The organism is Amycolatopsis sp. NPDC031561 (assembly GCF_055580625.1).
In genome coordinates, this window is the sequence record NZ_JBVILA010000027.1 from 1 (window position 1) to 57,671 (window position 57,671).

A 57,671-nucleotide genomic window follows, 5' to 3' on the forward strand; every position below is an offset into this window, starting at 1 on the left:
GCCCGGTCCCATTCCGAACCCGGAAGCTAAGCCTGACAGCGCCGATGGTACTGCAACCGAAGGGTTGTGGGAGAGTAGGACACCGCCGGACTAACTTCAGGACAGGGTCCTGACCAGGGTCGAGAACCTCTGACAGGTTCTCCCCGGTCAGGGCCCTGTCTCTTTTCATGTCCAGGGACGGACTACAGTGGTCCGTTGGCGCGCCCCGAGGGTGTCGCCGGTATCGAAAACTTTTTCAATAGTGGCAGGAGGCCAGGTGTCCGAGTTCGGTCGACGTGACTCAGATGATGGCGCGTCCGGCCGGTCGGGCCGCCGGGACGAGAGTCCCCGCGGAGGCCGGTCTGACGCGCAGCGAGGTGACCGGCGTGGTTCCGCCGGCGGTAGGCAGGACCGGGGCGGCCGCGACGGCGGCTACCAGGGCCGCCCGCGCCGTGACGACCGCGGTGCCCGCGGTACGAGCAGCTACTCCGGCAAGCCCGCGCGCAGTGGCGATGGTCCCCGCGACCAGCGCTCCGGTAGCAGCCGGTTCGCCGGGCAGGGCCGTGACGAGAACCGTCCGCGCTACAACAACGACGACCGCCGGGGCCCCGGCGCCGGCGACCGTCGTGACGACCGTTCGGGTGGTCGCGACAGCAGGGACAACCGCGGCGGTGCCTACCGGTCCGACGATCGTCGGGACAACCGGGACAGCCGCGGCGACGACCGTGGTGGTTACCGCTCGGACAACCGCGGTGGCGACAGCCGCGGCGGTGACCGTGGAGGCTATCGCGGCGGCGACAACCGCAGCGACAATCGTGGCGGTGACCGCGGTGGGTTCCGGTCCGACAACCGCGGCGACCGTGGCGGCTACCGTTCGGACAACCGCAACGACAGCCGTGGCAGTGACAACCGTGGCAGCGACAGTCGCGGTGGCGACCGTGGCGGTTACCGCTCCTCCGACAGCCGTCCCGAGCGCCGTTATGACAACCGGTCCGACAATCGTTCGGACAGCCGCTCGGACAACCGTTCCGAGGGCCGGTACGAGAAGCGTTCCGACAGCCGCCCGGCCCGTTCGGGCTACAGCTCGGACAACCGCGGCCGTTCCGACGACCGCCCGTCCGGCAACCGGTACGAAGGACGCCCCCAGGGCAAGTCGTCGTACGGCGACCGCGACAACCGGGGCGGTGGCGACGACCGTCGCCCGTCCTCCTACCGTGATCGTGACGACCGCGGCGGTTCGCGTTCCGGTGGCTACAACAGCGACCGCCGCGACGACAAGCGTCCCTCCTCGGGAGACCGTCGTCCCAGCAGCGGTGGCTACGAGCGCAAGTCCTACGGCGATCGCGACAACCGCGGTGGCGACAGTCGTGGCGGCGACAACCGTGGTGGCGGCTACCGCCCCTCCGGCGACCGTCCCGACCGCAGGCCTTCCGGTGACCGTCCGGAGAAGCGGTACGACGACAAGCGCGGAGACTCCCGCGGCGGCGAAGGCCGGTTCGAGCGCAAGCGCGACGACCGTCCCCAGCGTGACCGTTCCGAGGGGCGCAAGGACTTCCGGTCCTCGCCCCGCGTGGACGACAAGCAGATCGACGACGAGACCTTGGCGCGCGAGCTGCTCGAGGCCCCGGAACTGCCCGAAGGCATCGAGTTCTCCGACCTCGACGAAGACGCCCGCCGCGAACTCCGCACCCTGCCCAAGGCACTCGCGGAGACCGTCGGCAAGCACCTCGTCGCCGCCGGCGGGCTGGTCGACGATGACCCCGAGGCCGCGCTCGCGCACGCCAAGTACGCGAAGGCCAAGGCGTCGCGGGTCCCGATCGTCCGTGAGGCGCTCGGCCTGGTCGCCTACCACGCGGGCAACTGGTCCGACGCCCTGTCCGAGCTGCGGGCCGTCCGCCGGATGACCCGGGCCGACGACCACATCGCGATCATCGCCGACGCCGAGCGGGCCATCGGCCGTCCGGAGCGGGCGCTGGATCTCGCGAAGGAGGTCGACAAGGAGCGTCTGTCCAAGGCGACCCAGATCGAACTCGCGATCGTCGCCGCCGGCGCGCGCCGCGACCTCGGTCAGCTCGACGCCGCCGTCGTCTCCCTGCAGAGTGACGACCTCAAGGCCGAGAAGCGCGACCCGTGGAGCGCCAGGCTTTTCTACGCCTACGCCGACAACCTCGCCGCCGCCGACCGCAAGGAGGAAGCGATCCGCTGGTTCCTCAACGCGGCAGAGGCCGACGAGGAGGACGAGACCGACGCCGCCGAGCGCGCCGCGGAGCTCACGAATGGCTGACGCTCTGTCAGCCGGGTACGACGCGGTCCTGTTCGACCTCGACGGGACGGTCTATCACGGCAGCACCGTGGTCCCGGGCGCACCGGAAGCCCTCCGTGCGCTCCGGGACGGCGGCACCGCCGTCCGGTGGGTGACGAACAACGCCTCCAAGGCGCCCGCGCAGGTCTCCGAGCACCTCGAGGCACTCGGACTGCCCGCCACCCCCGAAGAGGTCCACACGAGCTCTCAGGCGGCCGCCACCCTGTTGGGTGAGCGGCTGCCTCAGGGCGCCGTCGTGCTCGTCGTGGGTACGGAGTCGCTGGCCGCCGAAATCGAGTCGGTCGGGCTGCGGACGGTCCGGGAAGCCGGTCCGGACGTGGCGGCCGTGGTCCAGGGGCACTCCCCGGACAACACCTGGGCCGCTCTCGCGGAGGCGTGTCTCGCCATCCGCGCGGGCGCGCTGTGGGTGGCGACCAACGTCGACGCGACCTTGCCGACCGAGCGCGGTCTGCTGCCGGGCAACGGGTCGATGGTGGCCGCGTTGCGCCACGCCACCGGCCTCGAACCGCTGGTGGCGGGCAAGCCGGCGCCACTGCTGTTCACCACGGCGGCGCGGGACGCGGGCGCGGAGCGGGCACTCGTGGTGGGCGACAGGCTCGACACCGACATCGAGGGCGCTGTCGCGGCCGGGATCGACGCGCTCTGCGTCATGACCGGTGTCGCCGACGCGGCGTCCTTGCTCAAGGCGAGGCCCGAAGAGCGTCCGCGCTACCTCGCGCAGGACCTGACCGGGCTGAGTGACCGCGCGGATCTGCTCGAAATCGGGCCCAAGGACGGCTGGCGCGTCACCGCACAGGGTGACGTGCTCGAGGCCGAGGGTGAAGGTGACTCCCTGGACCTGTTGCGCGCGCTGTGCGCGGTGGCCTGGGAGTCGGGGATCACCGAGGTCCGTGGTGTGGGCGACACCGCCCGCGCCGCGCTCGGCGAGCTGCGCCTCGCCTGACCAGCGCTGCTAACTTGGTGGGGTGCAAGACCACCACCACCCCGTTCCGCGACCGCCGATGCCCGGCCCCCCGCCGGTACCCGGACCACCGGCGATCCAGGCAGACCACTTCGCGCAGCAGGACACGGATCCCCGCGCCGGGGTCGACGAGGCCGTGGCGGGTCTCGACGACCTGGCCTCGCTTCCGCTCTCGGAGCACGTCGACCGCTTCGAAGCCGTGCACACCGAGCTGACGGTGGCACTGTCCACCATCGACAAGGTCTGACCGCGTGCCCAAACGCGCCCGCCTGGACGCGGAGCTCGTCCGGCGGGGTCTCGCCCGCTCCCGCGAGCAAGCGTCCGCTCTGATCGCCGAGGGCAAGGTCAGCGTGCGCGGGATGGTGGCCACCAAACCCGCGACCGGGGTCGAGTCCGGCGCGCCGATCGTGGTGCGCGACAGCGACGATCCCGGCTGGGCCTCCCGAGGCGCGCACAAACTGCTCGGCGCGCTCGAAGCCTTCACCCCGCAAGGTCTTTCCACCGAGGGAAAGCGCTGCCTCGACGCGGGCGCCTCGACCGGTGGCTTCACCGACGTCCTGCTGCGCGGTGGCGCCGCAACGGTGATCGCGGCCGACGTCGGCCGTGGTCTGCTGGACTGGCGCCTGCGCACCGACGACCGCGTGGTCGTCCTCGACAAGACGAACGTCCGCAACCTGACCCCGGAGGACCTCGGCGGGCAGGTCGACCTCGTGGTCGGGGACCTCTCGTTCATCTCGCTCAAAATCGTGCTTCCCGCGCTGGCCGCCTGCGCGCGGGACGGCGCCGACCTGGTGCCGATGGTGAAACCGCAGTTCGAGGTCGGCAAGGACCGGCTCGGCAGCGGTGGCGTCGTCCGTGATCCCGAGCTGCGGGTCGAATCGGTGCTCGGCGTGCTCGCCGAGGCCGAGAAGCTGGATCTGCGCCTGCGTGGCGTCGTGGCGAGCCCGCTCCCCGGGCCGTCCGGGAACGTCGAATACTTCGTCTGGCTTACCCGCGGGGCGGGAGAGACCATCGGCACCGACGCCGAACGGCTCGTCCGGACCGCAGTCCTGGAGGGACCCCAATGAGCGATCGCGAGGTGCTGCTCGTCGTGCACCCGGACCGGGACGCGACCCGGGACGCGGCACGCGAGGTGTCGGCCCGTTTCGCCAAAGCCGGTGTGCGGCTGCGGGTGCTCGACGAAGACGTCCGGGAGATGCTCGAGGCGGACGGCGGGATCGGCGCGCCCTGCACGGTCATGGCGCCGGAGCAGGACCCGGCCGCCGGGACCGAGCTGGTGTTCGTACTCGGCGGTGACGGCACGCTCCTGCGGGCCGCGGAACTCGCCAGGCCGAACGGTGTTCCGGTCCTCGGCGTGAACCTCGGCCGTGTCGGCTTCCTCGCCGAGGCCGATTCGGACAAGCTCGCCGACACCGTCCAGCGGGCCGTCGACGGCGACTACCAGGTCGAAGAGCGGATGACCGTCGACGTCGTGGTCAGTGTCGACGGTGAGGAGACCGTCCACACGTGGGCGCTCAACGAGGCCAGCGTCGAGAAGAGTTCGCGTGAGCGAGTGCTGGACGCGCTCATCGAGGTCGACGGAAGGCCCGTGTCGTCCTTCGGCTGCGACGGCGTCCTGTGCGCCACACCGACCGGCTCGACGGCGTACGCGTTCTCCGCGGGCGGCCCGATCATCTGGCCGGACGTCCAGGCGCTCCTGGTGGTCCCGAGCAACGCGCACGCGATGTTCTCCCGGCCGCTGGTCGTCTCCCGCGACTCGGAGATCACCGTCGCCATCGATCCGGACGGGTCGCCCGCCGTTCTGACCTGCGACGGATCGCGGACCTTCGATCTTCCCGCCGGCGCGTCCGTGCGGGTCACCTGCGGCCGGGTGCCGGTGCGGCTGATCCGGCTGTGGGAAGGCCCGTTCACCGACCGGCTGGTGCACAAGTTCTCGTTGCCGATCAAGGGCTGGCGGGAGCGACACGCCCGCTGACGGATGTCATGAAAGGGGCTTTCAGGACGAAAAACGTCTTGAAAGCCCCTTTCATGACGTGGCGGGTGCGGGAACGGTCGGGGTGGGCCGCTACGGTGGGCGTCGTGCTGGCCGAGATGCGCATCCAGGGCCTCGGAGTCATCGAGGACGCCCTGCTGGAACTGCACGCGGGCTTCACCGTGGTCACCGGTGAGACGGGTGCGGGCAAGACGATGGTCGTCAGCGGGTTGCACCTGCTCTCCGGCGGCCGAGCCGAAGTGTCCAAGGTGCGAACGGGAATGCTGAAGGCCTTCGTGGAAGGCCGATTCGAGCTGGGCGGTGCCGAGGGCGCCACCCGGATCGTCACCGACGCCGGGGCGGAGGTCGACGAGGACGGCAGTGTCATCGCGCTGCGCGCGGTTTCGGTCGACGGCCGGTCCCGTGCTCACCTCGGTGGCCGTTCGGTGCCGGTCGGCGTGCTCGCCGACCTGTCCGAGCAGCTGATCGCCGTCCACGGGCAGAACGATCAGCTGCGGCTGCTGCGGCCCGCCGAGCAGCGCGCGGTGATCGACCGGTTCGCCGGCGAGGCCGTCACCGAACCGCTGGAGCAGTACCGCGCGGTCCGGGACGACTGGCTCGCCGTCGTCGCCGAACTGACCGAGCGCTCCACCCGCTCCCGCGAGATGGCCCAGCAGGCCGACCTGCTGCGGCACGGGCTCGCCGAGATCGACGCCGTCGCGCCGGAACCCGGCGAGGACACCGAACTCACCGAGCAGATCAAGCGCCTGGCCGCGGTCGACGAACTGCGGTCCGCGTCCAGCGCGGCGCACGCCGCCGTCGCCGGTTCGGCGGAAGGGGATCCGGACGCGCCCGGCGCGCTGGGACTGATCGGCGAGGCGACGCGCCACCTGACCGGTTCCGAGGACGCCGTGCTGCGTGAACTCGGGCCCCGGCTGGACGAAGCCTCGGTGCTGTTGTCCGAAGTGAGCACCGAGCTGGGCAGCTACCTCGAAACGCTCGACGCCGATCCCGCGCTCCTGGAAAAGGTGCTCGCGCGCCAGGCCGACTTGAAGCGGCTCACGCGCAAGTACGCGGCCGATGTGGACGGTGTGCTCGCCTGGGCCGACGACGCCCGCCGCCGGATGTCCACGATGGACACCTCCGAGGAGGCACTGTCCGAACTGGCCACTCGCCGTGACGCGCTCGCCGTGACCCTCGCCGAGCACGCCCTCCGCCTGTCGGAGGCGCGCGTCGAGGCCGCCGCCGAACTGGCCGAGGCGATCACCGCCGAGATGTCCGGGCTCGCCATGGGACAGGCGGAGATCGAGATCACCGTCGAGCGGCGCACGGTGGACGAGAGCGATTCGCACGCGGTGAAGGTCGAAGGCAGGCTCGTGCACGCCGGTCCCGATGGGATCGACGACGTCGAACTGCTGCTGCGCGCGCACAACGGCGCCCCGCCGCTTCCCGTGCACAAGGCCGCTTCCGGCGGTGAGCTTTCCCGTGTGATGCTGGCGATCGAGGTCGTCCTCGCGCATGCGGACACCGTGCAGACGCTGGTGTTCGACGAGGTCGACGCCGGGGTCGGCGGCCGCGCCGCGGTCGAGATCGGCAGGCGGCTCGCGCGGCTGGCGCGCAGTCACCAGGTCCTCGTGGTCACGCACCTGCCGCAGGTGGCGGCGTTCGCCGATCAGCATCTGGTGGTGGACAAGGGCACGAGCGGCGGGGTGACCCGCAGTGGCGTGCGAGTCCTCGAACAATCGGAACGCGTCGTCGAACTCGCGCGCATGCTCGCCGGAATGGAAAGCACCGAGACCGGCCGGGCGCACGCGGAGGAATTGCTCGCCGTCGCCGAGGCCGACAAGAGCGCGCCGGACAAGCCCAAAGCCCGTCGCGGCGGAAAGCGCAAGAAGGCGAAATAGCGCTCCGAAACCGGGTCAACCCCATCGTGGGACAACCGGCGTAGCCCGACCCGGTGTGGGTTAATCGGCGTGTTTCCATCGGCGTGGCGGACGCAGAAGGCCGCGCGAATTTGTCACTATCGGTCGCATGAAGCTCACCGGCTTGCTCACGCGTAACCAAGAGACCCTCCCCGGTATCACCGGCGTCGCCAGGGTCGACAGGCGTACGCGCGAGCTTCTCCGCCGGCTGAGCCCGGGCGACATCGTCGTCCTCGACCAGCTCGATCTCGACCGTTCGACGGCCGACGCCTTGGTGGAGGCCGAAGTCGCGGCGGTGGTGAACGCCTCGCCGTCGATCTCCGGCCGGTTCCCCAACCTCGGCCCGGAGATCCTGCTCGAGGCGGGGATCCCGCTGGTGGATTCGGTCGGCGGCGAACTGCTGCGCAAGGTGAAGGACGGCACGAAACTCCGCCTGCACGAGGGCGTCGTCTACATCGGTGAGCGGCAGCTCGGATCGGGGATCCAGCAGACGCGCGAGAGCGTCGCGGATCAGATGATCGAGGCCAAGGCCGGGATGTCCACCCAGCTGGAGGCGTTCTCCGCGAACACGATCGAATTCCTGCGCCGGGAACGCAGTCTCATTCTCGACGGTGTCGGGGTGCCGGAGATCCGGGTCCCGCTGAAGGACCGGCACGCCCTCGTGGTCGCGGGCGGCAACGGGCACGCCGAAGACCTCAAGAAACTGAAGAAGTACATTTCCGAGCACCGGCCGGTGCTGATCGGTGTCGACGCCGGGGCGGACACCCTGCGCGCGCAGGGGTACCAGCCGGACGTCATCGTCGGCGACCCGCACGGCATCGGTGCAGAGACGCTCCGCAGCGGCGGTGAGGTCGTGGTCCCGGCGCAGCCGGACGGACACGCGCCGGGCGTCGAGCGCATCCAGGACCTCGGGATCGGCGCGGTCACCTTCCCCGCGACGGGCAACGCCGAGGACCTCGCGCTCCTGCTGGCGGACGCGCACGAGGCGAGTCTGGTGGTCACGGTCGGTTTCCAGGCGACACTGCGGGAATTCCTCGACCACGGCCGGTCCGGGTCGAACCCGTCGACGTTCCTCACGAGGCTCAAGCTCGGCACGAAACTGGTGGACGGCAAGGCCGTCGCGACGCTGCACCGCAGCCGGGTGTCGATCGGCGCCATCGTGCTGCTGGTACTGGCGACCTTGGTGGCCGTCGCGGCCGCGCTGCTCGTCTCCGACGTGGGTTCGGTCTACCTCGACTGGATCCGCGACACCTGGAACTCGTTCATCGCCTGGGGCAAGGGACTCTTCACGTGATTTCTCTGCGGTACCACATCGTTTCCATCGCCGCCTGCTTCCTGGCGCTCGCGCTCGGGGTGGTGCTCGGGTCCACCGCCCTGAACGGTTCGCTGCTTTCGGGGCTCGCCAGCCAGAAGGAGGACCTGGGGTCCCAGGTCGCGGATCTGGAGGCGCAGCGCAATTCGCTCAACGCCCGGCTCAGCGACGCGGACACGTTCGCCGGGGCCATGGGACCGAAGGTCGTCGCCGATCAGCTGGACAAGCGTTCGGTGGTGCTGGTGACCACAGAGGACGCGAAGCCCGCGGACCGCGACGCGCTCAAGCAGCTCGTCGGGCAGGCGGGCGCCGCCGTCACCGGCGAGATCCAGCTGACCGAGGCGTTCTCCGACCCGATGCGGTCCGATCAGCTGCGTGACGTCGTGACACGCCTGCAGCCCGCCGGTGTCCAGTTCCCGACCGCGGGCGACCCCGGCACCCTCGCCGGCGCGCTGCTCGGCTCGGTGGCGTTGCTGAACAAGGACAACGCGCAGCCGCAGTCGACGCCGGTGGAACTCGCCGCCGCGCTCGGCGGCCTCACCGACGGCGGTTTCCTCAAGGCGGGCCAGGACGTCAAACCCGCGCAGCTCGCGATCGTGCTCACCGGCTCCAAGTACACCGGCGACGGCGCCGGTGATCGTGCTTCGACCGTCGCGCGCTTCGCGGCGCAGCTCGACCGGTCCGGCGCGGGCACGGTACTGGCGGGCGACGCGGGATCCGCCGACGGCACCGGCGCGATCGGCGTCGTCCGCGCCGACACCTCGTCGACCTCGATTCTGTCCACTGTGGACAACGCGGAGACCGCGGCGGGCCGGGTCACCACGATCATGGCGCTGCGCGAGCAGCTCGAAGGCGGCGCCGGACGCTACGGGATCGCGGGCAACGCCCAGGCTCCCGCCCCCGGAATCGCCGCCGCGGGCAACTGACCCCCTCGCGTTTCGTCCTCTAGTTGCGGTAGTTGGTGGCACTAACTACCGCAACTAGAGGACTAATTGCGGGGCCAGAGACGGGTTTTGGGGAGCGGGCGGGCGTTCTGGCCGTCGTCGAGGTTTCTGCCGATAAACTCGGGTACGAGCTGTTACGGCTGTGTCGAGGGGAGATCGGGTGGCCGAGGAAGGACCGCGGCAGCCGCTGGGCGCGACCCGGCAACGGGTCCGGGACGAGCTGCGCGAACGGATCCTCACCGGGCGGTTGAAACCGGGGGACCGGCTCGTCGAACGCGAACTCGCCGAGGAACTCGGCGTCTCGCGGGTCCCGGTGCGCGAGGCCATCCGCAGTCTGGAGGCCGAAGGCTTCCTCGCCGTGCAGTCGCCCCGGCGGATCGTCGTGCGACGGCTGGCCAAGGCCGACGTCGAGGAGCTGTTCGACGTCCGTGAGGCGCTCGAAGGCCTCGCCGCCGGGCTGGCCGCCGAGCGGGCGGGCAAGCCGGAACTGCGCGCGCTCGAACGCCTGCTCACCGACGCGGCGCGTGCCACCGAAAGCGGCGACCCGGCTCGGATCACCTCGCTCAACACCCGCTTCCACGACGAGATCGTCGCGCTGGCGGGCAACGGGCTGCTGCACGAGATCCTGCGGCCGCTCGAAGGCAGGCTGCGCTGGCTCACCAGCCAGAACGAGCACTGGGGCGAACTGCTCGACGAGCACCGCCGCCTTTACGACGCGATCGCTTCGGGTGATGCGGGCAGGGCGCGGGACCACGCCGTGGAGCACGTCCGCGTGAATCGCGCGGTCACGCTGCGGACGTTGTTCCCCGAGGACGGCGGAGAACGCTCCGCGGGCTGAGCCGGACATGTCAGACTCGCCGGATGATCACCGACGAACAACGGGCCGCCCGCACCGCGCGGGCGGTGGCCGCCGCGGTCGCCGCGGGCCGCGACCTCGGACTCGCCGTCATCGAACCCGAGGTCCTGTACGACGTCTTCTCCGTCATCGTGAAGCTGGCGCCTTCGCCCGTGGTCGTGCGTGTGCCGACAGTGCTGCCGCGCACCACCACCCTGGAGACGCAGCTGGCCGACCAGCGGCGTGAGCTCGCGGTCGCCGCCTGGCTCGGCGAGAAGGGGCTGCCGGTCGTCAAGCCGAGTCCGCTGGTGCCTGCGGAACCCGTGCGGCGGGACGGTTTCTCAATGACGTTCTGGGAGCTCGTCGAGTTCGTCGAGGACGCGAACCTCAGGGCCGAATACTCGGCGGGACTCGTGGCGAAGCTGCACGCCGCGCTCCGCGAGTACCCCGGCGAGCTGGCGTTCCTGACCGGGCTCGATCCGTTCATCCCGGACGCTCTCGCCCAGCTCGAAGACCGGCCGGACCTGCTCGACCCGGCCGACCTCGACCGCGCCCGCCGCGAATGGGAGCACTTCCGGCCACTGCTGGAATCGGAGGAGGCGTTCGCCAGGGCCTTCCCCGGGAGCACCGTCCAGCCGATCCACGGAGACTCGCCGGGCTACAACCTGATCGTCACGACCGAAGGCGAGCTCTACTCCGACTTCGAGCTCGTCAACCGAGGCCCGATCGAACGCGACCTCGCTTTCAACGGCCCCGAGGCCATCGAGGCCTACAACGCCGCCGCCACGGAACTGGGCTTGCGCAAGGTCGACGAAGGTGTGCTGCGGACGATGGAGGGCGTCGGCCTGCTGCAGGTGGTTGCCTGTCTGGCGATGGCGCCCGACCTGCCGATGCTCGTGGACGGTCTCAAGCCGATGATCGACCAATGGCGGGAGACGCCGTTCCCGGCCTAGCCGAGCATCGACGTCCAGGCTTCGGCGAATCCGGGGTAGGTCTTCCCGACCGTCCCCGGGTTCTCCACCTCGACGCCTTCGACCTTCAGCCCCAGCACCGCGGCCGCCATCACCAGGCGATGGTCGTCGTAGGTGTGGAACTTCCCGCCGTGCAGCGGCGCGGGCGTGATCCGCAGCCCGTCCTCGGTCTCGCGGACGTCGGCGCCGAACGACGACAGCTCGGTGGCGAGCGCGGTCAGCCTGTCGGTCTCGTGGCCGCGCAGATGCGCCACCCCGGAGATAACCGACGGGCTTTCGGCGAAGCACAGCAGCGCGGCTATCACCGGCGTCAGCTCGCCGACGTCGTGCAGATCCAGCTCGACGCCGGGGATCGTGCCGCTGCCGGTGACCGTCAGGCCGCCCGCGTCGAGTTCGGCGGTCGTGCCGAGGACGGGCAGGAGGCTGCGGAGCCAGTCTCCTGGCTGGGTCGTCTGCTGTGGCCAGCCCGCGATCCGCACCGTGCCACCGGTCGCGACCGCGGCGGCGGCGAACGGCGCCGCCGTCGAGAGATCCGGCTCGACGACGTACTCGGGGCAGGAGAGCCGTGTCGGAGCGACATGGAACTCGGCGCCCTCGCGGTCCACAGTGGCGCCGAAGCGGCGCAACATCTCCACGGTCATCGCGATATGCGGCTCGCTGGGCACCGGGCCGCCGACCAGGCGCACGGTGACGCCCTGCTGGAACGACGGCCCCGCGAGCAGCAGCGCGGACAGGAACTGGCTCGACGCCGACGCGTCCAGATCGACCTTGCCGCCCCGCAGGCCGCCTTCGCCGTGGACGGTGAACGGCACCGCGTCGCGACGGTCGTCGTCGATGCGGGCGCCGAGGCCGCGCAGCGCCTTCAGCAGCGGGCCGATGGGACGGCGGCGGAGCGCCTCGTCCCCGTCGAACAGCGCCGGGCCGGTGCCCAGCGCGGCGAGCGCGGGGGTGAACCTGGCGACCGTGCCCGCGTTGCCCAGTTCCACCCGGACGGTGTCGTGGGGATGCACGCGCCCGGGGCCGAGCGGGTGCACGAGGTAGCCGGAGATGCCTTCCTGCGAATGGGCGCCGAGGGCGTAGATGGCGCCGAGCATCAGCCGCGCGTCCCGGGAGTCGAGCGGGGTCCGCACCCGCGTCGGCGCGCTGGCGAGCGCGGCGAGGACGTAGGCCCGGTTGGTGATCGACTTCGAGCCGGGGACACGGACGTCCGCGTCGAGCGGGCCTTCCGCGACCGGTGCGGTCCAGGTGTCGTGCGCGTCTGTCACGTCGCGAGGGTAGCGGTTTTCCACTCCATCGGACGCTTGCGGCGTGGCCGGTGAGCGCTTCGGCGGGCGTGCGATAAGGTGGAAGCCCGTGGGACTTCAGTCGCGGGCTACCAAGTATGTCTTTGTCACCGGAGGCGTTGCCTCCTCTCTGGGTAAGGGACTCACGGCTTCCAGCCTGGGTCAGCTCCTTACCGCACGTGGGCTCCGGGTCACGATGCAGAAGCTGGATCCGTACCTCAACGTCGATCCAGGCACGATGAACCCGTTCCAGCACGGTGAGGTGTTCGTCACCGACGACGGCGCCGAAACCGATCTGGACATCGGGCACTACGAGCGTTTTCTCGACCGGGCTCTCGACGGCAAGGCCAACGTCACCACCGGGCAGGTCTACTCCGAGGTCATCGCCAAGGAGCGCCGTGGTGAGTACCTCGGCGACACCGTGCAGGTCATCCCGCACATCACCGACGAGATCAAGTCGAGGATCACCGCCGCGGCCGGCGCTGACGAGGACGGGAACAGCCCGGACGTCGTGATCACCGAGGTCGGCGGCACCGTCGGCGACATCGAGTCGCTGCCGTTCCTGGAGGCCTGCCGTCAGGTCCGCCACGACGTCGGCCGCGACCAGTGCTTCTTCCTCCACGTCTCGCTGGTGCCGTACCTCGCGCCGTCGGGCGAGTTGAAGACCAAGCCGACCCAGCACTCGGTCGCCGCGCTGCGCAACATCGGCATCCAGCCCGACGCGCTCGTCTGTCGCGCCGACCGTGAGCTGCCGGAGGACCTCAAGCGCAAGATCGGCCTGATGTGCGACGTCGACACCGAGGCCGTCATCGCCTGCCCCGACGCGCCGTCGATCTACGACATCCCGAAGGTGCTGCACCGTGAGGCGCTCGACGCCTACGTGGTGCGCCGTCTCGGGCTGCCGTTCCGCGACGTCGACTGGACGGTGTGGGGCGATCTGCTCGACCGCGTCCACAACCCGTCGGAAACGGTGCGGGTCGCGCTCGTCGGCAAGTACATCGACCTGCCGGACGCGTACCTGTCGGTGACCGAGGCGCTGCGCGCGGGCGGGTTCGCCCACCGCGCCAAGGTGCAGATCTCCTGGGTCCCCTCGGACTCCTGCGAGACCCCGGCCGGTGCCGCCGCCGCGCTGTCCGATGTGGACGGTGTGCTGGTGCCCGGCGGGTTCGGCGTGCGGGGCATCGAGGGCAAGGTCGGCGCCATCGCCTACGCCCGCACCCACGGGCTGCCACTGCTGGGCCTGTGCCTCGGCCTGCAGTGCATGGTGATCGACGCGGCCAGGAACCTGGCCGGGATCAAGGACGCGAACTCGGCCGAGTTCGACGACGCGAGCGCGAACCCGGTCATCTCCACGATGGCCGACCAGCGCGACGTCGTCGCGGGCGAGCGCGACATGGGCGGCACGATGCGGCTCGGCGCCTACCTCGCCAAGCTCAAGCCGGGCTCGCAGGTCGCGAAGGCGTACGGCAGCACCGAGGTCTCGGAGCGGCACCGTCACCGCTACGAGGTCAACAACGCCTACCGCAAGCGCCTTTCCGAGGCCGGTCTGGTGTTCTCGGGCACGTCGCCCGACGACCACCTGGTCGAGTTCGTGGAGCTGCCCGCCGACAAGCACCCGTTCTTCGTCGGCACCCAGGCGCACCCCGAGCTCAAGAGCCGCCCGACCCGGCCGCATCCGCTGTTCAGCGCGTTCGTGAAGGCCGTCGTGGACCGCAAGGTCGCCGAGCGGCTCCCGGTCGAGCTGGCCGAAACGCCCGCGGTGGCCCGGTGACCGAGCCCGGCAAGCACGAGTTCACCGTCGCGTCCACAAGGGACGTCCACATCGGACGTGTCGTGGGGCTGCGGGTCGACGAGGTCGTGATGCCCGGCGGCGGGACCGCCCGCCGCGAGGTCGTCGAACACCTCGGCGCGGTCGCCGTCGTCGCGCTCGACGCCGACGGCGCCGTCACGCTGATCCACCAGTACCGCCACCCGGTCGGGCGGCGGCTGTGGGAACTGCCCGCCGGCCTGATCGACAAGGCGGGGGAGGACGCCGTCGGCGCGGCGAAACGCGAGCTGGTCGAGGAGGTCGGGCTCAGCGCCGAACGCTGGGAGACCCTCGTCGACGTCGCCGCATCGCCCGGCTTCACCGACGAGGTCGTCCGCGTCTACCTCGCCCGGGAACTGTCCGAAGTGGACAGGGAGATCCTCGGCGAGGAGGAAGCCGACCTCGTCATGCGGAAGTTCCCGCTCGCCGAGGCGGTCCGGATGGCGCTGGCCGGTGAGCTGGTGAACGGGGCGACCGTCGGCGGCGTGCTGGCCGCGCACGCGGTGCTCACGGGTGCGGCTTCCTCACGTCCGGCGGACGCTCCTTGGGAGGACCGGCCGACGAAGTTCGCTTCGCGCGGTCTCTAGGTCCCTTCGCGCGCTATGAAAGTCCCCTTCATTGCAAATTTGCAATGAAGGGGACTTTCATGGCATTCGTGGGCGCTCAGTCGTGAAGGCGGCGGCCCTGCGGATCGGTGCCGCCGTTCGCCAGCAGGACGATCCCGTCCACGATCGGCCAGGCCACCCCGATACCGCAGGTGAACACCGCGACCGCCAGCTGGGCGAACGCGATCCCGACATGCCCGGTGTAGAACCGCCCGGTCCCGAACGGCAGCACGATCTGCAGCACCCCGGCGGTGACCTTCGACTTCGGCGAGTACGGCACCATCGCGGCCGGCTGCCGGTAGACGTGGACCGGCTGGGTGAACCGAGGCGAGAAACAGGCCGGATGCGGCGCGGGCAGGTCTTGGAACAGCGGGCGGAGTTCGCCGACCGTCGCGGCTTCGTAGGCGGCGAGGACCCGGCCTTCGTATTCGTCCGGCGTGATCCTCCCCTGGCTGTAGTGGTCGGCGAGCAGCCGCGCCGCCTCCTCGCGCTCGGCGGTGCCGATGCGCATCTCCTCCGGGCCCGGGTGCTGGGACATCTCTCCAAGGTATCCCGTTTCACACCCGCGCCGTACCGCGCGCGGCGAACCTCCGCGAGTGGCCCCCGTGGTCCTAGAGTGTCGGTGTGTCACGGGCTGGCGGTGCCGGAGTCGCCCAGGTGGTCGCCGCTTACCTCGACCATCTGGTGGTCGAGCGCGGAACCGCGAGGAACACCCTCGACAGCTACTCCCGCGACCTGCGCCGGTACACCGCGTACCTCGGCGGCGCCGAGGTCGAACGCTTCACCGATGTCACCCCGGCGCATGTCACCTCGTTCGGTGCGGCACTGCGCGAAGGCGACGAGGAGCATCGGCCGCTGGCCGCGTCCTCGGCGGCACGCGCGCTCGTCGCGGTGCGAGGGCTGCACAAGTTCGCGCACGCCGACGGCCTCACCGAAAACGATCCGGCGCGCGAGGTCCGTCCGCCCGCGGCGGCCAAGCGGCTGCCCAAGGCGCTGCCGGTGGACGACGTGCTGAAACTGCTGGAAACCCCACCGCCCGAGGGCGAACGGCCGTTGCGGGACCGGGCGCTGCTGGAACTGCTCTACTCCACCGGCGCGCGGATCTCCGAGGCAGTCGGGCTCGACGTCGACGACATCGACGACGCCGAACGGACCGTGCTGCTCGACGGGAAGGGCGGTAAACAGCGCATCGTGCCGATCGGCCGTCCCGCTCTCGAAGCGGTGCACGCCTACCTCGTCCGCGCGCGGCCGGTGCTCGCCCTGCACGGCCGGGGGACACCGGCGATGTTCCTGAACGCCCGCGGTTCCCGGCTTTCCCGGCAGAGCGCGTGGCAGGTTCTCAAGGACACGGCGGAATCCGCGGGCATCACGGCGGGCGTCTCCCCGCACACGCTGCGTCATTCCTTCGCCACGCATCTGCTCGAAGGCGGCGCGGACGTCCGTGTCGTGCAAGAACTGCTCGGCCACGCGTCGGTGACCACCACTCAGGTGTACACGCTGGTCACGGTCACCACACTTCGCGAGGTCTACGCGACAGCACATCCCCGCGCGCTCGGCTAATCGACCCTGTCGATCCCGGCGAGCCTCTTTGTCACGACTCGCGAATCGCGCATAGGCTGCCGAAGACCCTGCCGAGGAGGAGATTTCGCGCCATGTCGACACCGAACGAGCCGGCGAAGCCGTCCGCGTCCGCCGGTTCGGCCGCGGCGAGCCTCCACCAGGTGACCATCGCAACCCCCGCCGAACACGACGGCGACGAACCGTCGGAGGACACGATCTCTTCTCGCGGCCGCAAGGCCAAGCGCGCCAAGGAAACCAAGCAGCAAGAACGCGAGAGGGAAGGAATCGGCCCGACCGGCCGCCCGTACCGCGAGATTCCCGAACCGAAGCCGCTGGAGCGGCACGGTCCCGCACTGGTGATGGCCATGTGCAACCAGAAGGGCGGCGTCGGCAAGACCACGTCGACCATCAACCTCGGCGCGGCCCTCGCCGAATGCGGCCGCCGGGTACTGCTGGTCGACTTCGACCCCCAGGGCGCGCTTTCGGTCGGGCTCGGCATTCAGCCGCACGAACTGGACCAGACGGTCTACAACGTCATCATGGAGCGGTCGGTCAGCATCACCGACGTCATCCGGAAGACCCGCGTCGACGGCGTCGACCTGCTGCCGAGCAACATCGACCTGTCCGCGGCCGAGGTCCAGTTGGTCGCAGAGGTAGGGCGCGAACACACTTTGTTACGGGTCCTTCGTCCGGTCATGAACGACTACGACTATGTTCTTGTCGACTGCCAGCCCTCGCTTGGCCTGTTGACGGTGAACGCACTGACCGCCGCGGACGGTGTGATCATCCCTCTGGAGTGCGAGTTCTTCAGTCTGCGAGGCGTAGCGCTCCTGATCGACACCATCGAGAAGGTGCAGGAACGCCTCAACCCCAAACTGGACATCACCGGGATTCTCGCCACCATGTACGACCCGAGAACCCTGCACTCGAAGGAGGTCATGGCGAGAGTGGTGGAGGCATTCGGCGACACCGTGTTCGACACGGTGATCAACCGCACCGTGCGGTTCCCCGAGACCACGGTCGCGGGCGAGCCGATCACGACCTGGGCTCCCAAATCAGCCGGTGCGGCGGCTTACCGCGCACTGGCCCGCGAGGTGATCGCTCGGTGAGCAGGCGAGCTTCCCTGCCCGGAGCGTCCGAACTGTTCAGGATCACCTCCAGTCCTGCCCTCGATCTCCCGCCCGCGCCCGAACAGCCCGCCCCCGCCACGGGGAACGGCAACGGGCACGACGCGGAGACCGGCTCCTCGAACGGGGCGGGACAAGCGCACAAGGAACAGCTGGCCAGGGCCGCGCGCAGCGGCTCCGGACGGACCAAACACGACGCGAAGATCACCGTCTACGTCTCCGGCGACGAACTGCTGGCGATGGAGCAGGCCAGGCTGAACCTCCGGGCGAAGCACGGGCTCGTGCTCGATCGCGGCAGGCTGGTCCGCGAGGCGGTGGCCGTCCTGCTGGCCGATTTCGACGCGGCCGGTGAGGAATCGGTCCTCGTCCAGCGATTGCGGGCGGGCAGCGAGGACGGGAAAGAGACCGAGAGCTGATGGACGACCCGGCCGAGGCTGCTCCCAGCGGCCCAGAGCCGGTCGAGCGGACAGAGGCAGACGAGACCCCCGCCGTGCACGAGACCGTGCACGGCGGGATGGTTCCCGAAGGACTGGCCAGCGAAGAGCTGAGCACGTCCAAGTTCAAGGTGAACCTGGCGAACTTCCAGGGTCCCTTCGACCTGCTGCTCCAGCTGATCTCGCAGCACCAGCTCGACGTCACCGAAGTCGCGCTGCACCGGGTCACGGACGATTTCATCGCCTACACCCGCGCGCTCGGCACGGAATGGAACCTCGACGAGACGACCGAGTTCCTGGTCATCGCGGCGACGCTGCTCGACCTCAAGGCGGCGCGGCTGCTGCCCGCCGCCGAGGTGGAGAGCGAAGACGACCTCGCCCTGCTCGAAGCACGGGACCTGCTGTTCGCGCGCGTGCTGCAGTACCGGGCGTACAAACAGGTCGCGGCGCTGTTCGGTGAGCTGGAGGCCGGCGCGCTGCGGCGCTACCCGCGGTCGGTCGCGCTCGAAGACCGGTTCATGGGGCTGCTGCCCGAGGTGATGCTCGGCGTCGACCCGGCGAAGTTCGCCGAGATCGCCGTCGCCGTCTTCCGGCCGAAGCCGCCGCCGACGGTGTCGATCGCCCACATCCACATGGGCCGGGTCTCGGTCCGCGAGCACGCCGCGCTGTTGCGGCTCAAGCTCGCCGAAAAGGGCGAGGCGACGTTCAGCGAGCTCGTCGAGGACTGCGAGCACACCGTCGAGATCGTGGCGCGGTTCCTCGCGCTGCTGGAGCTGTACCGCGAGGCGACGGTCCAGTTCGAGCAGCTGGAGGCGCTCGCCGAACTGCACGTGCGCTGGACCGGCGGGTCCGTGGCGGAGGCGTCAGTGGCGGCCGAGCAGGATCTGGCCGTCGTCGAGGACGAGGAGTACGGGTGAGCCCCGAAGAGACCGAGAAGACCGAAGAGACCCCGGCCGAGCACGAGACTGTCGCCGAGCCGGACACCGCCGAGCCGGAAACCGCGGCTGAGCCGGAAACCGTGGCCGAGCCGGAGGCGCCTGCCGACGAAGGACTCGTGGCGGCAGGTGACGGCGACTACCCCGATGTCACCTCCGACGAGGTGCTCGAGGCCGCCCTCGAAGCGCTGTTGCTGGTCGTGGACTCGCCGATCAACGAGGAATCGCTCGCCGAGACGGTCGGCCAGCCCGAGTCTCGGGTGACCGTCGCGCTGCGCACGATGTCCCAGAAGTTCACCGACCGATCCAGCGGAATCGACCTGCGCCGAGTCGGCGAAGGGTGGCGGTTCTACACTAGGGACGTCTATGCCCCGTTCGTGGAGAAGCTTCTGCTCGACGGCCAGCGTTCCAAGCTGACGCGAGCCGCGCTGGAGAGCCTCGCCGTGATCGCCTATCGGCAGCCGGTGACCAGGGCCAGGGTCGCCGCCGTCCGAGGTGTGAACGTGGACGGGGTGATCAGGACGCTGCTGGCACGCGGCCTGATCGAGGAGATGGGGACCGACCCCGAAACCACTGGCACGCTGTACGTGACGACCGAGCTGTTCCTGGAGCGACTGGGACTGTCGTCCCTGGCCGATCTTCCCCCGATCGCTCCCTTGCTACCCGAAGTGGACACCATCGATGACATCTGACGCCCATCCCGACGGCATTCGGCTGCAGAAGGTCCTTTCGCAGGCCGGCGTCGCCTCGCGGCGCGCGGCCGAGGACCTGATCGTGCGCGGTCGCGTGAGCGTGGACGGCAAGGTGGTCACCGAACTCGGCCGCCGGGTCGATCCGGACAACTCCGTGATCCACGTCGACGGCACCCGCGTCCAGGTCCGCGAAGACCTCGTCTATCTCGTGCTGAACAAGCCCAAGGGCGTGCACAGCACGATGAGCGACGACCGCGGCCGCCCGTGCGTCGGCGACTACCTGCGCGGCCGGTACGAGGAGATGCCCGGCATCGTGCACGTCGGCAGGCTCGACGAGAACACCGAAGGCCTCCTGCTGCTCACCAATGACGGCGACCTCGGTCACCGGCTGATGCACCCGTCCTTCCAGGTGCTGAAGACCTACTTCGCCGAGGTCGAGGGCATCGTCCCGCGCGGGCTCGGCAAGGAGCTGCGGGCGGGCTTCGAGCTGCCGGACGGCATCGTCAAGGTCGACCAGTTCCGGGTCAAGGACATGCTGGCCGGTCGCACCCAGATCGAGCTCGTCATCCACGAAGGCCGCAAGCACATCGTGCGGCGGCTGATGGCGGCCACCGGGCATCCGGTGCGCAAACTGGTCCGGACCGCGCTCGGCGACGTCCAGCTCGGCGCGCAGCGGTCGGGTTCGATCCGGCGGCTCAACCGCGGTGAGGTCGGCTCGCTCTACCGCGCTGTCGATCTGTAACCAAGACTTTCCGCTCTACTGCACCGATGAGTATCGCGTTTAGCTCTTCCTGACGGGCTTTCAGCCGACGGGGAAGGGCTCGACCGTGAAATCAGTTGTGCTGGCAGGGATTCTGGTGGTCGCCGCGGCCGTGGTCGCGGCGCCACCGGCCGCGGCGAAACCGCGGGGCAGCGAACCGGTCTACGACTTCGCCCAGGCCGTCCGCGAGACGGCTTGGGTGGACATCGGGCTGGACGGGGACGGCGACGGCCGCTCCGACCGGGTCGCCGCCGACATCATCCGGCCGAAGGAACCGGCGGCGCAGGGCAAGAAGGTCCCGGTCATCATGGACGCGAGCCCGTATTACTCGTGTTGTGGCCGGGGCAACGAGAGCGAACTCAAGACCTACGACTCGGCGGGCAGGCCGGTCGGGTTCCCGCTCTACTACGACAACTTCTTCGTCCCCCGCGGGTACGCCGTGGTCCTGGTGGATCTGGCCGGTACCAACAAGTCCCGCGGCTGCACCGACGTCGGCGGGCCCTCGGACGTCAACTCGGCGCGCAAGGTCGTCGACTGGCTGAACGGCCGGGCGAACGGCTACACGACGGCGACCGGCTCGGCCAAGGCGCTCGCTTCGTGGTCGACGGGCGCGGTCGGCATGATCGGGAAGTCCTACGACGGCACGATCGCCAACGGTGTCGCCGCGACCGGTGTCGACGGGCTCAAGACCATCGTGCCGATCGGCGCGATCAGTTCCTGGTACGACTACTACCGCTCCGACGGCGCCAGCCTGCGCCAGGGCAGCCCCGCCGGGCTGGCCCAGACGGTCTCCCAGCGCAACGGCGGCCAGAACTGCAGCGCGGCGAACCGGAAGCTCACCGAGGGCGCGACCTCGAACGGCGACTACAACGCGTTCTGGCTCGACCGGGACCACGTGCAGAGTGCCTCGAAGGTGAAGGCCAGCGTGCTCGCTTCGCACGGGCTGGGCGACCTCAACGTCAAGACGATCAACTTCGGGCAGTGGTGGGAAGCGCTGAACGTCGAGCGCAAGGTGTGGCTGACGCAGGCCGGTCACGTCGATCCGTTCGACTACCGGCGGTCGGCGTGGGTCGACACCCTGCACAAGTGGTTCGACCACTACCTGCTCGGCGTCGACAACGGCATCGAGAAGACGCCGGGCGCGAGTGTGGAACGCGCTCCGGACGTCTGGGTGGACCAGGCGGCGTGGCCCGCGGGCAGCGCCGTCACCCTGCGTCCCGCGTCGGGGAGCACTCCCGGCGTGGGCACGCTCGGCACGACCGCGGGCACGGGCACGGCGTCGTTCACGGACTCCTCCGGCCAGTCCTCGAACAGTTGGGCGGCACGGCCGACGGAGACCTCTAACGGACGCGTGCTGTTCAGCACCGGCGCGCTCGCGAAGGACCTCCAAGTCTCCGGGACCGCGAAGGTGACGGTGACCGCGACGCCGTCGACGTCCACTGCGCGGCTCTCGGCGATCCTCGTGGACTACGGCCCGGCGACCATCCGGAACTACACCGGGCCCAAGGAAGGCATCAAGAACGAGATGACCCAGTCGTGCTGGGGATCGAGCGCTTCCGGCAACGACGCCTGCTACCTGAACACGAGCGCCGACTCGGTTTCGGTGGGGCTGAACATCATCAGCCGCGGGTGGGCCGATCTGGCCAACTACCGTTCGCTGACCCAGGAATCGCCGCTGACGCCGGGGCAGCCGTACACGATGACGTTCCGGCTGGCGAGTACGGATCACGTCGTCCCGCAAGGACATCAGCTCGCGCTGATCATCGGCGGGACGGACGGTTCGTTCATCGGCGGGCCGTCGCAGTACCCGAAGATCACGGTGGACCTGGGCAAGACGTCGCTCGCGCTGCCTGTCTCGGGCGCGGGTCCGTCGGCCGTCCCGGCGGCGCTTCCGGTGGCTCCGGCGCAGATCGCCCCGGCGGCTGTTTCGGGGCTTGAGCGCGGGTAGGCCAACGCTATGAAGGGGACTTTCATTGCAAAATTTGCAATGAAAGTCCCCTTCATTGCACGAGAAGGGACCGAGAGTCAGCCGGTCTGGGAGGCGGGGCTCTTCGAGCCGAAGGGACGTCGCTGCAGAGCGCGAGCCACCGGCTCGACGATCCGCGCGGCCGTCGGGCCGAGCACCGCCATCAGGAGCACGTAGGCCGTCGCGAGGGCCGCCAGTTCGCCGGTCACCGCTCCCGCCGCCACCGCCAGCCCGGCGATGACGATCGAGAACTCACCGCGCGCCACCAGCGCGGCTCCCGCCCGAGCCCGGCCCATCTTCCCGATGCCCTGTTTCCGCGCGGCCCACCAGCCGGTGGCCACCTTCGTGAGCGTCGTCGACACCGCCAGCACGACCGCCCAGCCGAGGACCGGCGGGATCGACGCGGGGTTCGTGTTGAGCCCGAAGACGACGAAGAACACGGCCGCGAAGAGGTCCCGCAGCGGCTCCAGCATGTGCGTCGCGTTCTCCGCCGTCGAACCGGAGATCGCGATCCCGAGCAGGAACGCGCCGACCGCGGCCGACACCTGCATCGCCGAGGCGATACCCGCGACCAGCAGTGCCGCGCCGAGGACCTTGAGCAGGAAGACCTCGCGGTCCGGGCTGTCCACCGCGGCGGAGACGTAGCGGCCGAACTTCAGCGCGATCACCAGGACGACCGTGATCACCATCAGCGAGATCCCGACCGCCTTCATCCCGCCGAGGAAGCTCACGCCGCCGAGCACCGCGGTGAGGATCGGCAGGTAGAGCGCCATCACCAGGTCTTCGAACACCAGGATCGACAGCACCACCGGCGTTTCCCGGTTACCGAGCCGCCCGAGGTCGCCGAGCACCTTCGCGATGATCCCGGACGACGAGATGTAGGTGACGCCCGCCAGCACGATCGCGCCGATCGGCCCCCAGCCGAGGATCAGCGCGACGATCGCGCCGGGCGCGGCGTTCAGCACGATGTCGACGACCCCCGCCATCCACGAGCGTTTCAGCCCGGTGAACAGTTCGGCCGCCGAGTACTCCAGGCCCAGCAGCAGAAGCAGGAGGACGACGCCGATCTCGCTGGCGAGGTGGGTGAAGTCACCGATGTCGCCGAGCGGGATCAGCCCGCCCTGCCCGAAACACAGGCCACCGATCAGGTACAGCGGGATGGGGGACATCCCGATCTTCCCGGCGAGGCGCCCCAACACGCCCAGCCCGAAGAAGACCGCCCCGAGTTCGATCAAGGACAGTGCGGTGTGATCCATCCGCGATCAGCCGTACTTCAAGATCTTGACGGCGGCTTCGAGTCCTTCGGACGTCCCGACCGCGACGAGCACGTCGCCTGCGGTGAGGTTGAAGTCCGGGTTGGGGGAGGGGTGGACCTGCCCGGCCCGCATCACCGCGACGACCGAGACGCTCGTCCGCGTCCGCATGGCGGTGTCGCCCAGCGTCCGGCCGTCGAACGGCGACGAGGACTTGATCGGAAGCTGCTTGGTGTTGATGCCCGGCAGATCCCGGTGCTCCTCGGTGAGCTGGGCGACCAGCTGGGGCGCGCCGAGCAGGTTCGCCAGCGCGCCCGCCTCGTCGGTGCTCAGCGGAAGTGAGGCGAGACAGGCGTCCGGATCGTCCGTTTTGGACACGATCAGCTCGACGTGTCCATCGCGATGGGTCACGACGCCGACGCGGCGGCCGTTGCGAGTGGCGAAGTCCTTGCGGACGCCTATTCCGGGGAGCGGGGTCACTTCGACGTTCACGATGTCAACAGTAACTCACTGTCCGTTTCGCTTCGGCCGGATCAGGAACAGCGCCGAGATCAGGACCATCAGGGCGGACGTCGCGCCGTGGATGCCGAGCGCGGCGCCCACGGACCCGTTGTGGGTCAACACGATCAGCATGTCGCCGAACGGGATGAACGCCAGTGCGAGGAGCGCCCAGCCCAGCGCGCGGACGTTCCGGAACAGGATCAGGGCGAGCACCACGAGTGCCGTCCCGATGTCGCGGACGCCCTTGACCGCGAGGATCGGATCACCCTTCAGTGGCATGACCGGGAGGCCGAAACCGCCCGTCTGGGTCTCCGGGAAGAACACGTAACCGCTCCCGAAGTACAGGACGAAGAGCACGAGGGCGATGGACAGGGCGTAAGCGATCTTGATGCGGGTCATGGTCTCCGACTCCAAAAGCTAGCAGCGCTAGGAACTCCGCAGACGCTAGCGCTAGCACCGCTAGCTTGTCTAGCGATGCTAGGATATTCGTATGGTCACGAACCCCCGACGTGAGCGGGACCGCTCGCAACGCGAACAGCTGATCGTCACCACCGCCCGCGAGATCGCCGAAGAGGAGGGCTGGGACGCGGTCACCACCCGGCGGCTGGCCGCGAAGATCGAGTACAGCCAGCCGGTGCTCTACAGCCATTTCTCCGGCAAGGGCGCGATCATGGCGGCCGCGGCGCTCGAGGGATGCACTGAAATGGCCGCCCATCTACGGCGGGGGGTCGGGACGGCGGAGGACTCCCGGGGCGCCCTGCTGCGGCTGGCCGAGAACTACTTCGACTTCGCCGACCGCGAACCCGCGCTCTACGACGCGATCTTCACCCTCGCCAGCGAACTGACCTTCGCCAGTCCGGACAGCCCCGCCCCGCTGAAGGACGCGTTCGGCGCCCTGCTCGAATGCGCGGGTCCGGCGGCGGGCGAGCACGACCCCGCCCTCTACACCGAGACCTTCTGGGCCGCCATGCACGGCCTGGTCACCCTCGAACGCAGCCGTCGGCTGCCCGCGGACGCGCGTGCGGAGCGGATCGGCATGCTCGTCGACCGGTTCGCCGTGGGCGGCTGAGGCGTGTCGGTCGCCACCAGGCAGAATGGTCGTCGATCAGGTGAGCGAAGATGAGCTGAGGAGAGTTTCGGTGGCGGGAGCCCTGCGTGGTGTGGTCGCGATGGACGGCCCATCCGGGACCGGGAAATCCACGGTTTCGCGGAAGCTCGCGACGAAGCTCGGCGCCGGCTACCTCGATACGGGCGCGATGTACCGCATGGTCACCCTCGCCGTCCTGCGCGCCGGGGCCGACACGACCGACGCGGACGCGGTCTTCGACGTCGCCCGGAAGGCCGAACTCGGCATCGGGACCAGCCCTGACGAAGCGACCGTGACCCTCGCGGGTGAGGACGTCGCCGCCGAGATCCGCGGCGCGGACGTCACCACCGCGGTTTCGCCGGTTTCGGCCGTCCCCGCGGTCCGCGAACTGCTGGTCACCCGGCAGCGCGAGATCATCTCCGAGGTGCTCGGCCGCGTCGGCGGCATCGTGGTCGAAGGCCGCGACATCGGCACCGTCGTCTCGCCGGACGCCCCGCTCAAGATCTTCCTCACCGCCTCGGCCGAGGTCCGCGCCGCGCGCCGCAGCGCGCAGGACTCCGCCGCCGGCCGCGAGTCCACCGTGGATGTCGCGAAGGCCGCGGTGGAACGGCGTGACCGCCTGGACTCCACGCGCGCCGCTTCACCCCTGCGCGCGGCCGAAGACGCCGTCGAGGTCGACACCTCGGCGCTCAACATCGACCAGGTCATCGTCGCGCTCGCGGAACTGGCTCTGCACCGCGGTCTTCTCGAAGGCTGCCCCGCCGAGGCCGCGCGGTGAGCGCGAAAGGACTGCCCGAGGGCGCGAGCGACCCCTTCCACACCTTCGGCCGGGGGATCTCGAAGTTCCTCGTCCGGCCCGCGTTCCGGGTCCGGGTGCACGGTGCCGAGCGGGTACCGGCGTCCGGGCCGGTGGTGTTCATGGCCAACCACAGCTCGATGGCGGAACCGGCGCTGCTGTTCGGAATGTTCTCGCGGCGCACCGCGTTCCTGGTCAAGGCGGAACTGTTCAAGGGTTTCGTCGGCTGGTTCTTCCCGAAACTGGGCCAGATCCCGGTGAAACGGGGGGCGGTGGACCGCAAACCGCTGATGATGGCGGTCAAGGTGCTCGAGGACGGCGGTGCGGTCGGGATCTTCCCCGAAGGCACCCGCGGTCTCGGTGACGCCGAAAACTTCGAGCGCGGCGCGGCCTTCCTGGTCCGCGCCGGGAAGGCGACCGTGGTTCCGGTCGCCACTCGGGGGACGTACAAACCCGCCGGTGCCAAGAGGCGCTGGCGGCCCCGCGTCGACATCATGGTCGGCGAACCTTTCACTCCCGCGATCGGGAAGGGAAGGACAGGGCTGGAGGAGGGAACCGAGCGGCTTCGCATCGCGCTCGCGGACCTCGTGAAGGCACTGGACGAATGGCGCTTGGAGCAAGGGCTCCAAGACACGCGACAGAATGTGAAGTAACGAATGTCTGAGCTTGACGGAGTCGGCGAGATCGACGGCTCCTGGTCCGACGAGTCCGAATTCACCGCGCTGGACGCCCAGATCGCCGCGGGCGAGGCCGAGGAGGAGGCGCAGCTCGCGCAGCCGGTCCTCGCCGTCGTCGGCAGGCCGAACGTGGGCAAGTCCACCCTGGTCAACCGTATTCTCGGCCGCCGCGAGGCGGTCGTGCAGGACGTCCCCGGCGTGACCCGCGACCGCGTCGCCTACGACGCCTTCTGGGCGGGCCGCCGGTTCACCCTGGTCGACACGGGCGGCTGGGAGCCGGACGCGACCGGGCTGCAGGCCTCCGTCGCCGCGCAGGCCGAGATCGCGATGGCCACCGCCGACGCGGTGCTGCTGGTGATCGACGCCAGTGTCGGCGCGACCGCGACCGACGAGGCCGCTTCGAAGGTGCTGCGCCGCTCGAAGAAGCCGGTGCTGCTCGTCGCCAACAAGGTCGACGACGACCGCCTGCTCGCCGACACCGCGTCGCTGTGGTCACTCGGCCTCGGCGAACCGCATCCGGTCAGCGCGTTGCACGGCCGTAGTTCGGGCGACCTGCTCGACTCGATCGTCAAGGCACTGCCGACCATGCCGCGCGACGGCGACCGCGCGACCGCGGGCCCGCGCCGGGTCGCGCTGGTCGGCAAGCCGAACGTGGGCAAGTCCAGCCTGCTGAACAAGATCTCCGGCGAAGAGCGGTCCGTGGTGGACTCGGTCGCCGGTACCACGGTCGACCCGGTCGACTCACTGGTCGAGCTGGACGGCGACATCTGGCGGTTCGTCGACACCGCGGGTCTGCGCAAGCGCGTCAACTCGGCCAATGGCGCGGAATACTACGCGTCGCTGCGGACCAAGACCGCGATCGACGCGGCCGAGGTCGCGATCGTGCTGCTGGACGCCGCCGAACCGCTTTCGGAGCAGGACCTGCGGGTGCTGACCATGGTCGTCGAGGCGGGCCGTGCCTGCGTGCTCGCCTTCAACAAGTGGGACCTCGTCGACGAGGACCGCCGTCACGCCATGGTCCGTGAGCTGGACCGCGGCCTGGTGCGGGTGCCGTGGGCGGACAAGGTCAACATCTCCGCGCTCACCGGCCGGTCCGTGCGCAAGCTCGCGCCCGCGCTGCGGACCGCGCTGAAGTCGTGGGACCAGCGGGTGCCCACCGGCCAGCTGAACGGCTGGCTGGCCGACCTCATCGCCGCGACCCCGCCGCCGGTGCGCGGCGGCAAGCAGCCGAAGGTGTTGTTCGCGACCCAGGCGGGCATCCGGCCGCCGACGCTGGTCCTGTTCACCACCGGATTCCTCGAGGCGGGCTACCGGCGGTTCATCGAACGCAAGTTCCGTGAGCGTTTCGGCTTCGAAGGCAGCCCCGTCCGGGTGAATGTCCGGGTGCGGGAAAAGAAGCAAAGGCCCAAGGCAGGCGGAAAAGCGGCCGGTAAATCGACGGGTAAACCAGCGGGTAAACCAAAAACGCGCTGATTTCTCACGATGTAGGTGAATAGTTCACTGGGTGGACACGCCGATGACCTCGGGTTTCGGCGTGTCCATCGGTGAGTTTCGACACTCTGCCGAGACCCTCCCGAGATATGTCGTTGACCTGCGGTAAAGTGATTAGTCTGCTGGCGGGCGCCTCATTCGGAGAGCGAGCCCGAATGACGCACTTCGCGAAAGGTGTGTGATGGGCTTGCGCGCCCATGGTTCAGTCTTGCCCGTGGTGATGCCCCGATGACACTCACCGCCGATTCCCGGCCGATCGCCTGTGTCGCCGACGTCACCGTCGCCCCGTCACCCGCCCCCGTCGCCGACCGAGCCTTGTTCTGGTCCGGCCTCGGCGCCGGTGAGCGCACCCTGATCGACATCGTCGCCGAGACCGCCGCCCGCCACCCCAACGCGGGCGCGATCGAGGACGGCGAGACCACGCTGTCCTACCGCAAGCTCGTCGAGGAGATCGACGCCTACGGCCGCAAGCTGACCGCCAACGGCGTCGGCGTCGGCGACCGGGTCGGCGTCCGGATCTCCTCCGGCACCGCGGAGCTCTACGTCGCGATCCTCGCCATCCTGTCCGTCGGCGCCGCCTACGTGCCGGTCGACGCGGACGACCCCGACGAGCGCGCCGAGCTGGTCTTCGGCGAGGCCGAAGTCGCCGCCGTCGTCTCCGATGGCGGCGCGATCACCGTCGTGGGCTCGCCCGGCGGCATCGAGGGCTCTCCCGCCCCCGCCGACGACGCGTGGATCATCTTCACCTCCGGTTCGACCGGCAAGCCGAAGGGCGTCGCCGTCTCGCACGCGTCCGCCGCGGCCTTCGTCGACGCCGAAGCCCGGCTGTTCCTCACCGAGGAGCCGATCGGCCCCGGTGACCGCGTGCTCGCCGGCCTGTCCGTCGCGTTCGACGCGTCCTGCGAAGAGATGTGGCTCGCCTGGCGCCACGGCGCCTGCCTGGTCCCGGCGCCGCGTTCGCTGGTGCGGACCGGTGTCGACCTCGGGCCGTGGCTGGTCGCGCAGGGCATCACCGTCGTCTCGACCGTCCCGACGCTGGCCGCGCTGTGGCCCGCCGACGCGATCGAAGACGTCCGCCTGCTGATCTTCGGCGGCGAAGCCTGCCCGCCCGAACTGGCCGAGCGTGTCGCCGTCGAAGGCCGCGAAGTCTGGAACACCTACGGCCCGACCGAGGCCACCGTCGTCGCCTGCGCCGCGCAGATGACCGGCGAGGGCCCGGTCCGGATCGGCCTGCCGCTGGCGGGCTGGCAGCTCGCCGTCGTCAACGAGGCGGGTGAACCGGTCGCCATGGGGGAGACCGGCGAGCTGGTCATCGGCGGGGTCGGCCTGGCCCGCTACCTGGACCCGGCGAAGGACGCCGAGAAGTTCGCGCCGCTGCCGTCGCTGGGCTGGCGCCGCGCGTACCGCAGCGGTGACATGGTCCGCGCCGAAGCCGAGGGCCTGCTGTTCCTCGGGCGTCTCGACGAGCAGGTCAAGCTCGGCGGCCGCCGTATCGAACTCGGCGAGGTCGACGCCGCGCTCCAGTCGCTGCCCGGAGTGCAGGGCGCCGCCGCCGCGATCCGCCGCACCAAGGCCGGAAACCAGGTGCTCGTCGGGTACGTCGTGCCCGCCGAAGGGACGAAGTTCGACCACGACGAGGCCGCGACCCGGCTGCGCGAGCAGCTGCCCGCCGCCCTCGTCCCGCTGCTGGCGCTGATCGACGACCTGCCGACCCGTACCTCCGGCAAGGTCGACCGCAACGCGCTGCCCTGGCCGCTGTCCACTGTGGACGCCGCCAAATCGGGCCTGTCGCCGACGGAGAGCTGGCTCGCCGAAGGCTGGGCGGAGATCCTGGGCGTCTCGGTCGACAACCCGAAGGCCGACTTCTTCAGCCACGGCGGCGGCAGCCTGACCGCCGCGCAGCTGATCGCGCGGATCCGCACCCGGCACCCGCAGGTGTCGGTGAACGACATCTACGCCAACCCGAAGCTCGGCGCGCTCGCGTCGATGCTGGACGCGCTGAGCGGTCAGAAGACCGAACGCCGCGACATCGCGCCGACCCCGCGCAAGGCCGGGATCATCCAGTCGCTGCTGATGGTCCCGCTGATGGGCCTGGTCGGCCTGCGCTGGACGACGATCGCGGCCACGCTGTCGAACGTGCTGGCGCTGGCCGGTTTCGCCTGGGCGCCGACGCTGAGCTGGGTGTGGATCGCCGTCGCTTGGGTCGCGCTGTTCAGCCCGGCGGGCCGGATCGCGATCTCGGCGACCGGTGCGCGGCTGCTGCTGCGAGGCGTCCGTCCCGGCAGCTACCCGCGTGGCGGGAACGTCCACTTGCGACTGTGGACGGCGGAGAAACTCGCCGAGTTCAGCGGCGCGGACAGTGTCGCGGGCGCTTCCTGGATGACGACGTACGCCAAGGCACTCGGCGCGCGGATCGCCAAGGACGTCGACCTGCACTCGCCGCCGCCGGTCACCGGCATGCTGAAACTCGGCCGCGGTGCCGCCATCGAACCCGAGGTCGACCTGACCGGGCACTGGGTGGACGGCGATCTCGTGCACATCGGCAAGATCCGGATCGGCGCCGATGCGCGGATCGGCGCGCGCAGCACGCTGTTCCCGGGTGCGCGGATCGGCAAGGGCGCGGAGATCGCGGCCGGGTCGACCGTCCGCGGCAGCGTGCCTGCCGCCCGTGTCACCAAGGACGCGCTGAAATGGCCGTCGAGCCGCCCGCCGCGTTCGCGGTTCTGGGCCACGGTCTACGGCGTGACCTCGGTCGCGCTGGGTCTGCTGCCCGCCGTCGCCGCCCTGCCCGCCGTCGCGGTGCTGGGTCAAGCGATCGCCGGAGCGCCTTCACTGGGAGCCGCGCTCGGTCAGGCGTTGCTGTTCACGCCGCTCGCGACCATCGCGTACTTCGTGAGCTACGCCCTGCTCGTGCTCGTCGGCGTCCGTTCGCTGAGCATCGGCATGGTCGAGGGCTACCACCCCGTCCACGGCCGCGTCGCGTGGCAGGTCTGGGCGACCGAACGTCTGATGGGCATGGCACGTGAAGGTCTGTTCCCCTTGTACGCCAGCCTGTTCACCCCGGTGTGGCTCCGGATGCTCGGGGCGAAGGTCGGCCGCAACGTCGAGGCGTCCACCGTTCTCGCGCTGCCGAAGATGACCCAGGTCGACAGCGGCGCGTTCCTCGCGGACGACACCATGGTCGCCACCTACGAACTCGGCCACGGCTGGCTGCACGTCGCGCCCGCCCGGATCGGCAAGCAGGCGTTCCTCGGCAACTCGGGGATGGCCGCGCCCGGCCGTTCGGTGCCCAAGCGCGGACTGGTCGGCGTGCTGTCGTCGGCCCCGCTGAAGGCGAAGAAGGGCTCCTCGTACCTCGGGATGCCGCCGCTGCCGGTCCGCCGGTCGGTCGGCGAGTCCGACACGAGCCGCACCTACACGCCACCGCTGCGGCTCAAGGCGGCCCGTGCGCTCGTCGAACTGTGCCGCATCGTGCCGGTGATGTGCAGCGTCGCGCTGACCGTGCTGGTCGCCGCCGCGATCTTCGCGCTCGCGTCGTCCTTCGGGTTCTTGGTCGCGGTGCTGCTCGGCGGGCCGCTGCTGCTCGCCGCCGGTGCCGTCGCCGCGCTGACCGCCACCGCGATGAAGTGGCTGCTGGTGGGCAAGTTCCGCGCGATCGACCATCCGCTGTGGAGCTCGTTCGTCTGGCGCAACGAACTCGCCGACACCTTCGTCGAGGCGCTCGCCGTGCCGTGGCTGATCGGTTCGCTCGGCGGCACGCCGCTGCTGCCCGCGTGGCTGCGCACCATGGGCGTCAAGATCGGCAAGGGCGTGTGGCTGGAGACGTACTGGCTGCCCGAGTCGGACCTGGTGAGCCTGGGCGACGGCGCGACGATCAACCGCGGCTGCGTCGTCCAGACACACCTTTTCCACGATCGGATCATGACGATGTCGCCGGTGACCCTGGACGAGGGAGCGACGCTCGGGCCGCACGGTATCGTGCTGCCTGGCGCGAGCATCGGCGCGCGGACGACCGTCGGACCGGGGTCTCTGGTGACCCGGGGCGACGCGATTCCCGCCGACTCGCGCTGGCTCGGGAATCCCATCTCGGCCTGGACGAAGTAGGGAAGCGGGGTCTTTCGCGGGTGATTTCGAAGGCCTCCGCGCAGCCCTCGCCCGGCGCGGACACCTCCGGCGACTCCTATCTGCCTCATCACGGTAACGGCGGTTACCGGGTGCGGCACTACGATCTGGAGCTCGACTACAAGATCGGTCCCAACCGGCTGTCGGCCTCCGCGGCCATCACCGCGGAGGCGACGCAGGCGCTTTCGCGCTTTACGCTCGACTTCGGCGAGTTCCGGATCAACCGGGTGCTGGTCAACGGGAAACCGGCCAAGTACACGCGGCGCGGGCACAAGCTGCACGTGAAGCCCGCGAAGTCGCTGGCCGCGGGTTCCGAGTTCCTGGCGGAGGTCTTCTACGTCGGCAATCCGCGTCCGCTGCCCGGGCTGTGGGGCGACATCGGCTGGGACGAACTGACCGACGGTTCGCTGGTGGCGAGCCAGCCGGTCGGGGCGCCGTCGTGGTTCCCGTGCAACGACCATCCCGCCGACAAGGCGACCTACCGCGTCGCGCTGACGACATCGTCGCCGTACCTCGTGGCCGTCACCGGGAACCTGGTGTCGCGGCACGAGCGCGCGAGCACCACGAAGTGGGTCTTCGAGCGGCCGGAGCCGACGCCGACGTACCTGATGAGCGTCCAAATAGGACGGTACGACGACGTCGAACTGGTCTCCGGTCCCCAGGCCGGGTGGCTTTCGCTGCCTTCGGTTTCGGCGTACCGGATCAGCCTCGACGGTGACTCCGTGCTCGCCTCGGTCCCGCAACGGGCCGCCGTCCCGCCGCGCCTGCGCCGGCCTTTCGAGCGCGATTTCGGGCGGCAGGGCAAGATCATGGACTCGCTGCAGCGGTTGTTCGGTCCCTACCCGTTCGGTGAGTACGTCATCGTGGTCACCGACGACGACCTCGACGACCCGATCGAAGCGCAGGGCATGTCGATCTTCGGCGCCAACCACGTCGACGGGCGGCGCACCCACGAACGGCTCGTCGTGCACGAACTGGCGCACCAGTGGTTCGGCAACAGCCTGACCGTCGCCGACTGGCGGCACATCTGGCTGAACGAAGGCTTCGCGACGTACGCGGAATGGCTCTGGTCCGAGGAATCCGGCGGGCAGAGCGCGCACACGTGGGCGAAGACGTGGCACGCGCGGATGAAGGCGAAGCCCGCCGATCTCCGCCTCGCCGATCCCGGGGTATCGCGGATGTTCGACGAGCGGGTCTACAAACGCGGCGGCCTTCTGTTGCACGCCTTGCGTTGTACGGTCGGCGACGCGGTGTTCTTCCCGCTGGTGAGGGCTTGGGCGGTGGAGAACAGGCACGGTCTGGTGACCAGCGATGCTTTCGTCACCCTGGCTGAACGCTTCGCTGGGCGCTCGCTCGAGGCTTTCTTCGACGCTTGGCTCACCGAACCCACGCTGCCCCCTCTGCCTTGAGGTGTTCCCAATGTCGCATTTGAGACGCTCAGCGACTCAAATGCGACATTGGGAACCTCGCGCGAGTTATCCACAGTGGGGCTGGTGTGGCGAGTTGTCCACAGGGGCGGCAAATGGGGCTGGTGTGAGGTAGCCGCGAGATCCACGATCGCGGATGTGGTGCGAACTGGCGAATGGAACCGAGAGGCTCTCCTCGCGCTCAGCCGCGGCGGAGTGATCAGTGTCGCGCGGCTGGTGGAACTCGGTGTTCCGAGGAAGACGTGTTACCGGCGGTGCCGTCCCGGCCAGCCATGGCAGCGTCTCCTTCCGGGAGTGCTCCTGCTCGGTCCAGGACGGCCGACACGACGGCAACTGGTCGATGGAGCCTTGCTCTACGGCGGCCCGGACGCGCTCGTCACCGGTCTCGAGGCTTGCCGTCGCCAAGGTCTGCGAGGGCCGAGAATCGCGTCGGACGCTGTCCATCTGCTGATACCCGCCTCCTGCAAAGTCAGTAGTGCCGGGTACGTCACGGTGGAGCGGACTACGAGAATGCCCCGGCCCACGATCGTCGACGGAGTGGCCATGGCTCCGCTCGTCCGAGCCGTTCTCGACCAAAGCCGTCGCTTCACCACGCTTGATCCGATTCGGGCGTTGCTGACCGAAGCCGTGCAGCGCGGCAGGCTGGATCCCGAGGTCCTCATCAGGGAACTCGAAGACGGCAGCGATCGCGGCAGCGCGTTGCCCCGTGAAGTACTGCGTGACGTCCTGAGGGGTGCGAGGTCGGTCGCGGAGATCGACGCGATGGCCGTCTGGCGCCGCACCGGTCTTCCGGAACCGCTGTGGAATCAGGAACTGAGGGATGCCGGTGGCAGCTACATCGGGACTCCCGACGGCTATTTCGGGAAGGTCCGCCTCGCCTGGGAGATCGATTCGTACGACTTCCATTTCGCGCGAGCGCAGTACGCCGTCACGCTCGAGAGGAACAGCCGGTACACCGCCGAGGGAATCATGGTGCTGCAGACTCTTCCGGGCAGGCTGCGAGCCGAGCCCGAGAGGGTTGCCGCTGAACTCGTGGCCGCACACAGCGCCGCCGAAATCAGGCTGATCTGCCGGTAAATCGGTGGTCCGCGACCAGGACGCCTCGCTACCGTCCCTTTGTCGACGCCGAGGGAGGGGCGATGGGAAGGAAGAGTCCGCAGGAGAAGAAGCGGCTGAGCTACGCCAAGGATCGCCGCAACCGCTACGGCGAGAACGACAAGTCCTCACGCAAGAACATCCCGCGCCACAAGCGGCGGGTGAACCGGGCGAACCGGCATCGTGAGCAGCAGGTGCTCAATGGTGCGCGGGGCTCGGCGGACGTCGATAGTGCCGCGATCGCCGAGGCGAGGTTGCTCAGGACTCGGCCGCAGCGGTGGCAGAAGTCGGCGGGAGCCACGCTCGGAGCGCTCGTTCGGGGGAAGCTCGCCATGACGGACGAGCGAAGGGCCTTCGAGGCGGAGACCTTGTCGCCGTTGAGTGACGACGAGCTGCACGAGATGCTGTCGGCGGCGGTGCATCTGCTGCCGCTCAGGGACGCGGCGATCCTGCATCTTCTGTACTACGCGGGTCTTCGCGCCATCGAGCTGTCCGCGCTGGATCTGCGGGACGTGTCGGCCGACTCGGTCATCGTCCGTGGGCCGAGGCAGCGTACGGTCCCGATTCCGCCCGAGCTCCGGCCACTGCTCGACGCCTACCTTCGAGAGCGTGAGGACGAGGGGCCGACGTTCTTCCTCAGCAGGTGCGGCCGTCCTGTGCCGCCTGCCACCGTCAACCGTCTCGTGGTCGTCTTCGGGGTCCTGATCGGCCTGCCGGGGTTGTCGGCGCGAACGCTGCGCAAGACCTTCGCCGTCAACCTTCGCCGGGCCGGGGTCGATCTCGACGACGCCGCCGCGATGCTCGGGCACGTGTCGCCTGACGCTACTCGCGCCTACCTCGCTGACCGATAGGTCGGATGTATCTACGGCTTTCCGGGTGAGTGCTCTGGTCAAAGTGGGACTATCTCTGGAAACATGCCGGTCGCCAGGACTTGATCTGCGGTAAACGTAGTATGAATCTGGAGGCGACCCATGGCCGAGCTGTCCAGGCGATCGATGCTGAGGGTCGCGGCGGGGGCGGCGGCGCTCGGTGGGCTCTGGGCTCAGGGGGCTCCGCCGGCGTTCGCCGGGCAGGACGTTCACCGCCGGATCGTCGATGACGCGCGCATGGCGTGGAAGCGCTTACCGAAGAGCTGGCAGGACGGTCCGTTCCTCGCCAACGGATTCCTCGGCGTCCAGCTTTACGCGGGGGCACAGCCGAACATCCTCAAGGTGATGCTCAGCCATTCCCAGGTCCAGGACCAGCGCGGACAGTGGGAAGCGGGCATCGGGTACTCGCGGCTCCCGATCGGTTATCTCACCCTCACCTTCGCGGGTGCGATCACGGCGGTGGACTGGCACCTCGATCTGTACAACGCCGAGCTGGGCGGCACGATCACCACGACCCAGGGGTCGGTGCGCTTTTCCGCGCTGGTCCACAACGACCAGGACCTCCTCCTCGTCTCGCTCACCGGAGAGGCGGCCGCGGACTGGGGGTTCACGCCGCTCGAATCGGCGACGAGCCGGACGATCCGCAAACCGCCCGAGTACACGGCCAATCCCGATCCGAAGGTCGCCAGCGCGGGCGCGGTCCAGTACTGCGAGCAGCCGCTTCACGCGGGCGGCGGGTATACGACGGCGTGGCGCGAGCGGGCCGTGGGCTCGCGGCGGCTGCTGGCGGCCACGGTCGCGTACGGGTTTCCGGAGCCGACTCACACCGCCGAAGCGATCAAGAAGGTCCAGCGGGCGTCGATGGCGAATCCGGACATGCTCGTCGCCCGGCACCGGCGGTGGTGGAACGCCTTCTACCGGCGCAGTCTGGTGTCCATTCCGGACAAACGCGTCCAGCGTTTCTACTGGATCCAGCTGTACAAGACCGCCTGCGCCACCCGTGCGAACGGGCCGGTCGTCGCCGAATGGGGGCCGTGGTTCCCGGAGGTCGGCAACAGCTGGACGGCGGTGTGGTGGAACCTCAACGTCCAGGTCACGTACCCGATCGTCAACAGCAGCAACCATCCCGAACTCGACGCGGTCACCGAGACCTTCCGCCGAGACCACGCGAACCTCGAGCTCTCGGTCCCTCCCGCGTACCGGGACGGCGACACGTATGCCCTTTCCCATCCGGGGGACTGGCGGCTGCGGCCCGGTGGCACCCGCGCGGTCGGCGTCCCCGGCCCGGTCACGAAGAACGACCAGACCGGCAACCTGATCTGGGGCCTGCACAACGTCTGGCTCGCGTACCGGCACAGCATGGACGTCCGCATCCTTCGCGACGTCCTGTATCCGACGCTCGCCAAGGCGCTCAACTACTACCGCCACTTCCTCGCCACCGGCCCGGACGGCTCCCTGCACCTGCCGATGACGCGCTCGCCCGAGTACGCCGACGCGGCCGACTGCACCTACGACCTGTCGCTGATCCGCTGGGCCGCGCGCACGCTCGTCGAATCGGCGGCCAAGCTGCGCGTCGAAGACCCGCGCGTGCCCGCGTGGCGGGAGATCGGCGAGAAACTGGTGCCGTATCACCAGGATCCCGCTCAGGGAGTGCTGATCGGCGACGGGGTCCCGCTGGCCGAATCACACCGGCACTTCTCGCACCTGCTCTGGCTTTACCCGCTGCGGGAGAAACTGTGGGATCGTCCCGGTGACCGGGACCTCATGCGCCGCACCTTCGCGCATTGGTCGAGTGTCCAGGACAAATGGCACGGATACAGTTTCGCGGCCGCGTCGTCGATGAGTTCCGTGATGGACGCGCCCGAAGAAGCCTTGCGGTATCTGAAGATCTTCCTCGACGGGACCGTCGTGGCCGATACCCAGCTGACGCCGAACACGATGTACCGCGAAGGCTCGAACCTCGCGATCGAGAGTCCCATCACCGCCGCGCAGTCCGTTGTGGACATGCTTCTGCAAGGTGATCACGGCGTTCTGAAGATCTTCCCGTCCGTGTCGCGGTCCTGGCGGGACGCGTCCTTCGAGAGCCTGCGCGCGGAGGGCGCCTTCCTCGTGGGCGCCTCCCGCAGGAACGGCGCGACCGACTGGGTCCGAGTCCGCAGCGAGGCGGGGGAGCCGCTCACGCTCCAGCACGGGATCCCCGGCGACATCGAGGTCCGTGACGCGCGCGGGCGGCGGCTTCCTTGGCGTGCCGAAGGTCCGGGCACGATCTCGGTCCCGCTCGGCCGGGGCGGGACGGCCGTCGTCACGCGGTGTGGCGCGCGTCCGGCGCTGGAGCCGCGCGACGTACCCGGCGACGGCACCACTCCGGCGTGGGGGCTTCCGGCCTGAATTCACGACAAGGAGGTCCGAAGGATGGACATCACCCGCAGGACGGTGCTCGGCGGAGCGCTGGCGGGCGTGGCGGCGGCCGGGTTCGCGCCGTCCGCCTCGGCCGCGGAGAACGACTTCGCGCTCGGCGGCCTCGACTGGTCCGGATTCCTCGGTGCGGCGGACCTGGTTTGGCGCGGAATACCGAAGACCTGGTACGAAGGCCCCTTCCTCGGCAACGGTTTCCTCGGCTCGGGCATCTACGCCGAGCCGGGCCGGAACGCCATCCGGTTCAACGTCCAGCACAGCGAAGTACAGGATCATCGGCCCGAGTTCGGCTCCCTGTTCGGCCTCGCCCGGTTACCGATCGGGCATTTCACCCTCGAACCGGTCGGCGCCATCACCGGGATCGACTGGCGGATGGACCTGTGGAACGCCGAACTCAGGGGCACGATCACCACGGCCGCGGGCGGCCTTTCGCTGCGGGCGATCGTCCACACCGGACAGTCGATGCTGGCCGTCGAGATCGAGCCGACCGAGGGGGAACGCGGCTTCCAGTGGGTCTTCCATCCGGCCGAGGCGGTGAGCCCGAGAGCGGATCCGAAGTTCGGGAAGCCGCCGCCCGCCGGATACGTCGCCAACCCGCCCGCGACACTGGAAACCAGCGGTGACATCAGGCTTTCCGTGCAAAGCCTGCTGGCGGGCGGCGAGTACGTGACGGCCTGGCGCGAAATCGATCGGGGATCGAAGCGCACGCTGTACACGTCGGTGGCGTGGTCGTACCCGAAGAAGACGGCCGCACGAGAGGCACTGAAGACGGTCCGGCGGGCCGAGTCGTTCGACACCCTCACGATCGAGCACCGCCGCTGGTGGCACGACTACTACCGGCACGGCTTCCTGTCCGTTCCGGACACCCGGCTCCAGAGCTTCTACTGGATCCAGCTGTACAAGATCGCTTCGGCGGCGCGAAAAGAAGCCCCGGTCATGGCGACCTGCGGACCGTGGCTCGAACCGACCCCGTGGCCCGCGACGTGGTGGAACCTCAACGTCCAGTTGGAGTACTGGCTCATCCACGGCTCGAACCATCTCGAACTGGACGCCGTCAGTCACGCGCTCGGCAAATACCGCGCGAACCTGACGGGCCAGGTCGCCGAGCCGTACCGGCACGATTCCGCGGGCATCCCGCGCACGACCGACATGAACCTGCTCAACGGCGTGGCCGGGACGAACTCCGGCTTCCCGGTCGGCATACCCGGCGAGGAGACGCCGACGCCGGAGGTCGGCAACCTCACCTGGGCACTGCACAACGTCTGGCTGTCCTATCGGCACACGATGGACCGGCGCCTCCTGCGGGACACGCTGTTCCCCTTGCTGCGCAAGGCGATCAACTACTACCTCCACTTCCTCGCCCCCGGCCCGGACGGGAAGCTGCACCTGCCCGCGACGTTCTCCCCGGAGTACGGCGTCAACGCCCCCGACTGCAACTACGACCTCGCGCTCATCCGCTGGGGCTGCAAAACCCTCCTGGAGTCGGCGGCGGAACTGCGGATCGAAGACCCGCTCACGCGGCGGTGGCGGGAGGTCCTGGCCACGCTGGTCCCGTATCCGGCCGACGCCGACGGCTACATGATCGGCGCCGGGGTGCCGTTCGCGAAGTCACATCGGCACTACTCGCATCTGCTGCAGGTGTACCCGCTGTACGAGATCACCTGGGAGCGGCCGGAGCACCGGCGGATCATCGAGACCTCGTTCGACCATTGGGTGGGCTTCGAGGGCGCGTTGCAGGGCTACACGTTCACGGGTGCCGCGTCGATGTCGGCGCAGATGCTGCGCGGCGACAAGGCGGAGTTCTACCTCGGGGAACTGCAGCGGCGCTACATCCAGCCGAACACGATGTACAAGGAGTCCGGGCCGGTCATCGAGACGCCGCTTTCGGCCGCGCAGTCGTTGCACGACATGCTCGTGCAGAGCTGGGGCGGCGTCATCCGGCTCTTCCCGGCCGTCCCCGCGAAGTGGGCGGACGCCGCGCTGCGCGACTTCCGGACGGAAGGCGCGTTCCTGCTCAGCGCCTCGCGGCAGAGCGGGAAGACGCGCTGGGTCAAGGTCACCAGCGAGGCGGGGTCGCCGTGTGTGCTGCGGACGGACCTGGACGGAGAGCTGACCGTCCGCGACCGGTGGGGGCGGCCGAAACGCTGGCGGCGGCTGCCGAACGGGGACGTCCGGATCGACCTGCGGCGCGGCGAAGAGGCCGTCGTGCACCGCAAGGGTGACAGGCCCGATCTCGAGATCCGGCCCGTCCCGGCGAACGGGGACGTCGCACGGTGGGGGATGCCGTGACTTCGCCGGGCTGATCCGTGAGAGTGTTCCTGCACTTCCTCCACCGGATGACAGGAGCACAGATGTCCCAGCCGCCGCAGCAGCCATACCAGCAGCCGGGCTGGTACGGCGCACCGCAACAGCCACCCCAGCCGCCTCCGTCGAACAAGACGGCGCTCTGGATCGGGCTCGGTGTGCTGGGACTGGTCGTGGTGGTCGCCGTCGTGGCGATCACCGGTTTCGTGGCGCCGGGGTTCTTCCTGTCGGACTCGAAGGGCAAGAGCGCGGTCGCGTCGTCGTCCTCGTCGCAGGCGCCGACGTCGAGTGCCGAGGACACGCCGGCACAGAGCCCGGCCGGCCGGACCGAGCTACCGAAACGCACGACACCGCTGGCGGATCCGACGGACTGCGCGTACCCGGCGGACACCACCAAAGAGCCGTCGAAGAAGGTCAATCCGCCCGCGGCGGGCCCGACACCGGCGTCCGGCACGACCGCGGTCACGGTCAAGACGACCGCGGGCGACATCGGGCTGACCCTGGACCGCGCGCTCGCGCCGTGCACCGTGGCGAACTTCCTTTCGCTGGCGCAGCAGGGTTACTACGACGGCCACTCGTGTCACCGGCTCGGCACCTCGGGGTTGCAGATGCTCCAGTGCGGTGACCCGGAAGGCACCGGGATGGGCGGGCCGGGATACACCATCCCCGACGAGATCTTCCCGCAGCTCAAGTACGGCCGCGGGATCCTCGCCATGGCGAAGACCCAGAATCCGGACTCGGGCGGCAGCCAGTTCTTCATGGTCTTCGGTGAAGCGGAACTGCCGCCGGAGTACACCGTGTTCGGGAGCATCTCGGACGCGGGACTGCGGACGCTGGACAAGGTCGCGAACGGTGGCGTGGACGAGGCGAAGGGGTCCGGTGACGGGACGGGGCCGCCGCGGGTCCCGGTGACGTTCCAGTCGGTCGCGGTCGGCTGAGGCGGCGGAAAAGAACAAGACTGTTTCTCCCGGTCGTCGCCGTGCACGCTCGATGGCACTGATCATCGAACTGGGAGGGGACGCGTGACCGGCAATGGCGTCGACCGTGAGATCGACAGGGAACAGGACTACGTGGCGGCCCTGTACGCCCGCCTGGACGTCCTGCGCGAGGAGGCGGCCGGGAGGCTGGCGGCGGCACGGCGGCCTGGGGGAGATCAGGAGGCGGTGAGTGTCTGGCAGGCGGAGGCGGCCCGGCTGGACGCGGTGGAGCAAGGATTGTGCTTCGGGCGGCTGGACACGCACGACGGCAGGCGCGTCTACATCGGCAGGCTGGGCCTGTTCCGGGACGAGGACGAGGAACCCTTGCTGGTGGACTGGCGGGTCCCGGTGGCCCGCGCGTTCTACACCGCGACGGCGACCGCTCCCGGCGGGGTCCGGCGGCGGCGGCGCATCACCACGCGAGGCCGGACCGTCGTCGCGCTGGACGACGAGTTGCTGGACCCGGACGGTGCCTGCGACGACGGCCTGGTCGGTGAGGCGGCGTTGCTGGCGGCCGTGACCGTGGAGCGGACCGGGCGGATGCACGACATCGTCACCACCCTGCAGGCCGAACAGGATCGGATCATCCGGCACGAGTCCGGTGGGGTGCTGGTGGTCCAGGGCGGTCCCGGCACGGGGAAGACGGCCGTCGCGTTGCATCGGGTCGCGTACCTGCTCTACACCCGTCCGCAGCTGCGCACCCGCGGTGTCCTGGTGGTGGGTCCCAGCCGGATCTTCCTCGACTACATCGGCCAGGTCCTGCCGGGTCTCGGCGAGAACAGCGTGGTGACCGCGACCATCGCCGACCTGAGGCCGGACGTCGAGGTCGGCCGGGTGGATCCGCCCGGGATCGTCGCGCTCAAGGGCGAGGCGGCGATGGCCGGACGGCTGGCGGCGGCGGTGCGGTCGCGGGTCCGGACACCGGAGCACCCGGTCGACGTCGAGTTCGAGCAGCAGGTGCTGCGGCTCGACCCGCACGACTGCGAGCGGGCCGTGCGGAGAGCCGCGCGGGCCGGGCTTCCGCATAACCAGGCCAAGCTGGTCTTCGAGCGGGAGATCGTGGAGGTGCTCACGCGGCGCCTGATCGAGGGATTGGAGGCGGTCGTGCTCACCGAAACGGGTGAGGCGATCGACGGTGGCAGCCCGGACGGCCGGCTCGGCGAGGCGGACCTGCGTGCGCTCGCCGCCGCGGGGGTCGTGATCGACCACGACGACGGGCCGCGGACCCTGTTGGACGAGACCGACCGGACCGGCCTGCGGGACTCGATGCTCGCCGACACCGGAGTCCGGGCCGTACTCGACGACCTGTGGCCGTCGCTGACCCCGGAGCGCGTGGTGTCGGACCTCCTCGGCGACCGCGCTGAGGGCTGGAGTGCCGCGGATGTCCCGTTGCTGGACGAAGCCGCCGCCTTGATCGGCCCCCGCGCCGCCCCCGCGACGTTCGGGCACGTGGTCGTCGACGAGGCACAGGAACTGTCCGAAATGGACTGGCGGATGCTGATGCGCCGGTGCCCCACCGGATCGATGACCATCGTCGGGGATCTCGCCCAGACCGGGAGCCCGGCGGGCACCTCGTCGTGGGACCGCGTGCTGCGGCCACACGTGCGGGACCGGTGGCGGCTCGCCCGGCTCACGGTCAACTACCGCACCCCGGCGGAGATCATGGCCGCCACCGCGGAGCTGCTCGCCACCCACCATCCCGGTACGCCACCGCCCCGGTCGGTCCGCTCGGCCGGTGAAACACCGTGGCGGGCCGGAACTTCCCGCGACGGCCTGATCGCGACCGTCGCCGACCGCGCCACGGCGCACACCGACGGCCAGCTCGGGATCATCGCCCCGAGCGCCCTCACCGAGCCCCTGGCCGCCGCGTTGTCCCTCACCACCTCACCCGATTTGACCGGCAAGGTCGTCCTGCTCACCCCCGATCAGGCCAAGGGCTTGGAGTTCGACTCGGTCCTGATCGCCGACCCGGCCGGAATCCTCGGCACCGCGCCGCATGGTCACAACGACCTCTACGTCGCCATGACCAGGGCCACCCGTCGGTTGGGCGTGGTGCACCCCGGCCCGCCACCGGCCGAACTGTCCGCGCTGCGAGAACTCCGCTCCGGCTGGTCGTGATCGCTCAGAGCGGGTTGTAGGCGCCCAGCGGAGCGGTGCAGAACGGCCCGCCGACGTACTCCGCCGCCGCTCCGGTCGGCGCCGGCCTGTCCGCCAGCTGGTCGGCGTAGGTCTCGGCGTTGTCGAGCGACTTGTAGCCCAGTTCCTCGGCTTCGGCCAGCGAGTAGATCCGGCGCGTGTTGTCGGAGACGCCCCAGATCAGCCGGTAGCCGGGGGAGGGGTAGCTCAGGCAGGCCTCGAACAGGCGGGCGCCGTCGTCGGGGGAGAGCCAGGTCGTCAGGCCGCGCGGGCCGAGGACGAGCGGGTCTTCGAAGCACGAACCGATGCGGATGACGATGACGTCCATGCCGAACCGTGAGTGGTACAGGCTGCCGAGCGATTCGATGGCCGCCTTGCTGACGCCGTAGTAGGTGTCCGGCCGGGGGGTGGAGTCGGCGGGGAGACCGTTTTCGCCCGCTTCGTCGTTGCGGCGGAAGCCGACGGAGTGGTTGCTGGAGGCCAGGATCACGCGCGGTACACCGGCCGCCCGCGCGGCTTCGAGGACGGTGTGGGTGCCGTTGATGTTGACGTCGAGTGTGGCTTCCCACGAGTTCTCGCGGCTGTGCCCGCCCAGGTGGATCAGCGCGTCGACGCCCGCGCACGCCTTCGCCATCGCCTCCGGGTCGGTCACCGACGCGGTGATCAGCTCGACGTCCTCGCCGCCCGCGGCTTCGGGCTGCGCGGCCAGGTCGAGCAGCCGCAGCACCCGGCCGGAGCGGCGCAGCCGCGGCCGCATCAGGGTGCCGACGATGCCCGCCGAGCCGGTGATCAGGACGCGCTGGTCTGCCATGGGAACCCCTTGTCGGTAAAGGAAGGACGGGAAAGATCAGCGGATGCCGGCGCGGCGCAGTTGCTGGCCGAGTTCCGCGGTGATTTCGGCGAGGAGCTCGCCGACGCGCTGGGCGTCGGCGTCGGTGACTTCGGTGACCGGCATGGAGCAGCTGATCGCGTCCGTACCGGGGATGCGGTACGGGATCACGGCCGCGACGCACCGGACGCCGAGGCTGCCTTCCTCGATTTCCGCCGCGTAGCCGCGTTCGCGGGTCTTCGCGCATTCGGCGTGCAGGGCTTCGGCCGAGGTGATCGTGTTCGGGGTCAGCGCGGACAGCTCCCCGGTCAGGAGTTCGCTGATCTCGTCGTGCGTCAGTTCGGCGAGCAGGGCCTTCCCCAGCGCGGTGGCGTGGGTGGGCAGGGTGCGGCCGACGCGTGACACGAGATGCGTCGAGTGCCGTGACTCGCGCGTCTCCAGGTAGACGACGTCGGTGCCCTCGCGGCGCGCGAAATGCGCGGTGAACCCGGTCTTCTCCCGGATCCGCTCCAGCGCCTCGGTCGCGTACGGGACGACCGGGTCGCGGTCGAGGTAGGCCGTGCCGCAGATCAGCGCGCGGACGCCGAGGCGGTAGCGGGCGGTGTTGGTGTCCACCTCCAGCCAGCCGGCTTCGAGCAGGGTGCGGAGCAGGCCGTGGAGGCTGGACCTGGGGAAACCGGTGCGCGCGTGAAGATCCGACAGGGAAAGCCAGACGTCGTTCGCGGCGAAGGTCTCGATCAGGTCGATCGCCCGGCGCGCGGATTTGACCCCGGCGGGCTCCGGCGCGGCCGCCGCACCGTTCGACACCGTGACGGCGGCTTCCTGCTGGGGCATCCGCGCTCCTCCATCCGGCCGTTGACTTGTGACTCCGGCCATATTAGCGTCCCGAACAGCGTTCTTATAGATGAACATAATCACTATAACAGACTCCGTTCATGAATGTGAACAGTCGACCGCCGACGGCTGGAGTGCACGACATGGACGCGGAAAGGAGTCAGCGGTGCATTTGCTGGACTGGATCATGGTGTCCGCGTATTTCGTGCTGATGGTGGTGATCGGCCTGTGGTCGCACAGCCGGGTCAACACGGTCAGTGACTTCTTCACCGCCGGCGGGAAGATGCCGTGGTGGCTGGCCGGTATCTCCCACCACATGTCCGGCTACAGCGCGGTTCTCTTCGTCGCGTACGCGGGCGTCGCCTACACGGACGGCATCACCGTCTACTTCTGGGGCATGGCCAGTATCGGTATCGGCGTCGGCATCGGCAGCTGGCTGTTCGCCTCGCGGTGGAACCGCCTGCGCTCGAAGCTCGGTGTCGCCTCACCGCTCGAGTACCTGGCGAAGCGCTTCAACGTGCCCACCCAGCAGGCCCTGGCCTGGAGCGGCAGCCTCCTGAAGATCTTCGACATCGCGGCCAAGTGGTTCGCGGTCGCGACGATCCTCAACGTCTTCGCGGGCGTGCCCTACACCTGGGGCATCATCATCACCGGCTCGATCACGCTGATCTACTGCACCGTCGGCGGGCTCTGGGCCGACGCGCTCACCGACTTCGGCCAGTTCGTCATCCAGGCCATCGCGGCGATCGTGATGCTGTGGGTCGTGCTGGACAAGCTCGGCGGCGTCTCCGGGCTGTGGACCGTGTGGGGCGACCTCCCGCCCGCCCACCTGAACCCGACCACGTCGAAGTTCACCACCGTGGTGTTGCTCGTCTACGTGCTGGTGAAGACGCTCGAGTACAACGGCGGTATGTGGAACCTGGCGCAGCGCTACATGGCCGCGCCGAACACTTACGAAGCCCGTCGCGGCGCGCGGCTCTCTTCGATCCTGTACCTGGTGTGGCCGCTGGTGATGATGTTCCCGATGTTCGCCGCCCCGTTGCTGATCCCGAACATCTCGAACCCCAACAACGCCTACGCGATCATGACCACGACGTTCCTCCCGCCGGGTCTGGTCGGGCTGGTGCTGGCCGGGATCTTCTCGCACACCATGGCGATGGTCTCCTCCGACGCCAACGCGATCTCCGCGGTCATCACCCGCGACATGATGCCGGTGCTGTGGAAGAAGGCCCGCAGCTTCACCGACTCCCAAGGGCTGCTCGCCGCGCGGATCTCGACGGTGGTCTTCGTCGTGCTCACCATGGCGGTGGCCACACAGGCCGAGAAACTCGGTGGTGTGCTGGGTATCGTGGTGCTCTGGGTCGCGGCGCTGATGGGCCCGATCTCGGTACCGCTGCTGCTGGGCATGCTCCCCGCGTTCCGCCGGTCGGGTTCCCGCGCGGCGCTGATCTCCTGGGCGGGCGGTCTGCTCGCCTACGCGATCGCTTACTACGGCTACAACGCCACCCTCGCGGTCACCGTGTCCACCCCGATCCTGGTCTCGCTGGCGCTGTTCATCGGGCTCGGCTACCTCATGCCCGAGCGCAAGGCCACCACCGACGAGATCATCGACACGATCGACCGTGACGACGACCTCACACCCAGCAAGTCGCAGGACGGCACCACCGTGCCCGCCTGACCGGGCCCGTACCCGGGACCAACCACAAAGAACGAAAGAGAAACCATGGCACAGCCCAAGATCGAACTCGACGGCCTACTGGCGTTCCCCCTGACCCCCTTCACCGAGGGCTTGGAACTCAACCTCGACGCGTTCGCGGAAAACGTCGAGAGCCACGTGGCCGCCGGAGCCGGCGCGCTGTTCGTCGCCTGCGGTACGGGCGAATTCAGCTCGCTGTCCCCGGACGAGCACGCAGCGATCCTGCGTAAGGCTCGTGAGGTCGTTTCGGGGCGCATACCCGTGTGGGTCGGGGCGGGCGGCGGTGCGGCATCGGCTCGTGCCGGGATCGCGGCGGCGGAGGCGGGCGGCGCGGACGGCGTCCTCCTCCTGCCGCCGTACCTGGTGACCGGCCCGCCTTCCGGGCTGGTCGACCACGTGCGGTACGCCGTCGGCGATTCCTCGATCCCGGTGATCGTGTACCACCGTTCCACCGGTGTGTTCACCCCGAACTCCGCCGTGGAACTGCTCGACATCCCGTCGGTGGTCGGCCTCAAGGACGGCTTCGGCGACGTCGAGCTGATGAGCCGGATCATCACCACGATCCGCTCGGTCGGCACCGACCGCGCCCGGGAGTTCCTGTTCTTCAACGGTCTTCCCACCGCCGAGGTCTCCGCGCGCGCCTACGCGGCGATCGGCGTGGCGCGGTACTCCTCGGCCGTGCACTGCTTCGCCCCCGAGATCGCGGCCCGTTTCCACCGCGCGCTCGCGGAGAACGACGACGCCGTCATGGAGGCGTTGCTCGCCGGGTTCTATCTCCCGCTGGTGGCGCTGCGGGACGAGGGACAGGGCTTCGCCGTGTCACTGGTCAAGGCCGCCGCGCGGTTGCGCGGTGACAAGGCAGGCTCGGTCCGGCCGCCGCTGGTCGAGCCCACCGCGGACCAGATCGCGCGGCTGGAGAAGATCGTCGACGACGGATTCGCCGTCCTCAAGTCCGTCGGGACCGGTGCCTGAAGATGAAGGTTCTCGACGTCGTCCTGACCCCGGTCGCCTTCGCCGACCCGCCGTTGCTCAACGCGATGGGCGTGCACGAGCCCTTCGCGCTGCGCGGTGTCGTCCAGCTGATCTGCGAAGACGGCGTGGTCGGCCTCGGCGAGTCCTACGGTGACCTCGCGTTCCTCGAACAGGTCCGGAAAGTGCTGCCGGAACTCAAGGGACAGGACGTGTTCGACCTGCCCGGCCTGCGCCGGAAGGTCGCCACCACCCTCGGCGAGGTCGTCTTCGCCGACGCTCACGGGCTCACCGGCGGATTCTCCGTCAGCAAGACGGTCGCCAGCGTGTACTCGCTGTTCGAGGTCGCCGCGCTCGACGCGCAGGGCCACTACCTCGGCAGGCCGGTGGTGGACCTGCTCGGCGGCAAGGCGCGCGACAAGGTCGACTTCTCCGCCTACCTGTTCTACAAGTTCGGTGCCCACATCGGCGCCGAAGAGGACTCGTGGGGCGAGGTGACCACGCCGGAGGCGCTCGTCGGCGAGGCGCGGCGCATGGTCGACGAGTACGGCTTCCACTCCATCAAGCTCAAGGGCGGCGCCTTCGACCCGGACCAGGAGATGGACGGCATCCGCGCGCTCGCCGAGGCGTTCCCGGACCACCCGCTCCGCATCGACCCGAACGCGGCTTGGACTCCTGAGACCGGGATCCGGGTCGCCGAGGAACTCGACGGTGTCCTGGAGTACCTCGAGGACCCGACACCGGGCATCGAGGGCATGGCGCGGGTCGCGGAGCGGGCGAACATGCCGCTGGCCACGAACATGTGCGTCGTGCGCTTCGCGGACATCGAGCCCGCCTTCCGGCAGCGAGCGGTCGGCGTAATACTTTCGGACCATCATTACTGGGGTGGCCTGCGGGACACACAAGCCCTCTCGACCACGGCGGAATGCTTCGGCGTGGGGCTTTCCATGCATTCGAACAGTCATCTCGGGATCAGTCTGGCCGCTATGGTGCACGTGGCCGCGGCGACGCCGCACCTGACCTACGCCTGCGACACCCACTGGCCGTGGAAGACGGCCGACGTCATCGCCCCGGGTGCGCTGGAGTTCGCCGACGGTGCGGTCGCGGTGCCCGACAAGCCGGGGCTCGGGGTCGAACTCGACCCCGACGCGCTGGCACGGGCCCATGAAGACTATGTCCGAAGTGGACAGACCAAACGGGATGACGTGACCTATATGCGGAAGTTCGTCGGAGACTTCGAACCGAACACGGCGCGGTGGTGACGGGGTGAAGGTCACCGGATACGCCTACCCCTGGGACGTCGTCGACGATCCCGGGTTCGTCGAGCGCGTACGGGAACTCGGCGTCGACGAGGTCGCCGTCGCGGTGTCGTACCACAGCGCCCGCGCGGCGACGCCCTGGTCGCCGGAGCGCACCTCGGTCGTCGCGCGCCACGCGGCGCTGTACCGGCCGGTGCGCGACGAGGCATGGGGTGAGCTGAAGCCCGCCGAACCGGACTGGGTGGAGAGCCGCGACAGCGCGGGCGACGCCGTCCGGTTGCTGAACGAGGCGGGGATCCCGGCCGCGGCGTGGCTCGTGCTGACGCACAACTCGCAGCTGGGCACGGAATTCCCCGATTTCACCGTGCGCAACTGCTTCGGCGAGCGGTATCCGTGGGCGCTGTGCCCCGGGCAGCAGGAGGTCCGCGAGTACGCGGCGAACGTGGTCGCCGAGAGTCTCGCGGGGCTCGACTTCGCCTCGGTCATCCTGGAGGCGTGCGGTCCGCTCGGTGCCATCCACCAGCATCAGCACGAGAAGACCGACGGGGTCTGGTCGCCGGCCGTCGCGCGGCTGCTGTCGGTCTGCTGCTGCGACTCCTGCCTGGAATCCTGGGCGGCGGCGGGCAAGGAGCCGGCGAAGGCGCTGGGCAAGCTGCGTGCCGAGGTCCGGCGGCTGATCGACTCCGGTGATCTCCGCGCCACCGAGGACAAGATCATGCCCACCCTGCGGCAGGTCCTGCTCGAAACCCGGCAGAAGGCGACGGATGCGCTCCGCCGTGAAGTGCTCGCGAAGATCCCGTCCGGGCCCAGGATCGTGCTGCACGGCGCGATGGACCCGTGGGTCACCGGAGCGCTGCCGGGGCTGACGCCGTCGGTCCCCGAAGACGTCGACGCGGTGGTCCTGCAGAACTGGGTACCCGGGCACGCCAGCCGGGAGTCCGTCGCGACGGCGCGGGCGAAACTGCCGCGCAAGGTCGCCGTCGGCAGCTACATCACCGCGGTGGCGGCGAGCCCGGTGCCCGACATCGAGGCCTACACCACCGAACTCGGCAAGGCAGGCGCCACCGAACTGCACCTGTACCACCTCGGCCTCGCCGGCCCGGGGCGCTGGGCGGATCTCATCGCCGCCGTCAGCGCCGCGCAAGAACTCTAGGAGAAGCAAGAAATCATGAGCCAGGCAACCGATCCCGCCACGCTCGAACAGATCCTCGCGGCCGCCGCCGCGGCGGCAGGCACGGCGGCGGCCGCGACCCCAGCACAGCGAGCGGGCTGGCTGAACGCGGCCGCGGACGCCCTCGACGCGGCCGCCGACGAGCTGATCGCGCTGGCGAACCAGGAGACACACCTCCCGGCCTCCCCGCGACTGCAGGGCGAGCTGAAGCGCACGACGTTCCAGCTGCGCCTGTTCGGCGAGGTGCTGGCCGACGGCTCGTTCCTCGGCGCCACGGTCGACCACGCGGACGCCGCGTGGCCGATGGGGCCGAGGCCGGACATCCGGCGGCTGCTCACCCCGATCGGACCGGTGCTGGTGTTCGCCGCCAGCAACTTCCCGTTCGCGTTCAGCGTCGCGGGCGGCGACACCGCGTCGGCGCTGGCCGCCGGTTGCCCGGTCGTGCTCAAGGCGCACTCCGGGCATCCGGAGCTGTCGGCCCGCACCGGCGAGGTCCTGCGAGAGGCGCTGGTCAAGGCCGGTGCGCCGGAGGGAATCTTCGCGGTCGTCTACGGCCAGCAGAACGGTGTGGCCGCGCTGAAGGACCCGCGGATCCAGGCGGCGTCCTTCACCGGTTCGGTGCCGGGCGGGCGCGCGCTGTTCGACATCGCGACCTCGCGGCCGTCGCCGATCCCGTTCTACGGCGAACTCGGCAGCGTCAACCCCGTCGTCGTGACTCAGACCGCGATCGACACGCGCGGCGAGGCGATCGCCAAGGCGTACGCGGGTTCGTTCACCCTCGGCGCCGGGCAGTTCTGCACCAAGCCGGGACTGCTGTTCCTCCCGGAGGGGCACGGGCTCGAAGACACGCTGCGCGAGGCCGTCGCGACGATCCCCGCGCAGCCGATGCTCAACGAGCGCATCGCGGCAGGCTTCGCGGACGGACTGGCGAAGCTGAGCGAGGTCGCGGGAGTCGAGGTGCTGTCCGAGTCCGGTGGCGCGGAAGGGATTTCGCACGGCGCGACCCTGCTCGCCACCACGGCCAAAGACTTCCTGGCCGACGCCGACACGGTCCGCGAGGAATGCTTCGGGCCCGCGTCGCTGATCGTCACCTACGCCGATCAGGACGAGCTGATCAGCCTGCTCGGCGTGATGGAACCCGGGCTCACCGCGACCATCCAGGCCGAAGAGTCCGATGTGGACTGGATCCGCCCGGTGCTCCCGTCGCTGACCCGCGTCGCGGGCCGCCTGCTGTGGAACGACTGGCCGACCGGTGTCACGGTCACCTGGGCACAGGAACACGGTGGTCCCTACCCGGCGACCACCGCGCCGACCAGCACCTCGGTCGGCACCGCCGCGATCGAGCGGTTCCTGCGCCCGATCGCGTGGCAGGGCTTCCCCGACGCGCTGCTGCCGGAACCGTTGCAGGAGAACAACCCGTGGGACCTGCCCCGCAGGACCGACGGGAAACGCTAGAAACCTCGTGAGTGGTAAGGACGGTTAGAACCGTCCTTACCACTCACGAGTCCCAACATCCGCCGCCGCCCCTAGTTGCCGTCTTTCGACCCCTTGGGAGGCACTGTCATGCCCGGATTCGGTTATGTCGACCGGAGAACCGCGTTGCGTGGAGGCGCGGCAGCGGCCGCCTCGGTCGCGCTCACGACCGCTCTCGCCGGCCCTTCGGCGGCGCAGGCCGCGTCTTCGGGGCCGGTGGGCACGTCGTCCATCGTGACCGGCTACCGCGAACTGCAGACCGGGATCAACCGGCCGTCGGCGGAACGGGCCGCCGCGCTGGCGAACCTGGACAGGGTCGCGAAGTCCTACTACGACAGCATGACACCCGGTGGCGGTCCACTGTGGAAGGATCTCCCGCTCGGGCCGGGCAGCGAGTTCACGACGTCGATGTACGCGCGGCTTCGCGCGATCGCGGTCAACTGGGGCACCCCCGGCGGTGCGCTGGCGAGCGATCCGGCCGTGCTCGGCCGGATCAAGGCGGCGCTGGAACTGTTGTACACCAGCGATCAGTACAGCGAGAAGACCGCCGAGATCGGCAACTGGTACACCTACGAGATCGGCATCCCGCTCTACCTGCTGCACATCCTCGCGACGGTCGCCGACGAGCTGACCCAGGACGAGCTCGCCAAGTATCTGAAGCCGGTGCTGAAGTTCTCCGGCAACCCGAACCTCCGCACGAACAACCCGAGTGTCGTCGAGACCGGCGCCAACCGTGCGGACAAGTCGACGATCGCCATCGTCTCCGGCGCGATGCTGGGTGACTCCGAACGGATCAAGCGCGGCGTCGGGGCGTTCACCGACGTCGAAGGCGGGGGAACGGCGAGTGTCATCGCCAAACTCCACCGCGCGGCGGGCGACGGCTTCCACACCGACGGTTCCTTCATCCAGCACGATTCGGTGCCCTATCCCGGGCACTACGGGATCGTGCTTCTCACCGCCGTCGCGTCCGCCATCCACGTCACCAAGGGCACCGAGTTCGAACTGGCCGCCGACGTGCGCGAGGCGGCGTACGCGCTGGTCTCCGACACGTTCGCCCCGTTCGTCTACGCGGGCGCGCTGATGGAGTCGGTCCGCGGCCGGTTCCTTTCCCGGCAAGGGGAATCCGCGCACGACATCGGACATCAGCTCACCGGCGCGGTCGTGCTGCTGGCGCGGTCGGCGAGCGGGAAGCGCAAGGAAGAACTCGGCGGGCTCGCCGCGAAGTGGATCACCGAGGACACTTTCGCGCCCTACCTCAAAATCCCCGACCCCGAGCGGTTCGCGCCGGGCCCGGACCTCGTCGGCATCCCCGGCATCGAATTCGCACAGGAGTTGCTGGCGACCAAGATCCGGCCGACGCGGACGGTCGCGACGCACCGCGTGTTCGGCCAGCAGGACCGGATGGTGCACGTCACCGAAGGCTGGTCGGCTTCGCTCGGTGTCGCTTCGACACGGATCTCGCGGTACGAGTCGGTCAACTCGATGAACCTGCACGGCTGGTACACCGGCGACGGTTCGCTGTACCTCTTCCTGCCCAAGGCCAAGGGACACTTCACCGACGCCTACTGGCCGACCGTCGACCCCCTTCTGCTGCCGGGCACGACCACCAAGACCGGCGCGACCCCGGCCCTGGAACAGGTGCCGCTGACGAGCAAGGACCACAGCGGCGGCGTCCGCTGGGACGCGCGGCACGGCGCGCACGCGCTCGACTTCGTCTCACAGGACGGCACGCTGACCGCGAAGAAGTCGTACTTCTTCACACCGACGGGGGTGGTCTGCCTCGGCGCCGGGATCACCGACACCTCCGGTGAGCGGATCCGCACCACGATCGAGAACCGCAACCTCGGCGAGAACGGCTCGGGTGTCCTGCTGGCCGACGGCCGGTTGGTCGGCGGCTCCGAATCGTTGCGGCACAAGCGATGGCTTCACCTGGAGAAGGTCGGCGGGTACATCCTGCTCGACGACGCGGAGGTGACGGCGCTGCGTGAGGACCGGACGGGGACCTGGCGCGACGTCGACAAGGGCGCCAACACCAAGGGCACCACCGTGCCCTACACCCGGCGCTATCAGAAGCTCGTGATCGAGCACGGCGCCAAGCCTTCGGGCGCGAGTTACGCCTACGCCGTCCTGCCCACCGCGTCGGTGCTGGAGACGATCGCGACGGCCTGGGCGTGGCGTGTGCGGTCCAACACAGAGACGGTGCAGGCCGTCCGGCTGTGGGACGCGACCTTGCTGGCGAACTTCTTCGCGGCGGGTTCGGTCGACGAGGTGTCGGTGTCCGGTCCGGCGTCGGTGGCGCTGGGACGAGGGAGCAACGGCTGGCAGCTGGCCGTTTCGGATCCGACGCAGCGGCAGGACGTCATCAAGGTGACGGTGCGGCGCAAGACCGTCGAGGTGCCGGTGAAGGGCACTTTCGGCGCCACTCAGGTGGTCCGCGTTTAGTCGACTAAAGGCGAGGGCCATTTAGGTCAAGAACTGGCCTGAATGGCCCCTACGGTCACCTCATGACCGACATCGAGCAGTTCCGCATCGACATCCCGCAGTCCGATCTGGACGACCTGACCGACCGGCTGGCCCGCACCCGCTGGCCGTCGGCGCTGCCCGGTGCCGAGTGGAGCCGGGGAGTGCCGGTCTCCTACCTCAAGGAGCTGGCCGAGTACTGGCGGGACGGCTACGACTGGCGCGCGTGGGAGAAGCGGCTCAACGACTTCCCGCAGTACGTCACCGAGATCGACGGCCAGCGGGTGCACTTCCTCCACGTCCGCTCCCCGGAACCGGACGCGATCCCGCTGATCATGACGCACAGCTGGCCGAATTCGATCGCCGAATTCCTGGAGGTTCTCGGCCCGCTGACCGACCCGCGAGCTCACGGCCTCGACCCCTCACGGGCGTTCCACGTCGTCGCGCCGTCCCTGCCCGGCTTCGGTTTCTCGCCGTTCCCGGAACCGGCGGACGAGCGGCCGTGGGACATCGCGAGGGTGGCGCGGACCTGGGCCGTGCTGATGAGCCGTCTCGGCTACGAACGCTATGGCGCACACGGGAACGACGCCGGCGCGCTGGTGACGCCCTGCCTGGCGGTGCACGCGCCCGAGCACGTCATCGGTTCGCACATCACCTCCGGACTCGGCGTGCCGATGGGCGACCCGGCCGATTTCGAAGGGCTCACGGAACAGGACCAGGCCGATCTGGCGGGGCTGATGGAACGTTTCGCGGGTGGCAGCGGCTATGCGCCGTACCTGACGAACAGGCCGCAGACCTTGAGCTTCGGGTTCCTCGATTCGCCGGTCGCCCAACTGGCTTACCTGGTCGAACGGTTCAAGGAGTTCGACGGCTGGCCCGACGGCGCGGCGCCCGCCGAACCGATCGATCGCGACCTGCTGCTCACCAACGCGACGCTCTACTGGCTGACCGCGACCGGCGGCAGTTCGCTGTGGCCGTACTACGAGGGCCAGGCGGCGATGCCGATCGACCAGACCGTGGTGCCGACCGGGGTTTCGCACGGCGGGCCGTCCGCGTTGCGCAAGATCGCGGCCCGCAAGAACGACCTGGTGCGTTGGGCGGATCACGAGAGTCCCAGCCACATGGTGTCGATGGCCGTCCCGGACGACGTGGTGGCGGAGCTCCGGGAGTTCTTCGGAAATCTCCGGAAGTGATGTCGAGCGGTGGTCGTCGGCTCCGACCTCGGGACGAAGCTAGAGTCAAGCGACCCCTTGGAGGACCTGATGACCACCTCGTTCGAGACCGTGACCTCGGCCGACGGCACCCTGATCGCCTTCGAGCGCACCGGTGAGGGCACGCCGGTCGTCCTGGCAGGCGGCGCGTTCAACGACCGGATGACGGTCGCCGGCCTGGCCGCGACGCTGGCCCCGGACTTCACCGTGATCGCCTACGACCGGCGAGGGCGGGGTGACAGCGGAGCGGGCGCGGTCTACTCGGTGGAGCGCGAGGTCGAGGATCTCGCCGCGGTGATCGACCGGGTGGGCGGTTCGGCGGCGGTTTTCGGGCACTCGTCGGGAGCCGTGCTGGCGCTGGAGGCCGCCGCCCGAGGCGTCGCCATGACCAGCCTCGCCGCCTACGAGCCGCCGTACGTCGTCGACGACAGCCGTCCGAGGCCCGCGGCCGATCTCTTCGACCGCGTCCGGGCCTTGATCGCCGACGGCGACCGCGACGGCGCGGCCGAACTCTTCCTGGTCGAGGGGACGGGCACCCCGGCCGAGGTGGTCAAGGGGATGCGGGACGACCCGTTCTGGGCCTGGTTCACCGGCCTCGCCCACACGCTGCCTTACGACCTGGCGCTGTGCGGCCCCGGCAACGTCCTTCCCGCCGACAGGCTGGCCAAGATCTCCGTGCCGACGCTGGTCATGGACGGCGGGGAGAGCGACGCCTGGATGCGGGCAGGTGCCCGCGCCGTCGCCGACGCGATCCCAGGAGCGAAGCACGCCACCGTCGAGGGCCAGGACCACGGCGTCCTCCACCAGCCGGACGCGCTGCGCGGGCCGCTCATCGACTTCCTCAGGTGACGGCCTTCACCGGCTCGGGGGACAGTCCCATCGCGGCGTAGAGCTCCCGTGCGGCGCGGGCTTGCCCGAGTCCGGTCAGCGCGCGGGCTTCCTGCAGCCGGTAGCCGATCCGCCTGGCGGTTTCGAGCGCGAGGCGGTGCCGCCCGAGGGCCACCGTCACCTCGCCGAGCGCGAGGCAGGCGGTGCCCAGGCTGTTGGCCGCCATGGTCAGCAGCAGCGGATGGTTGAGCCGGGCGAGGATCGCGCACGCGCGCCCGGCCTGCTCGCGCGCTTCACGGGGCCGGTGGGCGAGCAGCAGGGCGTCGGCGTGGTCGATCCGGCTCCACGCCTCGCCGAACAGGTAGCCGAGGTCCTGCGAGGCGGTGATCGAACGCCCGGTGACCTCGAAAGCCTCCTCGAACCGGCCGAGCCGGGCGAGGACCAGGCCCAGCTGGGCCGAACTCAGGATCATGCCGCGGGGATCCGCGCGGAGCGCCACCGATCGCCGCGCGGAGGCCAGCGCGTCGTCCAAGTGGCCGAGGATCTCCTGCGCGTTGCTGAGGTTGGTCCAGAGTGTGGCGGCGGCTTCGAGATCGTCGGTCTCGTCCACGACGGCGAGGCCGTCGAGATAGAACCGGATCGCCTCGGGGTAATGGCCGAGCATGCTGTGCAGAGCGCCCGCCTTGGACAGGGTGATCGCCTCGGTCTCGCGGTCGCCGGACGCGCGGACGACGTCCAGCCGCTCCAGGGCGCAGGCCATCCCCTCGGTGAGCAGGCCGTTTTCCCAGAACGCCAGGGTGAGGCTCGCCAGGCTCAGCTGGATCGCCCGGGGGTCGCCGATCCGGCGGGCGGCGGCGATACCGGTTCGCGCCACGGCGAGCAGTTCGTCGAGGTGCCCGCTCTCCCGGAGCTGTACCGCGGTGCTCTCGGCGATCCGCCAGGCATGGTCGTCGTGGCCGGTGTCGAGGGCGTGGGCGGTCACCGCGACCAGGTTGGCCCGTTCCGTCGCGTACCAGGCGGGTCCGCCGCCTTCGCGGTAGTGATCGAGCAGCCTGTCCAGCGCCGGAGAGGATTCCTCGTCGCGCGCGGCGTTGCGGGCGTGTTCGGCTATCAGGTCGTGGAACGAGTACCGGCCCAGCGACGGTTGCCTGAGCAAGTGGGCGTCGAGCAGATCTTCCAGCAGGCGTTCGGCTTCGCGCTCGCCGGTGCCGGCCAGCGCGGCCGCGGCGGGCACGCCGATGTCGGCGCCGGGATTCCGCCCCAGCAGCCGAAACATGCGCTGTTGGGCGTCGTCGAGTTCCTGATAGGACAGTGCGAACGCCGCGGCCACGTCGCGTCCGGCGACCTTCAGCTCGGCCAGCCTGTCGTGTTCGGAGCCCAGCCTTTCGGCGAGGGTTTCCACG

Annotated in this window: 47 protein-coding genes and 1 rRNA gene (1 of these 48 running past the window's edge); 40 read left to right on the forward strand and 8 right to left on the reverse strand. The window is 69.6% G+C overall.

The features are described from left to right. The 11 genes from rrf to ACZ5IK_RS36875 all read left to right on the forward strand — a co-directional run. Positions 1-91 (forward strand): 5S ribosomal RNA (gene rrf, locus ACZ5IK_RS36825); the annotation flags it as partial. Positions 92-256: 165 nt separating this feature from the next. Then, positions 257-2,263, forward strand: a complete 2,007-nt coding sequence (locus ACZ5IK_RS36830; RefSeq protein ID WP_465491894.1) for a tetratricopeptide repeat protein — start codon at positions 257-259, stop codon at positions 2,261-2,263. Further along, on the forward strand, positions 2,256-3,245 hold the full coding sequence (locus tag ACZ5IK_RS36835) for an HAD-IIA family hydrolase (RefSeq protein ID WP_465491895.1): 990 nt from the start codon (positions 2,256-2,258) through the stop codon (positions 3,243-3,245). The genes ACZ5IK_RS36830 and ACZ5IK_RS36835 overlap by 8 nt, the downstream gene beginning before the upstream one ends. A 58-nt stretch (positions 3,246-3,303) precedes the next feature. Next, the gene (locus ACZ5IK_RS36840) at positions 3,304-3,510 is read left to right on the forward strand and encodes a hypothetical protein (RefSeq protein WP_101608744.1); all 207 of its coding nucleotides are present in this window, start codon (positions 3,304-3,306) and stop codon (positions 3,508-3,510) included. A 4-nt stretch (positions 3,511-3,514) separates the two neighbouring features. After that, entirely contained in the window at positions 3,515-4,330 is an 816-nt protein-coding gene (locus tag ACZ5IK_RS36845; protein WP_101608743.1) for a TlyA family RNA methyltransferase, read from the forward strand. Then, positions 4,327-5,238: an NAD kinase gene (locus tag ACZ5IK_RS36850; RefSeq protein ID WP_101608742.1), complete on the forward strand. Its 912-nt coding sequence runs from the start codon at positions 4,327-4,329 to the stop codon at positions 5,236-5,238. Before ACZ5IK_RS36845 ends, ACZ5IK_RS36850 begins: the two co-directional genes overlap by 4 nt. Before the next feature lie 104 nt (positions 5,239-5,342). Further along, a complete protein-coding gene (gene recN / locus ACZ5IK_RS36855; protein WP_168214344.1) occupies positions 5,343-7,139 on the forward strand; it encodes a DNA repair protein RecN in 1,797 nt (598 codons plus the stop codon). Positions 7,140-7,266: 127 nt separating this feature from the next. Further along, positions 7,267-8,451, forward strand: a complete 1,185-nt coding sequence (gene steA / locus ACZ5IK_RS36860; protein WP_101608740.1) for a putative cytokinetic ring protein SteA — start codon at positions 7,267-7,269, stop codon at positions 8,449-8,451. Further along, positions 8,448-9,395 (forward strand): copper transporter, encoded by a 948-nt coding sequence (locus ACZ5IK_RS36865; protein ID WP_465491896.1) that lies wholly within the window; start codon positions 8,448-8,450, stop codon positions 9,393-9,395. Before steA ends, ACZ5IK_RS36865 begins: the two co-directional genes overlap by 4 nt. A 178-nt stretch (positions 9,396-9,573) precedes the next feature. Beyond that, complete coding sequence (locus tag ACZ5IK_RS36870; RefSeq protein WP_465491897.1) at positions 9,574-10,251, forward strand: GntR family transcriptional regulator; 678 nt, start codon at positions 9,574-9,576, stop codon at positions 10,249-10,251. A gap of 23 nt (positions 10,252-10,274) precedes the next feature. Beyond that, positions 10,275-11,201 (forward strand): aminoglycoside phosphotransferase/kinase family protein, encoded by a 927-nt coding sequence (locus tag ACZ5IK_RS36875; protein WP_465491898.1) that lies wholly within the window; start codon positions 10,275-10,277, stop codon positions 11,199-11,201. Here the strand turns inward: ACZ5IK_RS36875 and aroA are convergent. After that, on the reverse strand, positions 11,198-12,484 hold the full coding sequence (gene aroA, locus ACZ5IK_RS36880; protein ID WP_465491899.1) for a 3-phosphoshikimate 1-carboxyvinyltransferase: 1,287 nt from the start codon (positions 12,482-12,484) through the stop codon (positions 11,198-11,200). The two genes, ACZ5IK_RS36875 and aroA, sit on opposite strands and share 4 nt — an antisense overlap. Before the next feature lie 88 nt (positions 12,485-12,572). Here aroA and ACZ5IK_RS36885 point away from each other — a divergent pair, with 88 nt between their 5' ends. Then, entirely contained in the window at positions 12,573-14,273 is a 1,701-nt protein-coding gene (locus tag ACZ5IK_RS36885; protein WP_465491900.1) for a CTP synthase, read from the forward strand. Beyond that, the gene (locus tag ACZ5IK_RS36890; protein ID WP_465491901.1) at positions 14,270-14,896 is read left to right on the forward strand and encodes an NUDIX domain-containing protein; all 627 of its coding nucleotides are present in this window, start codon (positions 14,270-14,272) and stop codon (positions 14,894-14,896) included. Before ACZ5IK_RS36885 ends, ACZ5IK_RS36890 begins: the two co-directional genes overlap by 4 nt. Positions 14,897-14,972: 76 nt before the next feature. Here the strand turns inward: ACZ5IK_RS36890 and ACZ5IK_RS36895 are convergent, their stop codons facing one another. Further along, the gene (locus ACZ5IK_RS36895) at positions 14,973-15,452 is read right to left on the reverse strand and encodes a DUF1707 SHOCT-like domain-containing protein (protein WP_465491902.1); all 480 of its coding nucleotides are present in this window, start codon (positions 15,450-15,452) and stop codon (positions 14,973-14,975) included. A 119-nt stretch (positions 15,453-15,571) separates the two neighbouring features. Here ACZ5IK_RS36895 and xerD point away from each other — a divergent pair, with 119 nt between their 5' ends. From xerD to ACZ5IK_RS36930, 7 genes are all read left to right on the forward strand, one after another. Next, positions 15,572-16,474 carry a site-specific tyrosine recombinase XerD gene (xerD, locus tag ACZ5IK_RS36900; protein WP_465491978.1) on the forward strand — a complete coding sequence of 301 codons (903 nt, stop codon included), beginning with the start codon at positions 15,572-15,574 and terminating at the stop codon, positions 16,472-16,474. A 92-nt stretch (positions 16,475-16,566) separates the two neighbouring features. Beyond that, positions 16,567-17,583 carry a ParA family protein gene (locus tag ACZ5IK_RS36905; protein WP_465491903.1) on the forward strand — a complete coding sequence of 339 codons (1,017 nt, stop codon included), beginning with the start codon at positions 16,567-16,569 and terminating at the stop codon, positions 17,581-17,583. Beyond that, positions 17,580-18,017: a cobyrinic acid a,c-diamide synthase gene (locus ACZ5IK_RS36910; RefSeq protein WP_465491904.1), complete on the forward strand. Its 438-nt coding sequence runs from the start codon at positions 17,580-17,582 to the stop codon at positions 18,015-18,017. Before ACZ5IK_RS36905 ends, ACZ5IK_RS36910 begins: the two co-directional genes overlap by 4 nt. Beyond that, entirely contained in the window at positions 18,017-18,952 is a 936-nt protein-coding gene (locus ACZ5IK_RS36915) for a segregation and condensation protein A (RefSeq protein ID WP_465491905.1), read from the forward strand. Before ACZ5IK_RS36910 ends, ACZ5IK_RS36915 begins: the two co-directional genes overlap by 1 nt. Beyond that, the gene (gene scpB / locus ACZ5IK_RS36920; RefSeq protein ID WP_465491906.1) at positions 18,949-19,662 is read left to right on the forward strand and encodes an SMC-Scp complex subunit ScpB; all 714 of its coding nucleotides are present in this window, start codon (positions 18,949-18,951) and stop codon (positions 19,660-19,662) included. Before ACZ5IK_RS36915 ends, scpB begins: the two co-directional genes overlap by 4 nt. After that, positions 19,652-20,404, forward strand: coding sequence for a pseudouridine synthase (locus ACZ5IK_RS36925; protein ID WP_101608728.1), 753 nt, complete (start codon positions 19,652-19,654; stop codon positions 20,402-20,404). The genes scpB and ACZ5IK_RS36925 overlap by 11 nt, the downstream gene beginning before the upstream one ends. 97 nt (positions 20,405-20,501) lie before the next feature. Continuing rightward, on the forward strand, positions 20,502-22,370 hold the full coding sequence (locus tag ACZ5IK_RS36930; RefSeq protein ID WP_465491979.1) for a Xaa-Pro dipeptidyl-peptidase: 1,869 nt from the start codon (positions 20,502-20,504) through the stop codon (positions 22,368-22,370). A 77-nt stretch (positions 22,371-22,447) separates the two neighbouring features. On the opposite strand, the gene ACZ5IK_RS36935 is transcribed toward ACZ5IK_RS36930, so the two are convergent. From ACZ5IK_RS36935 to ACZ5IK_RS36945, 3 genes are read right to left on the reverse strand one after another with little or no spacing between them, the layout of a single operon-like run. Then, the gene (locus ACZ5IK_RS36935; protein WP_465491907.1) at positions 22,448-23,644 is read right to left on the reverse strand and encodes a cation:proton antiporter; all 1,197 of its coding nucleotides are present in this window, start codon (positions 23,642-23,644) and stop codon (positions 22,448-22,450) included. 6 nt (positions 23,645-23,650) lie between these two features. After that, the gene (locus ACZ5IK_RS36940; protein ID WP_076167978.1) at positions 23,651-24,133 is read right to left on the reverse strand and encodes a cation:proton antiporter regulatory subunit; all 483 of its coding nucleotides are present in this window, start codon (positions 24,131-24,133) and stop codon (positions 23,651-23,653) included. Positions 24,134-24,148: 15 nt separating this feature from the next. Continuing rightward, positions 24,149-24,541 carry a DUF4267 domain-containing protein gene (locus tag ACZ5IK_RS36945; RefSeq protein WP_465491908.1) on the reverse strand — a complete coding sequence of 131 codons (393 nt, stop codon included), beginning with the start codon at positions 24,539-24,541 and terminating at the stop codon, positions 24,149-24,151. A 91-nt stretch (positions 24,542-24,632) separates the two neighbouring features. Here ACZ5IK_RS36945 and ACZ5IK_RS36950 point away from each other — a divergent pair, with 91 nt between their 5' ends. The 12 genes from ACZ5IK_RS36950 (at position 24,633) to ACZ5IK_RS37005 (ending at position 43,520) form a co-directional block, all read left to right on the forward strand. Continuing rightward, positions 24,633-25,211 carry a TetR/AcrR family transcriptional regulator gene (locus tag ACZ5IK_RS36950; protein ID WP_101608724.1) on the forward strand — a complete coding sequence of 193 codons (579 nt, stop codon included), beginning with the start codon at positions 24,633-24,635 and terminating at the stop codon, positions 25,209-25,211. Between the two features lie 91 nt (positions 25,212-25,302). Next, on the forward strand, positions 25,303-26,007 hold the full coding sequence (cmk, locus tag ACZ5IK_RS36955; protein WP_465491980.1) for a (d)CMP kinase: 705 nt from the start codon (positions 25,303-25,305) through the stop codon (positions 26,005-26,007). Beyond that, a complete protein-coding gene (locus ACZ5IK_RS36960) occupies positions 26,004-26,678 on the forward strand; it encodes a lysophospholipid acyltransferase family protein (protein ID WP_465491909.1) in 675 nt (224 codons plus the stop codon). Before cmk ends, ACZ5IK_RS36960 begins: the two co-directional genes overlap by 4 nt. Before the next feature lie 3 nt (positions 26,679-26,681). Then, a complete protein-coding gene (der, locus tag ACZ5IK_RS36965; RefSeq protein ID WP_465491910.1) occupies positions 26,682-28,175 on the forward strand; it encodes a ribosome biogenesis GTPase Der in 1,494 nt (497 codons plus the stop codon). Positions 28,176-28,421: 246 nt separating this feature from the next. Continuing rightward, on the forward strand, positions 28,422-32,297 hold the full coding sequence (locus ACZ5IK_RS36970) for a Pls/PosA family non-ribosomal peptide synthetase (protein WP_465491911.1): 3,876 nt from the start codon (positions 28,422-28,424) through the stop codon (positions 32,295-32,297). Positions 32,298-32,317: 20 nt separating this feature from the next. Continuing rightward, positions 32,318-33,724 carry a M1 family metallopeptidase gene (locus ACZ5IK_RS36975; protein WP_465491912.1) on the forward strand — a complete coding sequence of 469 codons (1,407 nt, stop codon included), beginning with the start codon at positions 32,318-32,320 and terminating at the stop codon, positions 33,722-33,724. 156 nt (positions 33,725-33,880) lie between these two features. Then, the gene (locus ACZ5IK_RS36980) at positions 33,881-34,819 is read left to right on the forward strand and encodes a hypothetical protein (RefSeq protein WP_465491913.1); all 939 of its coding nucleotides are present in this window, start codon (positions 33,881-33,883) and stop codon (positions 34,817-34,819) included. 62 nt (positions 34,820-34,881) lie between these two features. After that, positions 34,882-35,688 carry a tyrosine-type recombinase/integrase gene (locus ACZ5IK_RS36985; RefSeq protein WP_465491914.1) on the forward strand — a complete coding sequence of 269 codons (807 nt, stop codon included), beginning with the start codon at positions 34,882-34,884 and terminating at the stop codon, positions 35,686-35,688. 120 nt (positions 35,689-35,808) lie between these two features. Next, positions 35,809-38,094, forward strand: a complete 2,286-nt coding sequence (locus tag ACZ5IK_RS36990; protein ID WP_465491915.1) for a glycosyl hydrolase family 95 catalytic domain-containing protein — start codon at positions 35,809-35,811, stop codon at positions 38,092-38,094. A 24-nt stretch (positions 38,095-38,118) separates the two neighbouring features. Next, on the forward strand, positions 38,119-40,410 hold the full coding sequence (locus ACZ5IK_RS36995; protein ID WP_465491916.1) for a glycosyl hydrolase family 95 catalytic domain-containing protein: 2,292 nt from the start codon (positions 38,119-38,121) through the stop codon (positions 40,408-40,410). Between the two features lie 62 nt (positions 40,411-40,472). Beyond that, on the forward strand, positions 40,473-41,363 hold the full coding sequence (locus ACZ5IK_RS37000) for a peptidylprolyl isomerase (RefSeq protein WP_465491917.1): 891 nt from the start codon (positions 40,473-40,475) through the stop codon (positions 41,361-41,363). 84 nt (positions 41,364-41,447) lie between these two features. Beyond that, the gene (locus ACZ5IK_RS37005; protein WP_465491918.1) at positions 41,448-43,520 is read left to right on the forward strand and encodes a HelD family protein; all 2,073 of its coding nucleotides are present in this window, start codon (positions 41,448-41,450) and stop codon (positions 43,518-43,520) included. A 4-nt stretch (positions 43,521-43,524) separates the two neighbouring features. Here ACZ5IK_RS37005 and ACZ5IK_RS37010 read toward each other — a convergent pair whose 3' ends face one another. Both ACZ5IK_RS37010 and ACZ5IK_RS37015 read right to left on the reverse strand, forming a co-directional pair. After that, complete coding sequence (locus tag ACZ5IK_RS37010) at positions 43,525-44,349, reverse strand: NAD-dependent epimerase/dehydratase family protein (RefSeq protein WP_465491919.1); 825 nt, start codon at positions 44,347-44,349, stop codon at positions 43,525-43,527. Between the two features lie 36 nt (positions 44,350-44,385). After that, positions 44,386-45,201: an IclR family transcriptional regulator gene (locus ACZ5IK_RS37015; RefSeq protein WP_410605285.1), complete on the reverse strand. Its 816-nt coding sequence runs from the start codon at positions 45,199-45,201 to the stop codon at positions 44,386-44,388. A gap of 166 nt (positions 45,202-45,367) precedes the next feature. On the opposite strand from ACZ5IK_RS37015, the gene ACZ5IK_RS37020 reads away from it, so the two are divergent. The 8 genes from ACZ5IK_RS37020 (at position 45,368) to ACZ5IK_RS37055 (ending at position 56,289) form a co-directional block, all read left to right on the forward strand. Further along, entirely contained in the window at positions 45,368-46,879 is a 1,512-nt protein-coding gene (locus ACZ5IK_RS37020; protein WP_101608713.1) for a sodium:solute symporter family protein, read from the forward strand. A gap of 45 nt (positions 46,880-46,924) precedes the next feature. Next, entirely contained in the window at positions 46,925-47,869 is a 945-nt protein-coding gene (locus ACZ5IK_RS37025; protein ID WP_465491920.1) for a 5-dehydro-4-deoxyglucarate dehydratase, read from the forward strand. 2 nt (positions 47,870-47,871) lie between these two features. Then, on the forward strand, positions 47,872-49,128 hold the full coding sequence (locus ACZ5IK_RS37030) for a glucarate dehydratase family protein (RefSeq protein WP_465491921.1): 1,257 nt from the start codon (positions 47,872-47,874) through the stop codon (positions 49,126-49,128). A gap of 4 nt (positions 49,129-49,132) precedes the next feature. Further along, entirely contained in the window at positions 49,133-50,278 is a 1,146-nt protein-coding gene (locus ACZ5IK_RS37035) for a hypothetical protein (protein ID WP_465491922.1), read from the forward strand. Between the two features lie 15 nt (positions 50,279-50,293). After that, positions 50,294-51,751, forward strand: coding sequence for an aldehyde dehydrogenase (NADP(+)) (locus tag ACZ5IK_RS37040; RefSeq protein WP_465491923.1), 1,458 nt, complete (start codon positions 50,294-50,296; stop codon positions 51,749-51,751). A 108-nt stretch (positions 51,752-51,859) separates the two neighbouring features. Next, on the forward strand, positions 51,860-54,211 hold the full coding sequence (locus tag ACZ5IK_RS37045; protein WP_465491924.1) for a polysaccharide lyase 8 family protein: 2,352 nt from the start codon (positions 51,860-51,862) through the stop codon (positions 54,209-54,211). Between the two features lie 62 nt (positions 54,212-54,273). Further along, entirely contained in the window at positions 54,274-55,422 is a 1,149-nt protein-coding gene (locus tag ACZ5IK_RS37050; protein WP_465491925.1) for an epoxide hydrolase family protein, read from the forward strand. 69 nt (positions 55,423-55,491) lie between these two features. After that, positions 55,492-56,289 carry an alpha/beta fold hydrolase gene (locus tag ACZ5IK_RS37055; protein WP_465491926.1) on the forward strand — a complete coding sequence of 266 codons (798 nt, stop codon included), beginning with the start codon at positions 55,492-55,494 and terminating at the stop codon, positions 56,287-56,289. Here ACZ5IK_RS37055 and ACZ5IK_RS37060 read toward each other — a convergent pair. After that, positions 56,282-57,671, reverse strand: partial view of an AfsR/SARP family transcriptional regulator gene (locus ACZ5IK_RS37060; protein WP_465491927.1) — the 3' portion only. 1,322 nt of this gene lie beyond the right edge of the window; the window shows 1,390 of its 2,712 coding nt (coding positions 1,323-2,712); its start codon lies off the right edge, out of view; it ends in the stop codon at positions 56,282-56,284. The two genes, ACZ5IK_RS37055 and ACZ5IK_RS37060, sit on opposite strands and share 8 nt — an antisense overlap.

Coding starts and splice junctions, on each gene's coding strand:
- ACZ5IK_RS36835 (WP_465491895.1), top strand. CDS start 2,256: ATGGCTGACGCTCTGTCAGCCGGGTACGACGCGGTCCTGTTCGACCTC.
- ACZ5IK_RS36840 (WP_101608744.1), top strand. CDS start 3,304: ATGCCCGGCCCCCCGCCGGTACCCGGACCACCGGCGATCCAGGCAGAC.
- ACZ5IK_RS36850 (WP_101608742.1), top strand. CDS start 4,327: ATGAGCGATCGCGAGGTGCTGCTCGTCGTGCACCCGGACCGGGACGCG.
- steA (WP_101608740.1), top strand. CDS start 7,267: ATGAAGCTCACCGGCTTGCTCACGCGTAACCAAGAGACCCTCCCCGGT.
- ACZ5IK_RS36875 (WP_465491898.1), top strand. CDS start 10,275: ATGATCACCGACGAACAACGGGCCGCCCGCACCGCGCGGGCGGTGGCC.
- ACZ5IK_RS36895 (WP_465491902.1), bottom strand. CDS start 15,452: ATGTCCCAGCACCCGGGCCCGGAGGAGATGCGCATCGGCACCGCCGAG.
- ACZ5IK_RS36905 (WP_465491903.1), top strand. CDS start 16,567: ATGTCGACACCGAACGAGCCGGCGAAGCCGTCCGCGTCCGCCGGTTCG.
- ACZ5IK_RS36915 (WP_465491905.1), top strand. CDS start 18,017: ATGGACGACCCGGCCGAGGCTGCTCCCAGCGGCCCAGAGCCGGTCGAG.
- ACZ5IK_RS36925 (WP_101608728.1), top strand. CDS start 19,652: ATGACATCTGACGCCCATCCCGACGGCATTCGGCTGCAGAAGGTCCTT.
- ACZ5IK_RS36935 (WP_465491907.1), bottom strand. CDS start 23,644: ATGGATCACACCGCACTGTCCTTGATCGAACTCGGGGCGGTCTTCTTC.
- ACZ5IK_RS36945 (WP_465491908.1), bottom strand. CDS start 24,541: ATGACCCGCATCAAGATCGCTTACGCCCTGTCCATCGCCCTCGTGCTC.
- ACZ5IK_RS36950 (WP_101608724.1), top strand. CDS start 24,633: ATGGTCACGAACCCCCGACGTGAGCGGGACCGCTCGCAACGCGAACAG.
- der (WP_465491910.1), top strand. CDS start 26,682: ATGTCTGAGCTTGACGGAGTCGGCGAGATCGACGGCTCCTGGTCCGAC.
- ACZ5IK_RS36970 (WP_465491911.1), top strand. CDS start 28,422: ATGACACTCACCGCCGATTCCCGGCCGATCGCCTGTGTCGCCGACGTC.
- ACZ5IK_RS36985 (WP_465491914.1), top strand. CDS start 34,882: ATGGGAAGGAAGAGTCCGCAGGAGAAGAAGCGGCTGAGCTACGCCAAG.
- ACZ5IK_RS36990 (WP_465491915.1), top strand. CDS start 35,809: ATGGCCGAGCTGTCCAGGCGATCGATGCTGAGGGTCGCGGCGGGGGCG.
- ACZ5IK_RS36995 (WP_465491916.1), top strand. CDS start 38,119: ATGGACATCACCCGCAGGACGGTGCTCGGCGGAGCGCTGGCGGGCGTG.
- ACZ5IK_RS37000 (WP_465491917.1), top strand. CDS start 40,473: ATGTCCCAGCCGCCGCAGCAGCCATACCAGCAGCCGGGCTGGTACGGC.
- ACZ5IK_RS37010 (WP_465491919.1), bottom strand. CDS start 44,349: ATGGCAGACCAGCGCGTCCTGATCACCGGCTCGGCGGGCATCGTCGGC.
- ACZ5IK_RS37015 (WP_410605285.1), bottom strand. CDS start 45,201: ATGCCCCAGCAGGAAGCCGCCGTCACGGTGTCGAACGGTGCGGCGGCC.
- ACZ5IK_RS37025 (WP_465491920.1), top strand. CDS start 46,925: ATGGCACAGCCCAAGATCGAACTCGACGGCCTACTGGCGTTCCCCCTG.
- ACZ5IK_RS37030 (WP_465491921.1), top strand. CDS start 47,872: ATGAAGGTTCTCGACGTCGTCCTGACCCCGGTCGCCTTCGCCGACCCG.
- ACZ5IK_RS37040 (WP_465491923.1), top strand. CDS start 50,294: ATGAGCCAGGCAACCGATCCCGCCACGCTCGAACAGATCCTCGCGGCC.
- ACZ5IK_RS37045 (WP_465491924.1), top strand. CDS start 51,860: ATGCCCGGATTCGGTTATGTCGACCGGAGAACCGCGTTGCGTGGAGGC.
- ACZ5IK_RS37050 (WP_465491925.1), top strand. CDS start 54,274: ATGACCGACATCGAGCAGTTCCGCATCGACATCCCGCAGTCCGATCTG.
- ACZ5IK_RS37055 (WP_465491926.1), top strand. CDS start 55,492: ATGACCACCTCGTTCGAGACCGTGACCTCGGCCGACGGCACCCTGATC.